This window comes from Pedobacter insulae (genome assembly GCF_900113525.1).
Lineage (GTDB): Bacteria > Bacteroidota > Bacteroidia > Sphingobacteriales > Sphingobacteriaceae > Pedobacter > Pedobacter insulae.
Map to the genome: position 1 here is coordinate 173,015 of NZ_FOPP01000007.1, position 57,671 is coordinate 230,685.

Genomic DNA, 57,671 nt, shown 5'->3' on the forward strand with positions numbered 1-57,671 from the left:
GTATGACAGCTGAACAGAAAAAATTTCCCTTAGCGGGTTCGTACTTCAAATTCAATCAATATGGCGAATCGAGAGCATGGATTAGTGAATTGCTTCCGCATACTGCAAAGGTAGTAGATGACCTTTGTTTTATCAAGACAATGCATACCGAAGCAATTAACCATGACCCTGCTTTAACGTTTTTTCAAACCGGTGCGCAAGTTGGCAATCGTCCCAGTATGGGTTCCTGGCTTAGCTACGGCTTGGGAAGCGAAAATGCCAACTTACCTGCATTTTGTGTATTACTATCGAAAGGAAAGGGGAACGGGCAGGGTGTTTATTCAAAATTATGGTCTAACGGCTTTTTAGATTCCATACACCAGGGCGTTCAGTTTAGCAGTGGAGAGAATCCTGTATTATATTTAAACAATCCCAATGGAATTGACAAGGTTGACCGCAGGAAAATGTTAGATAACGTTGCTGCGCTCAACAATGAGACCTATGGTGAGTTTGGTGATCCGGAGATTAATGCAAAAATACAGCAGTATGAACTTGCCTACCGGATGCAAACGGCAGTTCCGGATATTACCGATATGAGCAAGGAGCCTGAAGATACCATTAAGCTATATGGATCTGATTGTTTAACGCCCGGTACCTATGCTGCAAACTGCTTATTAGCGAGAAAACTTTCGGAAAACGGTGTTCGCTTCGTACAGTTATATCATCAAGGATGGGATGCGCATGATAGTTTGCCCAATCAAATAAAGGGACAGTGTATGGATGTTGACCAATCTTCGGCAGCGCTTATTACTGATCTTAAACAGAGAGGGTTATTGGATGAAACTTTGGTAATATGGGGTGGTGAATTTGGCCGTACCAATTATTGTCAGGGTGTATTAACCAAAGAAAGTTACGGAAGGGATCATCATCCTCGTAGTTTCACTATTTGGATGGCAGGCGGCGGTGTAAAGCCCGGCGTTTATGGCGAAACCGATGAGTTTGGTTATAATATTACCAAAGACCCGGTACACGTGAACGACTTCCATGCTACGGTGCTAAATTTAATGGGCTTGAACCACGAGCAGCTTAATTTTAAACATTTAGGCAGGCGCTACCGATTAACAGATGTCGCAGGAAAAGTATTAGATGGCCTAATTGCATAACGATGAAACGTAAAGAATTTATAAGGCAGTCGGCCTTAACTGCAGCAGGCCTATTATGTTTGCCATCGGCTTTGAAGGCATCATGGTCGCCCAAAGAAGACACCATATTAGGCCATGCCCAAAAACGATATCGTTTAGATACCAAATGGAATCAGGCCAGTTTTGCACAGCATCCGGTAAAAGACTGTCATGAAATGGTGCAGGATAAACAAGGTCACATCCTTCTTTTAACTAATGAAATTAAAAACAATGTGCTTGTATATCAACAGGATGGAAAGTTGGTTAAGGCATGGGGTAATCAGTATCCCGGAGCGCATGGGTTAACTTTATTTAATGAGAATGGCCCCGACACTTTGTTTATTTGTGATAATAGCCTTCATCAGGTATTTAAAACAACCATTGATGGGAAGCCTTTGTTGACATTAAATTACCCTAAAGAAACAGGTAAATATAGCAAAGCAGAAGAGTTTGTACCCACGGAAACCGCTATTGCGCCTAATGGCGATATCTATGTAGCAGATGGTTATGGGAAAGATTTTATTATTCAATACGATTATAAGGGTAACTATATCAGGCATTTTGGCGGGAGAGGAGAAGGTGATCAGTATTTATTAAATGCCCATGGCATTTGTGTTGATACCAGAAACCCTTTAGCACCTTGCCTTATTGTAACTTCCCGGCAACACAATGCCTTTAAGCGCTATACGATGGAAGGGGTTTATGTAGAAACCATTCCGTTGCCCGGTGCCTGGGTTTGCAGACCCGTAATAAGAGGCGATTACCTATACGCCGCTGTTTTGCAAACCAATGCTAGGCAGGGAGAACAATCTGGTTTCGTGATCATTTTGGATAAATCCTTCAAAGTTGTTTCGAGTCTTGGAGGGAGTACGCCAACTTACCACAACGACCAGTTAGAAGAAATGTATCAAACTGTTAAAGCATTTCAATATCCACATGACGTATGTGTTGATAATGATGAGAACCTATATGTTGCGCAATGGAACTCCGGTCAGGTATATCCTTATAAATTGATGCCTGTATGATTAAAAACTTATTAACGCTCTTTTTACTATTGATATTCGGTGCCGGGTTTTGTCAGGACCATTTGCAGTTAGCACCACCTTTATTAACATACCCTTCAGCGTTTTTTACTGGGAGCACCCAGGTTCAACTGCGCTTTAGGCAGCCGGGAGCCGAAATAAGGTATACGCTTGATGGAAAGGAGCCTACCCGACACGATTTACTTTACTCCGACCCAATTACTATTATCACAAATTGCACGTTAAAGGCACGCTCATTCGCGAAGGCTTTTGATGCTTCGGAAACGGTGACTGCCTCTTTTTTTAAGGATGGTAAAAAGATTAGGGGGATTGAATTTTCGAAGCCAAACCCAGCTTACACTAACAGTGGCAAAGATGTTTTGCATGATAATTTGGGCGGAATGCCTGATTTTCACAATCAAAACTGGTTGGGTTTTAATGTCGACACGGTGGATGTATGGGTTCACTTACAAAAAAAGGAAACTATACAATCTGTACTCCTTAATTTTCTGGTGGATCAACAGAGCTGGATTTTTTTACCTGAAAAGATTTTACTTTATGGTTATGACGATTTAAGGAGAACCTATCTTAAAATGGGAGAAGAGACTTATGAAAGTGATCAATTTGCACCAAGAGCATGTAGTGCTCAAACTATTAAACTCGCTAAACAATTTGCAACAAGCCTTATTCACCTAAGGTTGTGTACCATGAAAAAGATGCCCGATTGGCATGTCAGCAAGGGCGAACACGCCCATTTGTTTATGGACGAACTAAAAGTATATTAACCTATGCAGCGTTTGAAAAATTCTTTATTTAACCTTTCTATTTTGCTTAATTGTTTGTTGGTATTTCTGCTAATTTTCGAAGCCAGCATATCCATTCCAATGTGGTTGCAAGTAGCGGGCAGAATGCATCCTATGTTATTGCATTTTCCGTTGGTGTTAATGGTGCTTTATGCTGTTATTCTAATTTGTTTTTATGCTAAATATCGTGGCGACGAAGATTTTACAAGTTTTATAGATGCCTTGTTGCTTGCTGCTGCGCTAACTGCGGCTCTTACTGCTGTAATTGGCTTGTTGTTAAGTAAAGAAGCTGGTTATGATCCTGCAAGTTTAGCCTGGCATAAGTGGAGCGGGACTGCTGTTTCTATACTTGCTTTGTTATGGTATATTTTTCGTAAAGCCCTCCATTCAAAAAAGCTATTAGCGTTAAGTGTAGCTGTGATTGCGGTTGGTTTGGTTACGTTTGCTGGTCACCAAGGTGCTTCCATTACTCATGGTGATGATTTTTTAACTGGTCCACTACGGTTGGAAGACAGATTAATTGCAATAGATTTGGCAGATGCTGAAGTTTACACCCATATGGTAAAACCCATTTTACAGGCTAAGTGTATCGGCTGTCACAATAATACAAAGGCTAAAGGTGGCTTGGTGATGGATACCGAAGCCCAATTGTTAAAAGGCGGTAAAAGTGGAGTGTTATGGGATCTTTCGGAACCCGATTTGGGCTTGATGCTGAGGAGAGTTCATTTACCTGTGGAGGATAAGAAACATATGCCTCCGGTAGGGAAAACCCAGTTAACCCCGTTAGAAATTACGATTCTTAGCCAGTGGATTAAAAAGGGTGCGGACTTTAATTTGCGTGTTGCAAAACTAGAATCAAAAGATACGCTTTATACCATTGCTGCTAATTTGCTTAGGCCAAAAGAAACGGAAAGTTATTCATTTGAATCTGCTGCTGAAAGTACCATTCGGCAATTAAATACTGCCAATCGCGTGGTGCTTAGAGAAGCCGCTAATTCACCGGGTTTAGTTGTTAATTTCTTCCATAGCCGATTGTTTAAACCTGAGCAATTGAGGGATTTGTTGGCAGTGAAAGAACAAATTGTATCGCTTGATCTGGCAAAAATGCCCATAAAAGATGTGGATTTGAATTTAGTTAGTGAGCTGGAGAATTTGCGGATGCTTAATTTGAATTTTACCAATATAACTGGGCTTGGTTTGGCTGAGTTGAAGAAACTGAAATATTTAAAAACATTGGCGTTATCTGGTACAGCTATTACGGCGAGAGATTTACAACAGTTAAAAGGTTTTGCCAAACTTAAAAAAGTTTTTTTATGGAGTACACCAGTATCTGGGACAGAGCTTGCGCAATTGAAGCAACAATTTAAAGCAATTCATTTAGAGAGTGGTTTTAAGGGTGATAGCATTGTGTTAAAACTAGCTGAACCGATTATTGAAGGTGAAGAAGCAGTTTTCAGAGGTTCTATGCCATTGGTGATCAAGCATTACATCAACGGTGTCAAAATTCGGTACACAACTGATGGGAGTGAGCCAGATAGTGTTCATTCACTGCTTTATAAGGGCCCTGAAGTTATGACCGGTAAAACTTTTGTGAAGGCAAAAGCCTATAAACCAGGTTGGATAAGCAGTAATTTGGTGCAGAAGAATTTTTATACCAGCAAATATGTGCCTGATACCGCAGTGTTTATGATGCCTCCTGAACCGGGTTATAGTGGAAAGAGCAAGATGTTACATGATTTTGTGACAGGAAATACCAACTTTAGGTTGGGCAACTGGCTTGCTTGGCGGTTTACCAAGATGGATGTACTGATGAAATTTGGAAAGCCTGCTTTGGTTCAAAATGTTACACTAAGTGGTTTGATTGATGTTGGTAGCTATATTATGCCACCAAAGGATATAGAAATATGGGGTGGTAATGATGAAAACCAACTTAAATTATTGGGTCGTGTTAGTCCGGAGCAACCCACTATGGTTAAAGCACCTTTTTTAACGGCGTTTGAAGTTAAGTTTAGTCCCGCAACCGTTAAATTTATGAGGATTAAGGTTACACCCGTTTTTAGCCTTCCTAGCTGGCATCCTGGAAAGGGTGATAAGGCCTGGGTATTTTTTGATGAGGTAATGGTAAATTAGGATTAAATAGCCAATTGGTGGCAGGTGAAAAATAAAGCTTAGGTTTGTTATTATTTTCTAATGATGAGTACAAATTATTTAACTAGCGTGATCAAGCAATTTGAATATTATAAATTGCTTGGAGAAAAGGCGATGGCACAATTGCCTGATGAAGCATTTTTTTGGCAGTATAATGAAGAGAGTAATAGCATTGCTATGATATTGCAACATATTAGTGGAAATATGTTATCTCGGTTTACTGATTTTTTAACCAGCGATGGGGAGAAGACTTGGCGAAATAGAGATGAAGAATTTGAACCAAAGATCTTAACTAAGGACGAATTAATGGACAAGTGGGATAGGGGTTGGAAATGTTTGTTAGCAGCTATCGATGATCTTACAGCAGCGCAATTAGAAGACATTGTTTACATCCGTAACGAAGGACATACTGTGTTGGAGGCAATTAATAGGCAGCTTGCACATTACCCTTATCACATTGGGCAGATTGTTTTTATTGCGAAGATGGTTGCGAATGAAAATTGGGAAAGTTTGTCAATTCCAAGGAATAAATCGGCCGATTACAATCTGGAAAAGTTTTCGCAGGAAAAATCGAAAAGGCATTTTACGGATATATAATTTAATCGGTATTGGAAATAAAAAAAGCTGCGAAATTTCTAAGATTTTTCGCAGCTTTTGATTAAAATTTGTGGAGCCGAAGGGGTTCGAACCCTTGTCCAGTTGTGTGATAAATTACACCTTCTACATGCTTATTTTCCAATTAATTGTCGGGAGGAGTCGGGCTGGAAACCGACCTTGACTTTCTCCTTAGGTACTTTGTTTCGCAAATGTATCGTACCCTACAAAAGCTAGCATTGTTATTTCGATGCCTCTGATGCTAACCTAACATTGCGGCAGTTAGCGAGACAAAAGCTATTTAATTCTAAATTAAGCAGCTAAGGCGTAGTTATTTTCGCCAATTATTGTTTTGAACGTTCTCTTTTAAGTGCTCTCCGTACAACGCACTGCATGCTAACATACTTAGCGCCACCCTGTCAAATCCAAAACGGCCCCATTTAACCACAAAGTTACAAAATATATGCCAAATTAGGCAGTTTTGCCCGGATATTGTGTTAAAGCAACTGCTAAACAATCCATTGCTGCATTTAAATCACTGGTATTTAATACATAGGCCATCCGCACTTCGTTTTTGCCACTACCTGGACTTGAGTAAAATCCTGTAGCAGGTGCCATCATGACAGTTGCGCCATTGTGTTCAAAGCTTTCTAACATCCACTGACAAAATGCATCGGCATCGTCTATCGGGAATTTGGCAACTACGTAAAATGCGCCGCCTGGATTAGGGCAAAATACGCCATCCATATTGTTTAAACGACTTACCAACGTATCGCGACGCAGGGTATATTCTTTATTTACTTCTTCAAAATAACTATCTGGAGTATCTACGGCTGCAGTGCCTGCAATTTGCTCTACCATTCCGGGACTTAATCTTGCTTGCGCAAATTTTAAGCCTGAAGCAATAACTTCTTTGTTTTTAGTAATCAAACAGCCTAAACGAGCTCCACAAGCACTGTAACGCTTTGATACTGTGTCCATGATTACTACATTTTCGGCTAAACCGTCTAAGTGCATAGGAGAAATGAACTCTCTTCCATCATAACAGAATTCACGGTAAGCTTCATCAGAGAATAAGAACAAATCATATTTTAAGCACAGTTCTTTTAAAGCCTCTAATTCTGCTCTTGAATATAAGTAACCAGTTGGGTTATTAGGATTACAGATAATAATTGCTTTAGTTTTTGAAGTGATTAATTTTTCGAACTCGGCAATTGGCGGAAGGGCAAAGCCATTCTCAATATGGGATAGAATTGGTTTAACTACTACGTTGCTCATGCAGGCAAAGCCGTTATAGTTTGCATAAAAAGGTTCTGGGATAATAATTTCATCCCCTTCGTTTACACAGGTCTGCATGGCGATGGTAATGGCTTCAGAACCACCAACTGTTACTAAAATATCAGCGGGAGTAATATCGTAACCTAATTTATTATAATAGCTGGCTAATTTTGTTCTGTAGCTTAGCGTACCTTCCGATGGGGTGTAAGCCCAAACATTGAAGTCGATATTTTTAATTGCATCCAACATACCATCTGGTGTAGCAATGTCGGGTTGACCGATATTTAAATGATACACTTTTTTGCCGGCTGCTTTAGCTTGGTCGGCGAAAGGCGTAAGTTTTCTAATTGGTGAGGCGGGCATCTGTATCCCTTTGTCTGATATTTTTGGCATGGTGCAAAAATAAAAAAACCCGTTGATATAACGGGTTTTTTAAATGTAAATAATGTGTGTAACTATTTTGTATTTCCTTCCACATATACTCCTTTAATAAGGAGTACTTTTGTTGTGGTTCTGGCATTAGAAGTTAATGTAATTGATTTAACAATTGGAACTGCTGGACCTGCAGGAGTTAAAGTTACTTTGATAAAGCCTTTTTCACCTTTTTTAATAGGCAATTTAGTGTATTCAGGTACAGTACAGCCGCAGGTAGTTTCAACTTTTGTAATGATAATAGGGGCTTCGCCGATATTTGTGAAGTTAAAGGTGTGGACAACTGGTTTTCCAAGTACAATGTTTCCAAAATCATGTACTTCCGAATCGAATTTAAATTCTCCCGGTTTTGCCTGGGCCATACTAATGGTTGTAATGCCGAAAACGATTGCGATTAATAAAAATAACTTCTTCATGTGCTTATGTTTTATAACAAATTTAACGTTATTATTTGTTAATACAAAAAGTATTCCAATATATATATTACATCAATTATGAGGCAAATTTTAGAATTTATGTATCTTTGTGACCTAACCATTTCTGCTTATGATGTCAAACAGCAAAGTAACAACAGCCCAAATTGACGCCGCTGAATTAAGTTTTGACGATTTCAAACTGATCGTTCTAAATGATTACAAAATTGCGGTAGAGAGCAGACAGGCCAGTATATTAGGTCGGAGGGAAGTGCTCACAGGTAAGGCTAAATTTGGGATTTTTGGAGATGGAAAAGAGGTCGCTCAAATTGCGATGGCTAAGGCTTTTCAGAAAGGCGACTGGCGCTCTGGCTATTACCGGGATCAAACGTTTGCATTTGCGACAGGTATCTCAACCATCAAAGAATTTTTTGCCCAGTTATATGCAAATACTGATGTAGCGGCGGAACCAGCATCTGCCGGAAGACAGATGAATTGTCACTTTGCCACCCGTTCATTGAACGAAGATGGCTCTTGGAAAAACCTTACTGATGTTAAAAATTGTTCGTCTGATATTGCTCCTACTGGAGCTCAAATGGCACGTTTGGTAGGTTTAGCCTATGCTTCGAAATTATTCAGACAGAATCCGGAGCTTAGTTATTTAAAAACCTTTTCTGTGGAAGGCAATGAAGTTGCTTTTGGTACCATCGGTAATGCGTCGACATCAGAAGGTGTCTTTTTTGAAGCCATTAATGCTGCAGGTGTATTACAGGTGCCTATGGCTATCTCTGTTTGGGATGATGGTTATGGAATTTCTGTTCCGGCAAAATATCAAACTACCAAGGAAGATATTTCTGAAATTTTAAAAGGGTTTCAGCGAGAAGAAGGTACAAACGGTTACGAAATATATAAAGTTAAAGGTTGGGATTATCCGGGTTTATGCGAGATATACCAAAAAGCAATTGATGTATGCAGAACGGAGCATGTTCCAGTGCTCATACATGTAACTGATGTTACCCAGCCTTTGGGCCACTCTACCTCAGGTTCTCATGAACGATATAAAAATGCGGATCGTTTAAACTGGGAAAAAGAATACGACTGTATTGCACAGATGCGACAATGGATGATAGATTCGGCTATTGCAACGGAGGAGACCATTTTTGCTATAGAGGAAGAGGCGAAAAAGTTTGTTCGCGAAACGCAAAAAGAAGCCTGGAATGAATTTTTATCGGTGATAAAGCAGGAGCAGAGTGATGTAATTAACATGATCAATGCGTTTGCTAACGATAAGCCTCATTTAGCGAAGATAGCTGCCCAACTTGCTTCGGCTCCAGATGCCTTAAGAAAAGAGGTTATTTCTGCTGCAAGAAAGGCGATTAGACAGAGTATTGCTCAGCCTTCGGCAGAAAGAGATCAGCTTGTAGGTTGGTATCAAAAACAAATTGGCTTAAATGAGGACCGTTATAATTCTAAGCTTTTTACAGGGGGTAAGGAAAGTCCTTTTCTAGTTGAGGCAGTTGACCCCGCTTATTCGGATAACAGTAAAATGATTGACGGAAGAGAGCTTTTAAATGCTTGTTTCGACGCAAATTTTGAAAGAGATCAGCGATTGGTAGCCTTTGGGGAAGATTTAGGGAATATTGGTGATGTAAATCAGGGTTTTGCTGGCATGCAGGCCAAATATGGGGAGCTAAGAGTTACGGATACAGGAATAAGAGAAATGACTATTATTGGACAGGGTATTGGTTTGGCTATGAGAGGTTTAAGACCTATTGCTGAAATCCAATATCTTGATTACTTATTGTTTGCGTTAAACATATTAAGTGATGATTTAGCCAGCTTGTCGTACAGGACTAAAGGTGGCCAAAAGGCCCCGCTAATTGTGAGAACTAGGGGACATCGCTTAGAGGGCGTTTGGCATTCGGGCTCTCCAATGGGTGTGATTTTGGGTGCTTTACGTGGATTACATATTTGTGTTCCCCGTAATATGACGCAAGCTGCAGGAATGTATAATACACTTTTTAGGGGTGACGAACCCGCATTGGTCATCGAATGTTTGAATGGTTATCGATTAAAGGAAAGATTGCCTGAGAATGTTGGTACTTATGCCATTCCGCTAGGAAAAGCTGAAATATTAAGGACTGGGCGTGATTTAACGATTGTTTCTTATGGGTCTACTTTAAGGTTAATTGAGGAGGCTGCTGAAGAGTTAATGACTTTAGGTATTGATGTCGAAATTATTGATCCGCAAACAATTTTGCCTTTTGATACAGAGCAATTGTGTGTACAGTCTTTGCAGAAAACAAATAAGTTGTTGGTTATTGACGAAGATGTACCGGGAGGTGGAAGCGCGTATATTTTACAGCAGATTTTAGAGGAGCAGAAAGGATATTATTATTTGGATGCAAAACCTAGAACGTTGACTGCTAAAGCTCATCGTCCGCCGTATGGTTCGGATGGAGATTATTTTAGTAAACCATCGGTTGATGATATTATTGAAATAGTTTATCAGATGATGAATGAGGTGAATCCGGGGCGCTATCCAGGAATTTATTAAAATAGAAACCGTCATTGCGAGGCACGAAGGAATCTAATGGTTAGATTGCTTCGTGCCTCGCAATGACGGTTTGTTTAAATTCGTAGCAATGATGGGTTGTTTGGCTTTCGTGTTAGCTTAATTTAACGCTTTTGTTTCTTAACAGCTGATCTGCTAAGACCAGGGCTGCCATTGCTTCGACAATTACCACGGCTCTTGGCACAACGCAAGGATCATGCCTGCCTTTACCTTTTATTTCCGCACTTTCTCCAGCTGCATTAACTGTTTGTTGGTTATGCATAATGGTAGCAACCGGTTTGAAGGCTACAGAAAACGTAATATCCATCCCATTTGAAATACCGCCCTGAATTCCGCCAGAAAAGTTAGTTTGGGTTTTTGTTCCAAATTCTGTGGCAATAAATACATCATTATGTGCAGAACCTCTCATTTCACTGCCGGCAAAACCAGAACCGTATTCGAAGCCATGTACAGCATTGATACTTAACATCGCTTTGCCTAAGTCTGCGTGTAATTTATCGAATACAGGCTCTCCCAGACCTGCTGGGCAGTTTTTAACAAGGCAGCTAATTTTTCCACCTACCGTATCGCCGTCTTTTCTAATTAAGTCTATAAAATCTATCATTTGGTTGGCCACTGCGGGGTCGGCACAGCGTACAATGTTATCTTCTCTAAGGGCTAAAAGTTCTGTCAGGTTGTCTGTGCTAAGATTAGGCGCATTAATTTGTCCGACGGCCGTAACGTGTGCAAAAATACCTATACCGTGGTTTTGTAACAAAAGCTTGGCTATTGCTCCAGCTGCTACCCTTGCGGCAGTTTCTCTTGCGGATGATCTTCCTCCGCCGCGGTGATCACGAATTCCATATTTTACATCGTAGGTATAATCTGCGTGACTAGGGCGATACACATCTTGGTTATGGGAGTAATCTTTCGAACGCTGGTCCTCATTGGGAATAAGCAAGCTAATGGGTGTGCCTGTGCTTTTTCCTTCAAAAATGCCTGACAAGATTTGCACGGTATCGCTCTCTTTACGTTGGGTAGTGATTTTAGATTGTCCGGGTCTGCGTTTATCTAGTTCTCCTTGTATAAAATCTAGATCGATATCCAATCCAGCTGGGCAACCATCGATGATTACGCCAATGGCGATGCCATGTGATTCGCCGAAAGTGGTTATTTTAAATGCTTTACCGAATGAGTTTCCTGCCATTTTTTTAATATAAAGTAATTAGTATTAGTAGTTAGACTTATTTTTCTTTAGTAACTACTGAAAAACCTGCCTTTTCCAGGTCATTCCAAAAATAAGGATAAGATTTTTCAACCACCTGTTTTTCTTCAATTTCTAAACTTTTAATTTTTAGTGCTAGCGGTGCAAAAGCCATGGCCATTCTATGATCTTCGTAGGTACTTATAAATAATTGATCAGGAAAATGGAGTTCGCTGCAATCAAGTTTATAACTAAAGTTCTTTTCGATTAATTTTACGCCTATTTTTGCAAGCTCGGTTTGCAGCGCTAAAACTCGATTGGTTTCTTTAATTTTTAAGGTTTCCAGTCCGGTAAAAGTGCAATTGTGTCCCAGTGCGGCGCAGACAACAATAATTGTTTGGGCCAGATCTGGACAATCCTTCAGATCGAAAATCTTCCGTTCCAGGTTTTTTGGTTCCTTTTTTAGGTGAACACCTCCGTTTTTGAATTGGGACGTAATTCCAAAATTTGCCATGATCTCTGTGATCTTACTGTCGCCCTGTAAACTATAGCCATTTAAACCTGGTAAGAATATCGATGCTTCATCTGCCAATGCTGCGATGGCGTACCAATAAGATGCTGCACTCCAGTCGGGTTCTACATAAAGTTTACTGGTATTAAAAGATTGAGGCTTTATGGTGATGACATTTTCTTCCCAACTATGGCTTATTCCTGCTTGGGAAAGCATGGTTAAAGTCATTTCTACATAGGGTTTTGAGGTTAATTCTCCATCAATTTCCAGTGTAAGTCCGAGCGGCAATTTAGGGGCAACCATTAACAAAGCAGAAATGTATTGACTACTTATATCTCCTTTTATTTTAACTGTTGCATCGGTCTGCTTCAAAGGTCCTGAAATTTGCAAAGGTGGATAGCCAAAATTTTCTTCATAAGAAATAACTGCTCCAATGCTTTTGAGGGCCTCCACTAAAATCTCGATTGGCCGTTGTTTCATTCTTTCCGTTCCTGTTAAAAGAAATTTACCATGTTGAATGGATAAGAAAGCTGTTAGGAAACGCATGGCTGTCCCTGCAGGGCCGATGTCGATTAGTCTTAAATCACTAGTCTGCAGTTCTATAGACTCAAGGCTTTTAATTAGTAGAGCAGTATCTGCGGCGACTGATAGGTTTTCGACGTTTACAGACCCTTCACTTAAAGCACTTATAATTAATGCTCGGTTGCATTCGCTTTTCGAGCCAGTTAACTTTATCTCAGTATTAATTTGTTTACTTCCATTAAAAGAAAGCAATATGTTTTCGGACATGTTTTTTCATAAAAATTAGCTAATTAGCTAATTGGTTAATTAGCTAATTATTTATTTCACGTCTGCGTGCGCTTCTGCAGCAATTCCTGCATCAACTTTTCCGGCGTTCATAATTTCTGTCTGTCTGCGGATTGATTCTCCATGCACTAGCTCCAAGAATTTTTCGGTGAAGTTAACATCCAATTTAAGGGCTTTTGCAAATGCAGTACGTTTGCTCATAATTTCATCCCAACGATTTACCTGTAAGATAGTTACTTTATTGTCTCTTTTGAATTCACCAATTTTTTGAGTAATACTCATACGCTCTGCTAATTTTTGCAAAACCAGGTCATCGATTTTATCAATATCTTTTCTTAGATCGGCTAGTTTATCAGCAAATTCTTCATTTTTAGATTCTGCCTGACGCAAAGTGAACTTGCTTACCATTTCGGCTAGCGCGGCCGGAGTTACCTGTTGTTTAGCATCTGTCCAAGCAATTGATGGATCTAAATGTGATTCGATCATTAATCCTTGCATGTCTAAATCCAATGCTTTTTGAGAGATGTATGGGATTAACTCACGGTTACCGCAAATATGACTTGGGTCGTTGATGATTGGCAATTCAGGGCATAAGGTTTTTAACTGGATGGCTAGTTCCCACATTGGCTCATTACGGAAAGCACTTTTCTCAAAAGAAGAAAAACCGCGGTGTATTGCTCCTAACTTTGTAATACCAGCTTTGTTAATTCTCTCTAAAGCACCAACCCATAATTGTAAATCTGGATTAACTGGGTTTTTAACTAATACAGGAATATCGACACCTTGTAAAGCATCAGCAATTTCTTGTACTGTAAATGGATTTACGGTAGAGCGTGCACCGATCCACAAAATATCAACGCCAGCCGCTAGAGCCTCTTGAACGTGTTTTGCATTGGCAACTTCAACCGCAGTAGGTAATCCAGTTTCCGCTTTGGCACGTTTCAGCCATTCTAACCCTATGCTTCCTATTCCTTCAAATTCTCCTGGGCGTGTACGTGGCTTCCAAATTCCAGCTCTTAATACGCTTACTTTTCCGGTTGCAGCTAACAGATGAGCAGTTGATAATAATTGATCTTCAGTTTCTGCGCTACATGGTCCAGAAATTAATAATGGTTGGTTTTTTACGTTTATCCAGCTCTCTAACGGTTGAATGTTTAATTGTAGTTTCATTTTATTGGGGGTTAAATCGTTATTTTAAGGGTTGATTATACTTTATCGTTTTTTGGGTATTCGCCAATGATGTTAAAATTGACAGTGTATTTTAGTGCTTTTCTAATGGCGGTGTCGTAGTTTTCGAGGTTAGTCCATTCCATATCTACATAAAAGTAATATTCGTTACGTTTACCAAGAACTGGCATTGATTGTATTTTTGTTAGGTTAACGTTAAGCTCGGCGAATAGGTTGAGCACCTTAGATAATGCTCCAACATGATTGCCTACTTGAAAGCATATAGAAGCTTTATTGATTTCTTTAGGGCTTTCTTTCTTTTCCTTTTCCAAGATTAAAAACCGGGTGTAGTTCTTTTTGTTGGATTCAATTCGTCTTTCAATGATATTTAGACCGTATAATTCGGCTGCAAGTGTATTCGCGATTGCAACCGTATCAGTTAACTGCTCATCCCTGATTTTCTTCGCGCATGCAGCTGTATCATTGCTTTCAATCACTTGAATATGAGGGTAGTCATCAAAAAAATCAACACATTGTCTGATAGCAATGGGATGGGAGGTGGCGAATTTGATATCCTCAAATTTCACCCCTGGCAATGCCATTAAATGCAATTGAATAGGAAGGTAAACCTCACCAGTAACCGAAAAATTATATTCTCTAATTAAAGTGTAATTAGGTAATAAGCTTCCGGCAATTGAATTTTCTATAGCCATTATCACAAAATCAGCCTCGTCTTTCACCAAACGATCACAAGTTTGTTTGAACGAGTTACATTCGATGGTCTCGATGTCCTTGCCAAAAAATTTAAAGGCGGCCTCTTCGTGAAACGATGCTTTAATACCTTGGATGGCTACTCTTGTTGTGGGTTTCATTGTTGCTTCTTTTAATGTTAAATTGCGTTAAACAAAAAAAGTCCCAGCTTTTGGCCGGGACTTTCTATATACATTTAATATTGTTATCTATTCTTTTGCATATTAGCCCCGGCTCTTACTAAAATAGTAAAAGTAACCAAAGTAATATGTGTTTTGTAATTGCATTTTTCTGTTGTTGTGACAAATGTACATTTCCAAATTTAATTTGTCAAGGGTTAAATGAAAATAATTTAAACAAAATTAAATTCTCCTTAAAAATTTAGAAACTTTCCTGCATCAGTTATATTTTCTTTATTTAATGAGGTGAGTTGGGGGATATATCCTAAATTGTTCACTGCAGTATAATTTAAGATGTATTTCTCACTTTCTTTGTTAGGTTCACCGTTAAAAATTATACCCTTGATTAATATCTGATGTTGCTTTAAGGTGTTAATAGTAAGTAGTGTATGGTTAATGCTTCCTAAGTACGATTGTGATATTAAAATTACTGGGAGATTTAATTCTTTAATCAGATCCAGAATCAGGTGCTGGTCATTTATCGGAACCATTAATCCTCCCGCACCTTCCACAATTAATCTATTGCTCGTTTCCGGAAGCTTAAAATCCTTTAATGCTAACTTTACTCCGTCTAATTCTGCAGATAGGTGTGGCGAAAGAGGGTAGTTCAGTCGATATTGCTCGGGATGTATCACAGACTTACTATTGCTCAACAGGTTTTTGACCATTAGACTATCGCTCTGTTCAAGATCTCCAGATTGGATCGGTTTCCAATAATCGGCTTGTAGTTTTTCTGTTAAAACTGCGCTGGCAATTGTTTTCCCAATGCCTGTACCTATTCCAGTTACAAAATAACTTTCGTTCATGCTAATTCTTTTAAGTGGTATATTAAATCGCTTATCTCTTCTGGTGTATTATAAAGGTGTAAGCAAATTCGGAGTCGTTCTTTTCCTTCTGGTACTGTCGGACTTAAAATGGCTCTTACATCAAATCCTTTCTCCTGAAGAAAAGCTGCTGCCCGTTTTGCAGTTTGATCATTATTGAATAATACGGTCTGTATGCAGCTATTGCTGGGTATCCGAGTGAGCGAAAGGCCTGCTATTTGATTATTAAAAGCTTTAATTTTGTCTGTTAAGTCCGCAGCGTAATGATGCTTGCCTAAAAGTTTATAAGCGCAGCTAATTGCGATAATCTGATGTGGTGGTAAAGCTGTGGTATAAATAAAAGATCTAGCAAAGTTGACCAGATAGGCTCTTAGATTGTGACTTCCTAAAATTGCAGCACCATGAGTGCCTAAAGCTTTTCCAAAGGTAATGATCCGTGCAAATACTTTATCTGCTAATCCTAATTGGTGTACTAAACCTTTTCCTTTATCCCCAAAAATTCCTATTGCATGGGCTTCATCTACGATTAAGTTTGCTTGATATTGATTACATAGTTCACTAATTTCGAGCAAAGGAGCCATATCCCCATCCATCGAATAGATGCTTTCTACCACAACATAGGAAATACCTTTAGCATTTTTTAGCTTTTGTGTCAGATCGTCAATATCGTTATGTTTAAATCGAAACCTTTCTGCGTAACTTAGTCTGGCTCCATCAATCAGACTGGCATGGATTAATTCGTCGCAAATAATTGTGTCGCCCCGTTGCGGGATAGAGGATAATATACCTACATTGGCATCGTAGCCTGAATTAAACAATAAAGCCGCATTGGAGGAATGAAATTCGGCAATATGCTGCTCTGTTTCTTCTGTAAAAGGATGGTTGCCACTTAATAAACGAGAACCTGTTGCGCCATTGTTGATACTAGAAAATTTATTGAGCTCTGTTTTAATTAATTGGTTTAACTCGTCAGATTGCGCTAAACCAAGGTAATCATTTGAACAAAAATCAACTGGCGATTTTGAGTAGGTTAGCTCTCTCAACCTATGATTTGCTTTTCTTTCGTTTAACTTGAATTTAAGAAACTGTTCTGCGTTTTCCATTGTTCAAAAATAGAGAAAGGCATGATAAGATTGGGGCTTTGTTTAATTTTATTTTCTGTTAGGGACGGGATTAGGAAGTGGATACTTTGCTTAAAAAAGGGCTCCGACATAATCGGAGCCCTTTCTATGTGTTGTTAGTTTGATGGAGCGGGTTGTGGGGTTCTAAGGCTTGGGCGGTCTGGTCTTTTACCTTTGTGGTCTCTCATTTTTTCCTTAAGACCTTCGCGGGAGCTGGCTAGTGTTTTGCGTTGCTCTTCAGTTAATATCCTTTCAATTCTTTCTCTAGATGATTCCATGAAAGCTTTTCGATCTTTCATTTTGCTTTTCATGGCTTTTTCATCTTGCTTGCGCCACTCTTCATGCTTTTTAGCGCGAGTTAATTCTATTTCTTTAACTTTTTGCTTTTGCTCATCAGTTAACGCCAATCTTCTTTGCATGACGTTTGCTGCTCTTTCTGCACGTTGCTCGCTTGTAAGCTTATCATGTCTTTCAGATCTTCTAACTTCAACGCGTTCTCTCGCGTCTCTTCCTTCTCTAGCAGGTGCTTTTCTTTTGCCTAATTCTTGGGCATTGCTTGCAGTAATTCCTATCATTACTAAAGCGATGGTGTAAATTAATTTCTTCATCTTTATATGTTTAATGGTAATTAGAAAATGATTGCAATCTCTTTTCATTTAATACCATAGATGAAAACATAGGCTTATAGTTTAAAGCAATAGATGTTAAATAGTGTTAATTCTTATTTAATTGTGATATAGACTTTTGCATTTGTGCCATCATACTTGATAAGGTTTCAATGGAAGGCTCGGGGGTTGGATCCGGTAAAGCGGTTGATATATAAGCTTTAGCCTTCCATATTTCTAAAATATCATCGGCGTCTATCGCATAGGGGTCATAAACCTTGTTGTCTGAGACGAGTTTGAGTTCTTTATGCTCTTTAAATTTGTTACCTGCTCTTTTATATACAACACCTTCATTCTTGCTTATCACAATATATGTTTCGCCTTGTTTAACATCTCCCCAATTATCAAGATATTCGCCAATGATGATGCTTCCAGGCTGTATCGGAAGCATTGAATCACCCATAATTTCGAATGCTCTGAAAGTTCCTTGTCGTAATGAGGGAAGAGGTAACTGAAATTTTGGAAGATCTTGAATGTATTGTGGATCTGAAAAACCATTTAAATATCCCGCACTTGCCTTTACCGGAACTAGCTCGATATTTTCATTATCATGTTGATCAACAGAAATGCTCAACACTCTTAAGTTAGACCCCTGGCTTTTCGGCTTTGGCTTCCAATTGTCGTTAATCGATTCGTTAATAAATTCATCGATCGTTAAATCAAAGTATTCTGCTATTTTTTTTAGTAAATCATATTTGGGTTCCGCTCTGTCTTCTTCATAAGCGCCAATTAAGGAACGCTTAATTTCCATTGCATCAGCAAATTGCTGCTGTGTGTGACCTTTTTTCTTTCTAAGGTATTTAAGGTTCGATGAAATGTTTGACATAAAAAATATTTTAAAATAAATTTGTTTTTACTAAAATTGTTAGTATTATTGTGCCAATAAAGTTAGTAATATTTATTTGAATACCAAGAAAATATCTAATTATTTTAGTTTTTAACCTCAAAGCGAGAAGATTATGAAAAAATTTGTTTACATCGTAACCGACAGAAACCGTACAAGTTTACACGTAGGGATGAGTGCAGACCTTTCTAAAACACTTGAATTTTACAAGAAGATGCCTAACTTATTTTTTGATAGCGCTCAGCAGCTAACACGCTTGGTTTATTTTGAAGAATTTAAATCGGAAGAACAAGCTTTGTCACGTTTTAAGTTAGTAAGTCGGTTTACCAGAATGCAGAAAGAAAGAATAGTCCGTTCTTGTAATCCAGATTGGATTGATTTAACAATAGGATTGGATTTTGAAAATATGGTGCCTCACCGAAAGTTAATTAATCAAGTATCATTGCCACTAAATATTCTTTCGTAAAAAAGCCCCGAAGGGCTTTTTGCTACCAACCTGGGGCGAATGTTAATCCGAACACCCCAGCTTTTACATCTTTACGCTGGAAAGGGAAGGCGTAATAAGGTTCTAATATAAAATAGTTAAATACATTGACTCTTAATGATACACCGGCACTTAAAGCTGGTACCCGCTCCGCGGGAGTTCCATTCGGGAGTAGGGTACTACTTGGTTGATTTTTGAATGCAACTTTAGAATCTTCTGTCCATGCAACACCTGCATCAAAGAAAAGATTTAGATCGCTAAAGAAGAAGCGTGAGGCAATCTGCGCCAACTTCTTAGGTCCGGTAAATGGTAACCGGATTTCGAAGTTAAATACCGCAAACTTACTACCCGATAACTGATTGATATCAAAGGTGCCTGTGTTCTGTACTTTACTATTGTAAAAAGAATTTGCTTCGTATCCTCTTATTAAATACGGATAACCAATAAATAAGGGGTACAAATTTTCTCCTTCTCTACCAAAGCGCATATAATTATACGTTCTTGCTGCAAAGGTAAGGGGCTTTGTTCTCCAATACTTTCTTGCATCAACTGTTAGGGCAGAGAAATTAAAATCTCCAATATACTGCTCCAGTCCAACTCGATATCTAAAACCGTCCAGGGGTGCTGCTACGCCAAAAATGGAGTTATCACCAACAAATGAAGCGTTGGCTGATACGATTGAAAATGCTTCGAGCGGAATACCTAGCGTATTTGTAGCTTGGGATTTGGAAACCTTTTCCCTATCTGCTCCAAGATAATATGCTGGATATCCGTTCACATCTTGGTAATAATTGTTAAAACGATCTAAGCGATAGCTATAATGTGAGAATGCGGTTCCAGCTTCAACTCTATGGATTTTGCTAAACGGATAAGAAGCGAACACCTCTAATTTGTCTTCAAATGTTCTTAATATATTGGTGCTGATCGTATCGATAGGATCCCCGGTCGGACTTGTAGATGGATCAAAAAATGATCCGGTGGTAAAACCTGTAACATAAGGAATATGTGATACAGCCACGCCCCAATTGATTCTGCTTTGTTGATTGATATATCCCACCAATCCTCCAAAATCATAAATTTCACCGTTTACCGATACGTTGGCTATAATTTGGTTACGGCCCAAAATATCGCTGAACATACCGACAATCCCACCCTGTATGCCTGTTCCAAACCTGCTGGACGACACACCAACACCACTATTTGCCAAATAATCTAATCTGAATTTAGGTTTATAGGGAATGGTAATCAATGAATCGTCTAGTGTTTTTTCGAAGCGTTCGAAATTGCTAAGATTTGAATTTACCACATTTACGCCAGTATTTTCAAAAGGTGGTAATATGGCGGGCGTAAAATCTACATCTTGTGCATTTACCACTTTAGCCTTAAAGTTACTTAACGGAGAGTTGTATAGGGTATAACGTTGATAGCGATAATAACTATAGACAATATCATCGTTTCTTGCTACTGAAATAGCAGGGGAGTATTCCGTAATTCCGCTGATGCCGGTAAAGTAATCAGTCAATTGTTTAACGATTTTGTCTGCTAAATTATATTCGTATAAATTTCTAAAGCCATCACGATTGGAAAGAAAGAAGATACGTTTGCTATCGCCAGAAAAATGAGCGTTAAGATTATTTGCGCCAGCAAATACTGGAATATTACTCACCGTTTTAGTATCGAAATTGTAGACGGAAAGATTTAAAGAGTTAACTGCATTGATATTTCCGCTGCTTACCGAAGCTCTATCTGAAGAAAAGACAATCATCTTTCCGTCTGGCGAGAAATTTGGGGCATAATCTGAAAACTCATCATTCGTAATTTGCGTAACCTGTTTAGTTGTTAGGTTATAAGAAAATAGGTCACTTTGGCCTTCAACCATTCCAGAAAATGCAATTTCATTGCCATCGGGCGACCAAGTTAAGTTGCTAAACTGTTCAACTTTGCCCATGTCGGTTTGCATTATCGTATTCCCGTTATTAACATCAATCATCAGCATTTCATTCCTTCCTTTGCTAAAAATACTAAAAGCAAATTTTTTGCTGTCGGGCGACCAAGCGCCAGCTGATTCAATAAAGTTGAAATCATCAATGTGGGAATTGGAAATTTGACTGCTTAATTTTCGAATGGTTTTTCCTGTTTTAGCATCGGCTAGAAATAGATCTATCCCAAATAAGTCTTTTTCCGAGAGAAATGCCAAATATTTACCATCCGGACTTATTGCTGGAGAAACATTTACATTTCCGCCATTTTTATTGTCGACGATTTTCGTTCCAGAAATCTTAATTTGTGAACTGTCTGCCTTTAGCATGGGCCTGTAATGCTGCTCAATTGCGTTCTTCCACAGTCCGGATAGCGTTTTATCATCATAACCGAAAGTGAATTTTATGCCATTTTCATAGCCATATTTGGCGGTAGATTTAAATAGGGGAGCGATTGTTGTATCGCCATAAACCGATCCAATAAAGGTCCAAAAGGCCTGTCCATAGCGATAAGGAAAGTATTTTCCCGAGTTTGTGAGATCTTTTAACGAAGGGATGTCCCGGTTAAGGAGTGCATCTCGCATCCACATCGACGTATAGGCATCTTTTTTACCAACGGAAAGGTATTCGGCCATACCTTCAACCATCCATAATGGAGTATTTCCAATGTTTTCTAAGCTAATCGAGTCTTTCTCTAAAAGTAGATGATATTGAAAGGCATGCACTAACTCGTGACCTAAAACGTGTCTTGTTTGACTATTTAAATCAAGTATAGGCATGATTACTCTATTCTTCAAAGCCTCGGTAACCCCACCTGTACCTACGCCTATTTCACCATTTAAGGCAGTAGTTTGCTGAAAATCTGCATGATTGCTATAAAGAATAATGGGATTCTTTTTTAAGAATGTATCACGGAAAATTTCCTGGTGCATTTTGTACCAAGTTTCGGCATCCTGTGCAAATTTCTTTAGCAGTTTCTCGTTTTTTAGATAATAATAAATCTCGAAATGCGGAGTTTGCAACACTTTGAAATCGGCATTTTTATACCTTACCCTATTCTGTCCAAAATACTGTGCTTGAACGGAAATGGCAGATACGAGGATGAAAAGTAAAATCGATAATGATCTTTTTAATGACGGAGTAGATATCTTCATGTTCGCAGTTTTAAAACTTAAACTTATACTAAATTACGAAAAAAGGGATGAATAGGATTAACTTATGTTATAGATTATTGCCATTTCTTTTCTTTTCTTTTTCCTCTTGTCGCTGTTTTCTTTTTAATTCCCGTTCTTCTTTTTTTGTAAGAGGAACAATTGGCGTAGAATTTTGTTTAACGGGTTGATTTTCTGAAGTTTTTTTCTCTTCCTTTTTCGAGCCTACCGCTTCTTGTTTGGTTGGAATTTCTTCAATTACTGGAATTTCTTCTAGGTTGGTTTCTAAAGAATCGACCGTTAGACTATCAACCTCGGTTGTATCTATTTGTTGCACGGGAGTAGGGCAGTTGAATTTTCTGGTAATTTCTACTTTTGCTTTTGGAAATGGACCGTAAGTATATCCAGAATTTGGATCCTGATAAACCTTTTCCATGAATTTACCGAAAATAGGCAAAGCCGTCCGGGAGCCTTCACCAGTTTCTCCATTCTTGAAATGGGCAGTTCGCTCATCGCAGCCAACCCAAATACCTGTTACCAAATCTTTGGTTATTCCCATGTACCAAGCGTCTACATAATCTGAGGAAGTTCCGGTTTTGCCTCCGATCTGATTATTTTTCTTCCACAAATCCCATTCCCATAAAGCTCTTGAAGTTCCGCCGGGTTCATCCATTCCCCCTCTAAACATATATAACATTAACCATGCTATTTCTTCCGTTAATACCCGTTTAGTTTTTGCTGTAAATTCTTCGATCACATGATCATTCTGGTCAGTGATCTTCTCTACTAAAATAGGTTCTGTTTTCACACCTTCGTTTAAGAAAGTACCGTAAGCACGTACCATTTCAAAAACTGAGACATCATTTGGACCTAAACTAACTGATGGAACTGATTCTAAATGACTTTCAATTCCACATTCATGTGCCCATTTTACCACATTATCCCAGCCCACAGTTTCGGTTACTTGAGCGGTTACCGTATTTACGGATTTTCCCATTGCCCAGCGCAGTGACATTTCCTGATAGGTATTACTCCAGTCTGCATTTTTTGGTTCCCAGTACTTAGTTTCTCCTTTATCTTGGTAGGCGATTTTAATGGGCTTGTCGACATAAGTATCGCAAGGGCTCATTCCGCTCTCGAGTGCTGCTAAATAGGCGAATGGCTTGAAAGTAGATCCGGCCTGTCTTTTGGCTTGATTTACATGGTCGTATTTGAAGAATTTATGATCAATACCACCAACCCAAACTTTAATCTTACCGGTTTTAGGTTCCATTGTCATCATTCCGGTATTCATTATTTTTCCGTAATAACGGATGGAATCCATTGTCGAAAATAGTGTGTCGCGGTCGCCTTTATAAGAGAATACTTTCATTTCTTTCTTCTTATTGAAGTAGGCTTCTATTGAGTCAGTATTATTATTGTACTTTTTAACGAGCATGGCATAAACCGGTAAATTTCTTTTGGCTCTTTCAGGGTAATCCACCTTTTTACGTTCTGAATCTTCCCATGGGTCTTCATTTCCCCAAACGCTATAGAACCTGCGTTGAATAATTCGCATTTGATCTCTTACCGCTTCTTCAGCGTAACCTTGTAATTTGGAATCGATTGTCGTATAAATTTTTAACCCATCTTCTGCCAAATCGTAACCATTTTCTTCACACCATTTCTCGAGATATTTCTCAACAGCAGCTCTCAAATAAGAATCACCATTACTTGAGTCTTGTATTTTGCCTTCTTTTATCTGAAGAGGTATCTTTACAAGCAGTTCGAGACTATCTTTACTTAAATAATTATATTTGTTCATTTGTCGCAGCACAGTATTTCTGCGTTCCAACGCTCTTTGCGGGTTTTTAGTGGGGTTGTAAAGATTGGTACCCTTTAACATACCTATCATTAATGCCGCTTCATTGGCATTTATTTCTTTGGCATCTTTGTCGAAATAGATTCTGGAAGCAGTTTTTATACCATAGGCATTATTGCCGAACGATACGGTATTTAAATACATGGTGATAATATCGTTCTTGCTATAGTTTGATTCCAGTTTTAAGGCGGTCATCCATTCTTTTAATTTAGAAACCATTGTTCTTACTACAGGAATATGCCTTATTAAGCCGGAAGCTTTGCTGTAACGTGTTCTGTACAAATTTTTGGCTAATTGCTGAGTAATCGTACTGGCTCCTCCATCTTTACCCATGCCAACTACTGCTCTTCCAACCGCTTGGATATCTATTCCCGAGTGTTTGTAAAAACGAATATCTTCTGTGGCTATTAAGGCATTAATAATGCTTGGAGCAATTTCATGATAATCGATTGGCGTTCTATTTTCTTTAAAGTATCGGCCAATTAATTTACCGTCGGATGTGTATAGTTCTGAGCCAATTCTTTGGGCAGGTTTTTTAATGTCGGCATAGGTAGGGGAATAGCCAAATAACCATAAAAAGTTTATTTGTAATGCGCAAAAGAAGATTATAAGAAAAAATATAAAAATTGTAAAATAACGAATGTACCTATTTTTTATTTCTCTGAACATGGGGATAAAGATGAAAAAAACGTAATTTATATTCTGTTAAAATGTGTTAAAACTTCAAGTACAAATTAACGTATTTAATTTGCGTAAATTTTAGTCTATATTTAAAATAAATGGATTTTATTGATTTCGTAATCATAATATAGTGATGAAAACAGATGTAAAAAAATATTTAGCCAAAGGAGGAGCTGAATTTAAGTTAAAAGATTTTAGTACTAGTTACAACGGTCATTTGGATAAAACTGCTGGCAAAGAGGCGCTTAGTTGTGTAAAAGAGGAATTGAAAGCTTATCAGGAGATATTATATGCAGCTGATTCTCATGCTATATTGATCATTTTTCAGGCGATGGATGCAGCGGGCAAAGATAGCGCGATTGAACATGTGATGTCGGGTTTAAACCCCCAGGGCTGTCAAGTTCATAGTTTTAAAACGCCTAATAGTGAGGAATATAGTCACGATTTTTTATGGCGTCACTATAAAGCTCTTCCTGAAAGAGGGAAGATTGGTATTCATAATCGATCCCATTATGAAAACGTGTTGGTATGTAAGGTTCATCCTACCTATATTTTAAGTGAAAATATCCCAGATTACAATAATGTGGAGAAAATTGACAAGCAATTTTGGAAAGATAGATATGAAAGTATTCGGAATTTTGAAAAACACCTTGTGGCAAATGGGACAATCATTTTAAAATTCTTTTTGCACGTTTCTAAGGAAGAGCAAAAGCAGCGGTTTTTGGATCGGATTGAGGATCCCAGCAAAAACTGGAAGTTTTCTGTTGGAGACCTGAAAGAACGTGCGCTTTGGGACAAATATATGACAGCCTATGAAGAAGCAATTAAAGAAACATCTACCGATTATGCTCCGTGGTATGTCATTCCTGCAGATAAAAAATGGTATGCTAGGTTAGCCATAAGTGAGGTGATCGGAGATGCCTTAAAATCTCTCAACTTAAAATATCCGGTCTTACCTAAAGAGGAATCTGATCAATTAACAGCAATTAAAGCGCAACTAAATGATGAAAAGTAATAGCCTACTTATAATCCATCTTAAACTTGCTAAGGTCTGCTGTATGTTTTTTTGTTCTATTCAATTCAAATTCATAAATCGTGCTACCTAAATTTTTCATAAATGGATAGCAGACGGTTTTGTATTCGTATTTATTGTCATTGTAAATTCCGTTTTCATTGGATTGTACAACGGCAGTTAAAAAAAACTCGACATTGTTTTTAAAGTCTATAAAGTAAGCGTTGTCGATAATAAAGCCATAACTGTCTCCATATTTATTGAAAATTCTAATAGCTGGATCGATTGCAGCGTTTTTCTCTCTACCATAGTATAACATTTTGGCATAGGTTGGCCAAAATTCTTTTTCGTCGTAGTTTGGGAATTTGCTTTCATTAGGTAATTTACTCATATAGGTGTATATAAGTCTATAATCACTATCTGTTAAATTAAATCTTTCTCTTTTTGAATATGCTTGTGGCATGATTAATCGCATCATCAGGGATTGCTGATCTGCAATGGTAAAAACGTTCTTATCGGCAAAGCTGTAAGGCTCCATCACCAACTGGTCTTTACTATCCATATAACCTTTTCCAACAATTAAGTTGGTTAATGCTAATTCGTAATTTTTATCATCATATTGGGCGTTTTGATGATAAATTAACTTATTACCCTCATAAAAATCAATAGGGTTGGTGTTTCTTGATGACTCTCCACCGTCGCCTATTGCTAAACGATTTAATATTCTACTTTCAGTCAGACCATATTTCCTAAGTTTAGCATTAATTTCTGCTCTCCCAATAAATTCGAATAACCTATTAAAAGCATCGTTGTCGCTGGTTAGTAGAATTTTTTTGATGTAGTGCGCTATCGAGGGTTTCCCGTTTTCGGCACTTTCATCTGTGGTTACCTTAGTTTGTCCCTTAAAACTGCTATCCGTAACCATTGTTAGATCAGCATTTAGGCCTTTTATCTTTAATTCATTGATTTTCTCCAGGGCAAAAATAACCGCTGCTAATTTAACTGTACTTGCAGGGTAGAAATACCGTTTTCCATTTAAATTGTAACTATATGATTTGAATGTTGGCTTATTATTTTTATCCCGATTAACCTGGGTATAGCGAATTTGCACCTCGTTTTTATTTGGATGATTCAATATTCCACTAAATAATTCTGGTTTAGCTAATAGTAAATTCTTTAATAATACTGTATCCGTTTGTTGTGCCATCACTTGCAAATGCATTAAAAATAAAGAAAAAATGAGTAATCGTTTCATAAGAGAAATTTGAATAGTTAAATATAGGATTTGTTTTAAACTGTGATAAGTGATATAATTTTTTTATTCAGCATTTAAAAAGCTAATTTTGTTTAATTAAAGTAATGCAATTTTATTATCGTTAAATTATACACTAATGAAAAACCAAGTTAATTATAGAACACCCATATTGTTATTGTTTATGCTGCTCATTGTGGGATTAAGAGTTTTAGCCCCTCTCTCTGCAGATTTTAAATTTATTGCCAACTTTTCTGGAATAGGAGCTGTGGCTTTATTTGGCGGAGCTTATTTTAAGCATAAAATTAATGCGTTTTTATTACCTGTATTGATGTTGTTTATCAGTGACTTAGGATTGGTTTTAACTATGGGTATAGATTATGGCTTTTATTCAGGTTGGTACTACACTTATATTGCTTTTATTTTGATGGTATTAGTTGGCCATTTGATGATCAAAAAGATAAATGTTCAGCGGGTACTGGCGGCTAGTTTAGTAGGGGTTTTCATTCATTGGGTGGTTTCTGATTTTGGTGTATGGCTTGGATCGACAATTTATGCACAAAATATAGCTGGCTTTTGGGCATGCTTAGTGGCTGCTATTCCTTTTGAAAAGACTTTCTTGTACAGTACGTTGGGTTATTCGGCCTTAATGTTCGGGGCTTTTGAAAGCTTAAAAGCAAAATATCCTGAGTTGAGTAAAAATAACGTTGTGCATTCGTAGTATTCCGGTAAATATTAGAAACCCTTTTGTAGCAATGCAAAAGGGTTTTTTTTATTAGTTTTGGGTATGAAACGAACAGTGGTTGTTTTAACTGGGGCCGGAATTAGTGCCGAAAGCGGAATTAGAACTTTTAGGGATACAGATGGTTTGTGGGAGGGTTACAATGTAATGGATGTTGCTACTCCTGAAGCATGGCGACGAAACCCTGCCCTTGTGCAGCAGTTTTATAACGAGCGCAGAAAGCAGGTTTTAGGTGCCAATCCTAATGAAGCGCATATACAATTGGCTACATTGGAGAAATATTTTGATGTTCAAATCATTACACAGAACATTGATGATTTACATGAGCGTGCGGGGTCGACAAATGTTACGCATTTGCATGGGGTGATTACCTATGCGCAATCTGATCTCAATTCGTCCCTGATTTATCCGATAATAGGCGATGAAATACAGATGGGAAGTTTATGTGAACTGGGTTCGCAATTACGTCCTCATGTAGTATGGTTTGGTGAAAATGTGCCCATGATTGAACAGGCCGCGGCTATTTGCAGTAAAGCCGATTTCTTCATTTTAATAGGTACTTCTTTAGCCGTTTACCCTGCGGCTGGCCTGATTGATTTTGTGCCCGTTAATGTGCCAAAATACATTGTCGACAAGAAAATTCCCGCTGTTGATCATTATAGGCATGTTGTAAAAATCGAGAGCGCCGCAACTGAAGGTGTTAAAGAAGTTGCGCAACAATTAATCAGCCATGTTTAATTTGGCAGTTTTTAATTGGAGCGGAGGGAAGGATAGTACCTTGGCCCTTCATTACACCTTACTAGCGGGTAAGTACAAAATACATTGTCTATTAACCACCGTAAACGAATTCTATAATAGGGTGGCTATGCATGGCGTTAGGGAGTCGTTATTGATGCAACAGGCAGAAATGTTGCAGTTACCTTTACATATTGTAAGGTTGCCGGAGATGCCTGATATGGAGACTTATGAGGAGGTAATAAACACTCATTTTACGACTTTAAAAAGTAAAAATGTAATCAGTTCTATTTACGGAGATATATTTTTAGAGGACTTAAAGTTATATCGGGAGGAACAGATGGCGAAACTAGGAATGGAAGCAGTTTTTCCTTTGTGGAAAAGGGATAGTAGAGAACTTATAACTGAGTTCATTTCCTTAGGTTATAAAACCATTGTGGTTTGTGCGAAGGATGGACTGCAAGATTTTTGTGGCAGGGTAATAGATCAATCTTTCTTGGCAGACCTGCCTGCAGATGTTGACCCATGCGGGGAAAATGGTGAGTTCCATACTTTCGTGTTTGATGGCCCGATTTTTAAGAAACCTATCGCTTTTAAGTTAGGAGAGTTGGTACATAAAAATTTATCAGCGAGCAGTATATCTGGTGAGGTAATTGGTTACTGGTACATCGATTTAATTCCACTTACGTGATCAGCTAAAAACAATCAAACTTATAGGATATTTGGCATAAATCAGGTGCAGAATTTTGTTTGCTTGTTGATTATAATATACAGTTAATCAATATGTTAAATTATTTCAATTAAACTTATTGAAAATTTAAATTGCCGTAACAGAACGTAGATTCATCGATTTTACAGAATAATATTCTGTAACTGTATTAAATAAACTATAATACAGTTACTTATGAATATTATCTCGAGTTTTACTGCTGTCTTTTGTATGCGGCAGTAAAATCACTTCTCATCATCTTAAATCTTTCGACAACGGTGGCTATAAATTCCTCGTCCAAGATTTGAAAGATCTCATTTGCCCCTCCTCCTGTTAAGTCAAGTTCAGATAATTTGAAGCTTTGTTCTAATTGGCCTTGCTCAAATTTTATAATGTATTTTTGGTTCATATTAAACAAGGTGATCTTGCAATCTGGGTGAGGTAGTTCTGCTAGTATTCTCATGTGTGTTTGGTCTTTGTTATCCGTTGCTTATTGAGGGTTTACGCCCATTTCCTTTAAGAGAAAATCTGCATGGTCTATTTTTGATGCAGCCCATAATACATATCTGATGTCTACACCAATAGATCGGCTGTAGCTTTCATTCCATGCGTAGTCGTTAATGGTAGCTCCATAGGCGCGATCGAAATTTACACCTATTAATTCACCATTGGCATTCATAATCGGTGATCCGGAGTTACCACCAGTCGTATCCATGTTATATAAAAATGCGACTGGTACATCATTCAGTTCTTTTTTTGCAAACGAGCCAAAATCTTTGGCTTCCCAAAGTGATTTAATTTGTGAAGGGTAGTTGAAATCCGGATTATTTGATGAGCCTTTTTCAATAATGCCTTTGACTGTTGTATATGGCGCCATAAAGTTTGCGTCGGCAGGCGAGTAGCCCCGCACGTAACCGTAGGTTAATCTCAATGTGCTGTTTGCATCTGGAATGAAATCTTTTCTTAAAAACTTCTCTTTTACATTTACGTAGTCGGCCATGAGCTTATTTAAGACCCCTTCTCTTCGGTCTTTCTCAGGTTTTAGTTCATTCATTTGCCTTGCAATGTCCTTTTCAAACAAAAGCAGTCCGTCATTGTATTCTGCGATAGTTTTAATAGATTTTAAGATTGTATTCAGCACATACGATTGATCTTTAAGTTGGCTTAAGCCAAGTGTTTCTCTTATAAAATCGTTGATCATAGATTCGCTGCTTGATCCTTTATTGATTACTTTATTCACCGCTTTTACACGTTGATTTGAGGGCAAACGAGCGGCATCAGTCATCATTTTTTTCAAGATTTTGCCATCTACTTCGATATCGAAAGCATTGTAGATGCTATTGAGGTTTGATTTGAAAGAACCTATATTAGCTTTGAAATATGCCTCTTTCTGTGCCATTGGTTGTGATTCAAGTGCAGCTTTAAAATTGTTCAACTGTTTTGCGATATTGAGTAAGCTGGTCGAATTATAGATTTGTGTCATCCAAAGATCTCTATAAGCATCTCCATTAATTTGCTGGTACAATTGATCTATATTGTTCATTAGGTCGCCGTATTTAGCCTTCAAATCTACATTATCATTGATGAATTGCGCTAGTGCAGCGTCCTCTTGCTGTTTTTGGTTGACCAAGCCAATATTTTTGAGGCCATTTAGTTTGCCGCGGTAGTTTTTCATCACATTGGCATTCTTTTTTATTCTTGTCGATAACTTCAGCTCGATGTTTTTATCTCTTTTCCCAATTGTTTCCATAGTTGTATTTTGGAAATCAAATAGCTCTGATGTATAGGGCAGTAGATACTTTTCTTGGTAATTGATAAATGCAGCTGGGCGATGACGGAAGGTTTTACCGGGATAACCTAATATAAATACAAAGTCTTCTTCATTCGTTCCGCTTGGATTTACTTTTAAGAACTTTTTTGGAGTATAAGGTATATTATCCTTTGAATATTTCGCTGGAGACCCATCCTTGGCCACGTAAGCACGCATAAACGAATAGTCTCCTGTATGCCGAGGCCATACCCAATTATCGGTTTCACCACCGAACTCGCCTATTTTTCGATTAGGAACATAAACCAGTCTCACATCGAGGATTGTTTTATACCTAAACAAGACATAGGTTTTACCGATAAACATTTCGGATACCTCAGCTTTGATTGTTGGATCTTTTTTTTCAGCTTCTATTACAATGTTCTTCATTGCGTTATTGATTATCTGAAGGCGAGATGAGGGATCGTTGATATTGGTTGCAGCGCCTAGTACTTGCTCAGATACATCTTCATAACTATCTGTAATACGACAGGTTAATTCTTTAGCTTCAAGTTCTTGTTCACGAGTTCTGGCTACAAAACCATTGTTTAAATAATCATTTTCTGGAGTGCTCGCTAATTGGACCGCACTAAAAGCACAATGGTGGTTGGTGATGATCAGGCCTTCGTTAGATACGAAAGAGCCTGTACATCCGCCTACTTTAACAAGTGCGTCTACCAGGCTAACTCCATTTGGGTTGTAAACTTCTTTTTGATCAATTTTGAGTCCTGCTTTTTTAAGGTCTAACTTATGTATCTCACTAAGTGGAAACATTCCCTCTTCAGGTATGCGGGAGCTAAATTGAATTATTCCTGAACATAATAATAAAGTAATTATTGCAATTTTCTTATTCATATTGTGTTATATGTGTGAGCTACAAAGCTAATAATTTTGTTTTTAACTCGAAGTGGATGTTGATTTGCGATGATTTAAGACGTATATTTGAGAGTTTAAACGTTAGCTAAACATTTTATGGCCGAAGATTTAACGATTGCCAAAACTGGCACCAAAGAAGAACAATATTTATCATTAATTCCGCAAATAGAGGCGCTCCTGTATGGAGAGACAGACTTGATTGCAAATTTAGCCAACGTTTGTGCGGCTTTAAAGGAACAGTTTAATTGGTTTTGGGTTGGTTTCTATTTGGTTAAAAGTGATGAGCTGGTATTGGGCCCGTTCCAAGGGCCTGTTGCGTGTACACGTATAAAGAAGGGTAAGGGTGTTTGCGGTGCAAGCTGGGCTCAGGGCGAGACGATCATTGTTCAAGATGTGGATGCCTTTCCGGGACATATCGCCTGTGCATCGGCTTCAAAATCTGAAATTGTTTTACCACTGTTTCAAGCGGGAACCATCATTGGTGTTTTAGATGTTGATAGTGAATATCTTGCTCATTTTGATGAAATTGATTCTGTTTACTTAAATAAAATAATTAGTCTTTTAAATGCCTAAATTACTTTATTCATTTTATCAGCGAGACGATGTAGTTGGTTTAGCTGTTGAACTTTTGGGTAAGCAGCTTTTTACTTTTATTGACGGTAAGTTAACCAGCGGTATAATTGTTGAAACCGAAGCCTATAATGGGATAAGTGATAAGGCTTCTCATGCTTACGGAGATCGCTTTACGCCCCGAACAGCTACGATGTATGAAGCTGGGGGAATAACTTATGTTTACTTGTGTTACGGTATTCACCACTTGTTAAATGTAGTGACGGCGCCAAAAGGAACTCCACAAGCGGTATTAATTCGTGCTGTTGAGCCTTTAGAGGGCGTACCGGCAATGTTGGAGCGAAGAGATATGAGCAGGTTAGCTCCTAGAATTACTGCTGGACCAGGATCTGTGGCCAAAGCTTTTGGAATAGATAAAAAGTTAAATGCTAAAGATCTACTAGGAGAAGAGATTTGGATCGAAGACAATGGATTGAAGATAGAACCATCGAAAATTGTTGCTTCACCCAGAGTTGGTGTGGATTATGCGGGCGACCATGCGTTATTGCCGTGGCGATTTTATGTAAAGGGAAATCCTTACGTAAGTAAACCAAACTCTTAATCAATAACCGTGTATTACTAGTCTGCTCATAATTTTTTGCTAATATTGCCGGATGAAGTTTGAAAACAATCTACTTTTTTCTCAAAACCTGGACCTTGCGGATCCTTTACGCACTATGCGGGATGATTATCTTTTTCCCGTTTTGAACAATAAGCCTTTTATATATTTATGTGGTAACTCGTTAGGGCTTCAACCTAAAGTAGCAAAAGAGGTATTGGATGTTCAGTTGAACAACTGGCAGAACCTAGCCGTTGAAGGATGGTTTGAGGGCAATTCACCTTGGATGTTCTATCATAAGGAACTTAAAAAACTAATGGCTCCGCTCGTTGGGGCTAAAGTAGCAGAGGTATGCCCCATGAATACTTTAACTGTTAATTTGCATCTTTTAATGGTAAGTTTCTATCAGCCGAATGATAAGAGATTTAAGATAATCATGGAGGCGGGGGCATTTCCGTCAGATCAATATGCTATAGAAAGTCAGGTTCGTTTTCACGGTTACGACCCTAAAGAAGCTATTATAGAAGTTAAGCCGAGAGATGGGGAATATATTTTACGCACAGAGGATATACTGCAGGTTATTGAAGCAAAGGGTGATGAGATTGCTTTAGTGCTCTTTGGCGGGGTGAATTATTTTACCGGTCAGTGGTTCGATATGCCGGCAATTACCAAAGCTGGGCATAAAGCAGGAGCTTTAGTAGGCTTTGATTTAGCTCACGCAGCCGGAAATGTACCTTTGTCCTTACATGACTGGGATGTTGATTTTGCTTGTTGGTGTTCTTATAAATACCAAAATGCGGGCCCTGGCGGCATTGCGGGGATTTTTGTGCATGAGAAGCATTTCAATGACGCTTCTTTGAATCGCTTTGCGGGCTGGTGGGGATACAATGAAAGCAACCGTTTTAAGATGGAAAAAGGCTTTGTTCCGGAGTTGGGTGCAGATGGCTGGCAGGTTAGTTGTACACAGGTAATGCCAATGGCTTTGTATCATGCATCCTTACAGCTTTTTGATAAGGTGGGCTATTTAACGTCATTAAGAGAGAAAAGTAAAACTTTAACTGAATATCTATTTTATGTTATAGATGAGGTTAATACCAATATAGGATACGAGCAATTTAAGATCATTACTCCTCGTGGGCAAGCAGATAGAGGTGCGCAAGTTTCTATCATTGCGAAGAGCCATGGGAAGGAATTTTTCGATAAGTTGGTAGAAAACCATGTTTTGGGCGATTGGCGGGAGCCGAATGTAATTCGTTTAAGTCCAGTGCCTATGTATAATAGTTTTGAAGATGTTTACAGAACGGGAGCATTGTTATTATCGCTTAGTAAATCAATTTTATGATACATTATAATCCAAAGGACTGGATAAGTTTTATTTTTCATGTTCATAAAGCGGATACGTTTCGCAAATTGTGGCCATTGATGTTAAGCGTCTCCATTTTTTCTGGGGGGATAGCTTACTTGGAACTTAATCATTTGAAGCTGGCCGAAACCACTTATATTAAAAATATTGGAATGATGCATAGCTTATTGGGGTTTGTAATTTCAATGCTGCTGGTGTTTAGGACCAATACTTCTTATGATAGGTGGTGGGATGGAAGGAAGCTCTTAGGTGGTTTAACCAACGTAAGCCGGAATTTAGCACTCAAAATTAAAGCCCTTGATTTAGATAAAGATGAGGTATCGTTCTTTAAATACGCAATTCCCAAATTTGCATTTGCTTTAAAAGAACATTTGAGAGAGCGGCAATATTTTGGCAAGGACAGCTTTTTAATTCAAATTGATGGGGGGAAGCATATTCCGAACCAGGTAGCTTCGAGTTTAATGAATAGAATTTATACACTGCAAAAAAGTAATATTATTTCTCAGGAGCAGCTTATTATTTTAAGCTCCGATGTAAGTCAGTTCACCGACATATGTGGGGGGTGTGAGCGTATTAAGAACACACCTATTCCATACTCCTATAGCGCTTTTATCAAAAAATTCATTTTTATTTATGTGATTACCTTGCCATTTGGGTGGGTATTTAGTTTGGGTTATTTTGTGGTGCCAATTGTGCCATTCATTTTGTATGTCCTTGCCAGTCTGGAGTTGATTGCTGAAGAGATTGAAAATCCTTTTGGGAGTGATGCGAATGACTTGCCTGTGGATGAGATTTCGACCAATATAGAAAAGCATGTTGGAGAGATTCTTAATTAGGTTGAAAAAAGCTTATTGCGCTTTATGTTAAAGATTGCCTACCATCCAATATTTTCACATCCCTTGCCGGAGGGGCATCGTTTTCCGATGGTTAAATATGAACTGATACCCGAACAATTATTGCATGAGGGTATGATAGCTGATGCTAACCTGTTTGCTCCAGAGATTTTGACGGAGGAAAATATCCTTACTACCCACGCAGCAGATTATTGGATAGACTTAAAGAATTTAACATTGGGTGCTAGGGAACAACGACGTATTGGGTTTCCATTAACATCATTATTAGTTGAAAGAGAGCTTAGGATAGCGAAAGGCACTATAGATGGTGCTTTATTTGCCATGAAGTATGGAGTTGCGTTTAATGTAGCTGGTGGAACCCACCATGCCGGTCGCCATTGGGGCGAAGGTTTTTGCTTGCTAAATGATCAAGCTATTGCGGCTAACTATTTACTTAATAATAACTTAGCTAAACGTATTTTAATCATTGATTTAGATGTTCATCAGGGAAATGGAACTGCTCAGATTTTTGAAGGGGAATCAAGGGTGTTTACTTTTTCAATGCATGGCGCCGATAATTTTCCCTTTCGTAAGGAGCAGTCTGACTTAGATATTGCCTTGCCTAACGGAAGCGGTGATGAAGTTTTTTTAAACAAGTTAACTGATGCTTTAGCTTCGGTGTTCGATAAGCATCGGCCTGATTTTGTTTTCTATTTGTCGGGCGTTGACGTTTTGGATACGGATAAACTGGGTAAATTGGCTTTAACTAAGAAGGGGTGCAAAAAGCGCGACCAATTGGTTTTTGAAGTATGTATCAATCACCAAGTACCTGTTCAGGTGAGCATGGGTGGGGGTTACTCGGCAAATATAAATACCATTGTAGATGCTCATTGCAATACTTTTAGGACTGCGGTTGACCTTTATTTTTAATCATTAAATTCTCTTACCTTCGCAAATGCTGGAAATTATCTATCAAGACGACCATTTAATTGCGATTAATAAACCTCATGGTTTATTGGTACACCGGTCGAAAATAGCCAATGACGCTACTGAATTTGCTTTGCAAATGCTCCGCGATCAAATTGGGAGACAGGTTAGTCCCGTACATCGTTTGGATCGAAAAACAAGTGGTGTTTTATTATTTGCTTTTGAAAAAGATGTAGAAATAGCTATGCATAAGCAGTTTCAAGAAGGCTTGGTTGCTAAAAAGTATCTTGCGATTTTGCGTGGATATGCTCCCGAACAAATGGATATTGATTATCCTTTAGCAAAAGAGAATGGAAATATGCAAGAAGCTTTTACTTCATTTATAAGTTTACAGCGGGCTGAAATTGCTGTTCCTTTTGGCAAGCATGAAACTTCTCGTTATACCTTGATAGAAGCATGTCCTAAAACTGGAAGGATGCATCAATTGAGGAGACATTTTGCACATATATTTCATCCCATTATAGGTGATAGAAAACACGGTTGCAATAAGCAGAATAAATTTTTTAAGGAGCAATTTGACATGACTACCATGTTGCTTCATGCTACTGAAATTGCTTTTAAACATCCAGTTAGCGGTGTCGACGTGAAGTTAAACGCGAAGATACAAACTGAGTTCAAGAAAGTGATGGAGTTAATGAGTTTTAACCTCTAGCATTATATTTGATAAGACAAGTTTTATGGATAAATTTTTGCGTTTTGTACCAATTGTGCCGTTAGCCTTATTAGCAGGTTGTTCTTCTATTTATATGCCTAGCGTTCCAAATACGCCTATGCTAACTACCCAAGGTGAGATAGGTGCTGGGGCACATATTTCATTAAAGGGAAATTTCAATTTTAATTCGGCTTATGCGGTCAGCAATCATTTTGCGGTAATGGCAAACGGTGCCTCTATGAACAATGAAAGGCATAAAAAAGACGTAAAAAATAAAATGATCGAATTCGGCGCAGGCTATTTTGACACCTTTGGTCCTGATAACAACCGAATATTAGAAATTTATGGAGGTTTTGGAAGCGGGAAGAATGAACGGCTTTTTAGAGAGTTTGATGATAATGAGTTGCTGATTGGCACTGATTTTCAGAAATCCAAATATGATAAGAAGTTTATTCAAGTAAATTATAGCTCTAAAAAGAAAGATAATCTACATTTGTTCGGTACCGATTTTGGTTTAAATTTTGGTACGGCATTAAGAATGAGTTTTGTAAAAACCAATGATTTTTATAGAAATGGTATTTTACAGGCTAATGAAGATAATATCTTTATTGAACCAGTATTCTTTACAAGGATGATATTGAGTGATGAAGTACAGTTGCAGTATACCACAGGAAGCAACTTCGGTTTAAAAGATCGTAAATTTTTAAATGCTGGCCATTCTGTGTTTAGTGTTGGGGTAGTGGTAAATTTGGGTAGAGCGCCGAAGAAATAGTAATGTTCGCCGAGTTGTAGCTAAGTAGTAGGTAAGTAGTAAGTAAGTAGTAGGTAAGTACAAGGTAAGTGGTTGGTTCGTGAAATCGTTGTAATATTGTAAATTTGTTAGATGACAAGGCAAATGGTCCGCAAGATTATCCACATAGACATGGATGCATTTTATGCGTCTGTTGAGCAAAGGGATTTTCCAGCGTATCGGGGCAAGCCTTTGGTAGTTGGAGGATCTCCAGAGGGACGAGGAGGCGTGGTAGCCACCGCCAGTTATGAGGCCAGGAAGTTTGGTATACGTTCGGCTATGACTTCCAAGAAAGCCCAGCAGTTATGTCCTTATGCAATTTTTGTGAGACCCAGATTTGCAGCTTATAAAGAAGTGTCGGTTAAAATAAGGGAAATATTTCGGCGTTATACCGATTTAATCGAACCTTTATCATTGGATGAGGCTTACCTAGACGTAACTGTTGATAAATTAAACATAGGGTCGGCCATAACTATTGCCGAAGAAATTAAAAAGGCAATTAAAGAGGAATTAAGTTTGACAGCTTCAGCAGGCGTATCGATTAATAAATTTATTGCTAAAATTGCTTCGGACATGAATAAACCTGATGGATTAACATTTATTGGCCCTTCCCGTATTGAGGCATTTATGGAGCAGCTTCCAGTTGAAAAGTTTTTTGGTGTGGGTAAAGTAACGGCCGAAAAAATGAAAAGACAAGGGTTGTTTATTGGCAAAGATTTAAAGCAGCTAACGGAACACAGGTTGGTACAGCTATTTGGGAAGACAGGAAAGTTCTTTTATAAAATTGTTAGGGGAATTGATGACCGGGAAGTAAGGCCTAATCAAGAAATTAAATCAATTAGCGCAGAAGATACCTTTATGGACGATTTGGATAGAGGTGAAGAGCTTGATGATTGGTTGTCTCAAATCACTAAATCGGCCTACAAAAGGCAACAATATTATCAAATTTATGGCAGGACTATAACCTTGAAGATAAAATTTGGAGACTTTAAAATCATTACCAGAAGTCAGTCATTTCCAATTCCTATTGTCGCCCTAGAAGATATTTTGGCAGTGACCCATCAGTTATTGGCGAATGCTGATCTTAATGGAAAGAAAATACGGCTTTTGGGAGTTTCATTCAGTAATTTTGGAGAAGTAAAGCTCCGGGAGAGAAAAATAGCTGATCAGACCACGTTATTTCCCCAAGATTAGCTATTCAATATAACCGGCAAGCATTAGCGCTGTTAGTTTGGTAGTTTTTCAACTCTTATTAAAACAGGCTGTGACGATAAAGATCCTAGAAAAGCGATTACTGCTTCCTTTTCAGCATTACTAAGTCTTATTCCTCTCAAGAGTTTATCATTTTTAGGTAATAGCGGATCGTTTTCTTGTTCTGCTCTAACCCGCTGGATAGGCATGCCCATATTGTACATATTCATCACTCCGTCCATATCGCCAAATAGGCCATTGTGAAACCAAGGCGCAGTTCTCATTACATTTCTCAGACCTGGGGTTTTGAATTTACCAACGTCTGCAGGATTTTTAGTTACCTTATATAAACCTAAATCCTCGTACTTACGGCCATAATATGTTAGCCCATCATTATGGAACTGATTATCTGTGAAAAAGGGTCCATTATGGCAATTCATACAGCGAGCTTTGGTTCTGAAGAGGTGAAGCCCCATTATTTGTTGATCTGTTAAGGCTTTTTTATCATTCGACAAAAAGCGGTCGAAATCTGTGCGCCTGCTTACAATACTACGTTGAAATGTTGCGAGACTTGCAAATATGCGTTCATTATTGATTTCTTTTGAACCAAATGCATTTAAAAAGTAGGGTTCATAACCTTTGATTTTTTTTAATTTTTTAGGCAGCAGTTTCATATCCTGATGCATTTCATTGTGCGCTGTAACAGGCATTCCTGCTTGCTCCTCTAAACTATTTGCCCTGCCATCCCAAAATAGTTTCTTGCTGTACCAGACATTTTCTAAAGATGGTGCATTACGAATATTCGCTAAATGATCATGCCCAATGGAAACTCTTTTTCCATCGGCCCAGTTCAGATCAGGCACATGGCAACTTGAACAGGAAATTTGATTGGAGCCAGATAAGCGAGGATCGAAGAACAAAATCTTTCCAAGCTCCACTAAGTGTTTTATTGAATCATTTTTTAAATTTAACGGGGAAGGCAATAACTCTCCAAGTTCTTCGAACGCAATTCCACTATCTACATTTGCCTTTGGCCATTCTTTGCTAGGTTTGGCATATACTTTTCTCAACGAATCTATAGAAAGATTGTCTCCATTTTTAAATTCGATAAACGTAAATGAATAAATGGTGAAAAAGAAAAATATGATAGCTACTACAATTGAGATTTTTTTCATTTACTAAAAATAGAGGTTAAAGCTGATATTATTAAAGAACCTTTCATTGCCAGGAATAGCCGTTGTAGGTCGCTGTAAGTTCTTCATTTTGTCGTTTTTGCTATAAACGGCATTCACCTTAACTGCCGCTTGCATAGTGTTAAAGAAGGGAAAACTATAGGTTGCACTTGCGGAAACTCCATATCTATTTGCGGTGTTAAATAAGTAATTATAGCGTATTACCTCTTTCGTAAAATAACTTTCATTGGCTTCACTTACTTGTAGCTTTTCGGTTACCGGCAATCCGTAGTGAACTCCTGCGTATGCTCCAAAAGATTTGTGGTTAGCTACCTTTCTATTAACGCCCAGGCCGGCATTCAATAAAACATTTTTGAAATATACAAGATTTCCGGTTATTCCATCAATTCTTTCTTCGGATGTCTGTTTAGCGCCAATTAAATAGTTATAAGTGCTGCTATTCTTGGTGATTGTATAATTCACTTGCAAGTTAATTTTCTGGCCAGTATACACATAATTTTTAGCAAAAAAATCAAGATTAAAATCCTCGCCAGCTAAATTTTCATAGGCAATATTTACTCCCAAATTTCCTGCAAAAATAGGTTTAATCCAAAGTAAATTTAAGTCTAATTTAGCTAGATTATAGTAAGAAAGGTCTGTAATCTCGCTACCTGTTCTATAGTCATACACTTGTTTTTCATTCACTTTTGTACCTATAAAATAGAAAGAACCCAGTTTTGTGTTTGCTGCTGCAAAAGAAGTGGCTAGGCCAGATCGGGTCTGGAAATCATTATAATTTCTTTCCGAAGTTTTTGGGATCGGTTCCCCGTATCCATTAATTAGGTAATTTACATAGTTCGGATAGCTGATACTTTCGTAATACGTACGGTTTTTATATCCGATTGTTACTTTTTCCTGTCCGTAACCCACTAGGTAAGTTAAACCAAATTTCACGTTATCAGCAACATTATAGCCTAGCATACCTCGCATGTTTAGTTGGTATTCTTTAACCGAACCTCTGGGATCATTATTAGCAAAATGATCAGCTATGCGATAATCTAAGCCAATACCAAGCGTAATCTTGTTTCCTGACAAAGTTTTCGCTCCAATAACTTTAAAATCATATGTCGACCTTTCATAGTGATTATTTGCTGGTGAACCAAAATAATAAGGTGTTGTAGGGTTATTGCGGGTTTGATGCGAAAAACGTGTACTATCTTCCATTGTTTTTTGGTAATTGAAAGCTCCAAAAAGCTTAATACCTTTTAAATCTGTTATTCCTTCTGAACTTAAAAAAACAGTATTCGTTTGCGTACTGCCTTGCGCATTTACAAATTTTCCTTTTTCAAATTGATGTCCAGCCGAGATTGTACTAAGCTGGGCTGGCATTAATTGGGAGAGGAATAAAGGACTTAATTTAGCAAATGAGTAACTGATCATGCTTAAGGAATCAGAAAAATAGAGCTGTCTTTGCTGAACAATATTTCTGACAGAGTCTTGCTGTGCAAAAAGTTTCGCATGGGAGCTTATCAACAAAACGAATATGAAGCAAATTTTTCTCATGATATTTAGGCGTTTAACATTGATCGTCAAACACCGCCTTGTTATTGTTTAAATCCCCTTGGGGTTGCAATGTTAAAGAAACTAAAATCTTCGGTACTGTTATTGGTATCCTTTAATATTATCCGGCCATTTATTGTTTTTTCTGTTTTTCTGATTACAGATTGAGAGGTATAGGACCCTGCTGGTACAAACGCAAATCCGGCATCTAACGCAGGGTTTAATTTTTTGGGGTTTCTGTCATCTGGGAGGTTTGCCTGAACCTCTACTGCGTCTAAAATAAGGTTATTGGGTATTTGATAATACTTTTTAGATGTCGAGGTGGGTACTGATTTTGTTGGGTAGTGGTATTGAGGTAAGTCTTTCACTACTACATCAGCGCTGGCTTTGAATAAAATGTATGAGTATCTTCCATTATTATCGAAAATCATATCTGTGCCGAAATAAGCTAGCGCTTCGAGGTTCGGAACAGCTGTATCTACGTCTGAGGATAGCGGTTTCGTTAAAAAAGGCGCATAATAAGCTTCAAAATCGGCGCCACTTAAATCTACGGTTAGTGAAGGATCTAACACGCTTACGGCCTCTCCGTCAGTTCCAGTAAATGGCTGTTTATGATTGATTGCCGTTTGCGCAACAACAATGCTTTTACCTGGTAGAACAGGGTATTGTTTGCCAGTTCCTGGAATCATTAATAATGCTCTTGCATATACATAATCCTTATTTGCATCTATGTTTGTTGGCATATTAACAGATTTGCTCCAATCCATTTGTTCAGACGGTAAAAGATAATATGAAGCACCTGAAGTTATTACGCCAGTTATCTCTGCAAAATATAGTCCATCTGCATATAAGGTTTGGTCACTATTGTTATAAAATTCAATGAATTGATCTCTATAAGTTGCGCCATTTTGACGATGTGACCCTGCGAAATAAATTTGTTTAATCACCCAATCGCTTATGGTACCCGAAACTAGTTTAAGTTCTATACCCCCTGTAAAACCCACGGTTATCTGTGTGTTTTTGGAAGCTGCATTAAAAGTAATATCTGAATTAGTTTCAATTCCTGTGAGCTGGGTGTACACAGCCGCTGCAATTGTGATTGTTGCATCGATATCGTAGGTGCCGGCAGCAATAGATTTAAAAGTAATTGCACCTGTTTCATCAGTATTCAATATTTGAACTGTTCCCGTATTCACATTTTTTAGTTGAATTTTAATATCTTTTTGTGGAAGGGTATAGCTACTTGTTTCCAAGGAATAAGAAACTTTAACCGCCAAATCGACAGGTTGGATATCTGATGTTTTATCTTTCTTACAAGCACTAAAAAGTACGCAAATTAAAAGGGTATAAGCTAGTTGTTTCATGTAATTATTATTTTTAAAGTTTTAAAGATATTTCTGCACCAAACGTTGGCGACTGATTTGGATAAACATATTGAAGATTGGAATTCAGGTAATAAGGCTGGTAATTGAAAACATTATATACATTAAAAGAAAATTTGAAACGTTTTTTGATTTCTTTACCAATACTTAAATGAAAGTTTGAAATGATTTCGGGAATATTATCTACTTCCAATTCAGCTGTTGGCTTAAAGAGATGCCCTATATTTACATCGTTTGGAGTAGAAGCTGTTACTACAATATGTCTTCCATCACGGGTATAATAAGCAATTGGCGTTCCTGAGCCTGCCTTATATACCGTTTTTTGTAGGAGGGTAAATTCGGCTGTCGCCTGAATAAACAGGCTTATTTTAGGGATGTGGGTGGTTGAGGTGATTCGCCCATTGCTGGAATAGTTAGTCGTGTTACTGGGCTGATAAATTCCGGTCACAGCATAGTCGGGGTTATTGTTGCTGTCTTCAAAATTTGTATAACTGAAGTCTGTAGATTTTGTTTGACTTCTAAACAAACCCCCGCTCATGTTAAAAGAAGTTGCAATACTTGCAAATTCCGGTGTGGTAAAAATCAAGTCGAAACCATATCCATTCGAAGACAGGTTGTTACTAAATTTAAATATGTTCGTTCTCACCGCTCTAAATCCGCTGGGTGTTAAAATGGGCTGTTTTCCAGTTCCTGGTTGGAATGTTGCAGAAAAGGTAGGTAATACAATAACTTCATCTACTCTTGAATTGCCTATACCATTCCGGTTTTGTTTGGCGAATGCATTAAATGACAAATTATATTTCTTAATTTTTAACTGGGATGAGAACTCAAATGTTTGCGTATTTGCCGATTTTAAACCTTTTGCAGTATTTTCATATTTGTTTACGTAAACCAAATAAATACTCTCGGCAGCTTTACCATTGTAGGCATTGATAATGGGAACTTCAAAATAGGTTGGACCGGGATAACGTTGTCCAAGGGCAGGGGACTTATAAGAAATTCCATAAGCAAGTCCTATTCTAAAAGATTTGCTTACTTCATAATTTACGTTTGCGCGTGGAGAATAGGAAGGTAGATTATTTTGTAAATCATATCTTAATCCGGTTCTTACATTTAGAATTCTATTAAAAACTTTGGGGCTAATAACATTCTCTATATATACTCCAACATCTTGCTGTGCAACAGCCAAAGAGAAATCGTAATATCGTTCTGATCGGTTGCTACTTAACGAATTATTGGAAGCTTTAGTGGAAACCCTTGGTCTATTAGGATCTAAAACCTGTCCTAAGCCGTTATTTGCTCCATAGCTATAACTTCCTCCATAACTCAAAAAGCTATTCACTTTTCCAATTTTAAACTCGGAATTAAAGTCTAAGCGGGCAGAAATATTTAATGGCCTCCCATCAATTAAAGACTGAGCGGTATAAATTCCCTTTTCATAAGAACCTTCGTGGATACCAGTAGTTGTGGCATCGGATACTAAAACATAAGGATCGTTTACAAAAGCTTCTGTGTAACTCACTTGATGTCCTGTTGAATATCTTAGATTTAGGCTAATATTTTTTATAAATGGATGATCGATCCGATACGAGGTCCTATTCGCGAGGCTGAAATTCCAGCTGTCAAATTTTACAATTTTATTTGTTAAGTCATCTTTATCGTCTTTTATACCGTCTAAATTTCTACCATAATCAAAACTAAAAGTATTCTTCAAACGGTTCTCTGCACCAAAATAATTGGTGTGCATTGAGTTTACGTTAATGCGTTTATAGGCTTTTATCTTATCTCGATTGTCGGCATACGAGTTAACATAATTTACTCCAACGTTTAAATTACCTGCTTTCTTACCCAATCCAAATCCTTTAGAAAAACCGTAAGAAGTTGCATTGTCTCGTAGCTGCATTCTAATGTAAGCTGGCGACTTACCTGCCTGTCTTTCCACAACAACTGCTCCTTCAGATAAATCTCCGTATTTTGCTGAGGGTACACCGGCGATAACTTCTATGCTTTCTATATTGTCTGCCGGAATTTGTCGCAGGTCCATACCTCCAAAAGCAAAATCGCCAGAATAACTTCTACCAGTCGTGCCATTTAAACCAGAACTATTCCCGCTGATAACAGATTGCGCACCATTTGAGCCTGCAATGCCAGGGTTATAACTCTGCATATTGAGATTGTTCGTGATCACATTCCCGTCTACAATAATCGATACGCCAAAAGCATTGTTCATCTCAAAGATGTTTTTTCCACTAGAAACCGCCGAAAAAGAAGACCTTAAAGTAAGATTTTGAACATTTTGTAAGCTAGGTGCCGTCACCTTTCTATTAGGAATCTGATTGAGCAAGTCGTTTAAACTTAATGCTGGAATTTGCTCGATTACATCCCTGCCAATGAAGAGTGAGGAGTTTGAACTTGCTTCGAAATTGCGTTTTGCATTAACTTCGATGCCTTCTAAACTTAAGTTCAATTCCTTTAATGTAATGTTTCCGAGGTTTACATCCGTTGAATTAGTTTCGATCTTCTTCGTCAGTTTTTGATAACCTAAGTAGGTAAAATCAATAGTTACTGAAGTGTTTGAGCGAATTTTTAATTTAAATTCTCCAATTTCATCGGTAGTTGTAAATTGGTTAGTCTCATTTATCTTTACATTTACAGAGGATATTGGTTTTCCGGCAGTGTTAAGTATTTTTCCACTAACCGTGATGTTTGTTTGTGCTTTAGTGCCGAACAAGATGCTTGTGAATAGAAAATATAGATACAGCTGTTTCAATTTAGACTAATTCTAATTTTCGGCAAAGGTGGGAAAAATACCATTATTACGCAAACTATTTAGAATAATTCTAAGTAATTTCTTAACTTAATACATATTTAATGTTTTATTAATGGAACAATACTATTTTTGTTTTAAATAATCCCATTTAACATGAAGTTTAACAGTATCGTTATTGCACTTTTGGTTGTTGCGATTTTAGCCTTTGTTTATTTCATTATCAGAAGAAATAGGAAAGACCAAAAGAGTTTAGAAAAAGAATTAAACCAAAGAGAAATGAAGCCTGAAAAACACGAAGATGAACATGTTTAGTTTGCTAAGCTGCTTTTAGCTGTTCATTAAGCACTGCTAACAACTCATCAATATCGAAAGGCTTTTCAACCACTTCATCAGCGCAAACTTCTTTTACTTTTCCTATTTGACTGTGTGTTGACAGTACAATCACGGGAATGTGCTTGGTATTTTCTGCCTCCTTAATCTGTCTGCAAAGTGCTGTACCTTCCATAGTAGGTTTAATGATATCGAGCAAAATTGCGTCGGGATTTATTTCTACAATATGCTCAAATATTCCTTGTTCATTGGTATACAAGGTAGGTTCATAGCCTGCATCCATCAGCACTATTGAAATTAATTCAAGAATTTCTTTATTATTTTCTATAACAAGTATTCGTTTTTTCATTGGAAAAATATGTTGACTAAATATAAGAAATTTTTGGATTTAAAAAACTGGTTAGGATTTTATTCTAGGTACCGGATTGTGAGTTTTTTGTAATTAAGAGCCTTGTTCGTTGTTGAAACCTAAAAAATAATAACACCGAGGCGGTTAATAGGCCGATTGTAAGACCATACCAGATGCCGTTTACTCCAAGTTTTAGGTAAATGCCCAAAAAATAGCCTAGTGGAATTCCAATAATCCAATAGGATAGGAAAGTGATGTAAGTGGGAACATTCACATCGCCTATTCCACGTAAAACACCTAAGCCAACAACCTGGGTGCCATCAAACAGCTGAAAGAATCCTGCAATGATTAGCAACTGTGCAGCAATCCCCACAACGTGATTGTCTTTTGTATAGAAATAGGGTAGCAAGCTACTTCCGAACATAAACAAAAGTGCGGTGCACGTCATAAATATGATAACGACATGGTAACTAGCAATGGCAGATCGTCTTAAATCGGTAAAACTTTTTTCTCCCAAGTAATTTCCTGTCTTTATTGTCGCTGAAGAAGCGATGCCACTTGCAATCATGTAGGTTAATGCTGCCAAGCTAATTGCAATTTGATGAGCTGCTTGTTCGGCAGTTCCGATAGTACCGATAATTACCGCAGCGCCACTAAATGCCGAAATTTCGAAAATGTATTGCATGGCAACGGGAGCACCAATTTTAATGATTTGCGAGCTCCTAACCTTATCCATAAAAGAGATTTTAAACTTTAATAGATAACTTTTAAAATGGACGGAGCGAAGGACGTAAAAACCCATCACCAGCGCCATTAACAGCCTATCTATTAAAGTACTCCATCCAACTCCCTTTACACCCATTGGTTCCATACCAAACATACCCTTAACAAATATTACCCCTAAAACAATGTTGATCACATTGCCCACGATGGAGATTCTCATAGCCTGCATGGTAAAACCTAAACCTTCTGCGAACTGTTTAAAAGTTTGAAAGATCATTAACGGCACAATTGATAAAGCTAGCAGGCCTAGATAAGGTTTTGCATGTTTTACAACCTCTGCCGACTGACCTAAATGATCAATTACAGACAAGGTACCCCAATGAATGACAGCATATAAGAAAACTCCCGTTATCATATTAATGATTAAGCTATTCGATAAAAGTTTGCCACATTCATCTTTATCTTTTCTCCCGCTTGCTTGAGCAATTAAAGGAGTTAATCCATAAGAAATCCCTAAACCGATTACAAGTACCAACATAAATAGACTGTTCACCAATGATACTGCTGCTAACTGGGTTGTACCTGCAAACTGTCCAACTATTACACTATCGGCAATATGTGTGGCCATATGGCCTATTTGTGATACCACAATAGGTCCAGCAAGAATAAGGTTTTCCCTGTAATATGTTTTGTATTTGCCGAAGATAGATTGTGACATAAAATTTTTAGCAAAGATAGTTTCTTTTAAGAAGCGGCCGCTGTAAAATATTCTTCTTTTTCTGAAAGATGGGGAAAAATCACTCCAGCTAGTATAAGGGTAACCATTACCCTTTGTGCTTTTTTATGGGAAGAATTGATGAGTTTAGCATATTCTTTAAAAGTAATCCTTCCATGCTCTGCTAAATAACTTAACAGTTTTTGCTCATAAGTTGAATAGGAAATAAATTGACCAGTTTCTTTTGCACTTTCTTTTAAAACGTCGACAATAATTTTACTTGCCAATATGCTTTTATCCTTAACTCTAAAATATACCCACCACTTTTTATTTTCATCCAAAGCATAATGGGGTTTTAGGTCGCTCTTAGGAATATCGACAACTAACACCAGCTTTTCATCAAAATAGACCTCTTCAAATGAATGTTCGATTGCAGGCTTACAAAATTGATGGGCTGCTTTGGTGATCATGTATTTCTCTTCTTCCTCAGACTTTACGCCGCTTATGGTACCATCGTCGGCCACACCAATTAGTAATTTGCCACCTCGATTATTTGCAAATGCAACTAAAGTTTTGGCGATTTTTTCGGCACTGCTAATGGTTTTCTTGAAATCTAAACTTACGTTTTCGCCTTCTAAAATTAGTCTTTTGATGTTCATGTGTAAATTTTTGGTTTTAAGACTTGCGAAGTTCATACATTCCGTATAGGCTAAATGGCCACTCTCTGTTTTTCATCAGGAAATTTTAAACGTAAGTAAATTTCATTTTGTACGGTGGCGCATAGTTCGCCTTGTTTGTTATAAAGTTCCATTGGGTAGGCCTTGATAAATTTCCCACTTTCATTTAATGAATTCTCTGCTTCAGCAATCATGTCATCCGTAATTTTCAAGGTAAAGTAAAGTGTTGTTAAACCCGGCTTTAGATATTGAATACTTGCACTTTTTAGCCAAACTCTTACTTTGAAACCCCTTCTCTGCATTAACTGATCAAACAAAATGGCATAAAATGGATCGGTGGCGGCATAAATCGAGCCTCCGAAAATGGAACCATTATAGTTTCTGTTTAAAAAGCTATTAGTGATTTTTACATCAACCCCTAAAAAACCATGATGGAATTTTTTAACCCAAATACGTTGAAATAATAGTGGCGGGTATAAGCATAGTGCCCATTTAAGGGTTCTTTCGGAAATAATCATGATAGTTAAATATCAGCAATAGAATTGAGGTTTAAAAATTTTACGTACGTTTTCACTTTCGATAACTTACTTTTGCAAAAGTTATTTAAATCCTATTATTTTGATAAAAATCATTTCGTTTAAGAATTTAACTTTCCTGATATTCTTTTATTTTGCCCTCTGTCCTTTTGTAAATGCCCAGAAAAATTTTAGCATCAGTGGAGTTGTAAAAAATAAAATGACTGGGGAAACTTTAATAGGGGCCAGTATCAGAATAGTTGAGCTTCCGAAGCTTGGAACTGCTACAAATTCTTATGGATTTTATTCAATAAGTCTAGCAGAAGGTATTTACAATATGGAGGTTTCTTACATAGGCTATACTACATTTACGAAGCAAATTGTGGTGATATCTGATGAGAAGATAGCTATCGACCTAACTGAATCAAATAATTTAAGCGAGGTGGTGATCACAAGCATTAGAAGGAATGAAAATGTTATCAAGCCCCAAATGGGTATTGAAAAGCTTAATATTAAAGATATCCAGCATATACCCGTCCTTTTTGGAGAAAAAGATATTTTAAAGACTTTACAGCTTTTACCCGGAATTAAATCTGCTGGTGAAGGAAATAGCGGTTTTTATGTGAGAGGCGGTGCAACCGATCAGAATTTGATTTTATTGGATGAGGCACCGGTTTATAACGCCTCGCACTTACTAGGTTTTTTCTCAACTTTTAATTCCGATGCCATCAAAGACGTGACGGTTTACAAGGGGGGAATGCCAGCTCAATACGGTGGAAGATTGTCCTCGGTGTTGGATATTAGGATGAATGATGGAAATAAAAAAGAAGCGACTTTTGAAGGTGGAATTGGCTTAATTTCTTCGAGATTAAAGGTGGAAGCCCCTTTTATAAAAGACAAAAGTTCATTTATGATAAGTGGACGAAGAACATACGCAGATTCATTTCTTGCTTTTGCACCCGACACTTCGGTAAGAGGAAGCATTTTATATTTTTATGATTTAAATGCAAAAGCAAATTATCAAATTGATGAAAAGAATGTAATTTACTTATCTGGTTACTTTGGCAGAGATAGGCTTGGCTTACGCGATACTTTTGGGTTTAATTGGGGAAATGCTACTGGAACATTAAGGTGGAATCATTTTTATAGTAATCGCTTATTTTCGAACACCTCATTGATTATGAGTAAATATGATTATACGATTGAAAACTTGCAAAATGGGAATGAATTCGCAGTTAACTCAAGCATAAAAGATTTTAATCTTAAGCATGACTTTTCACTTGCATTAAATGATAAACACGATCTGAAATTTGGGTTTGATGCGATTCATCATACCATTGCCCCAGGTCAGCTTACTTCTCCAAGTACATCCAGTATCAATGCGATCAAAATCGAGAATAGGAGTGGCCTTGAATTAGCCGCATATATTTCTGACGAAGCTAAGGTTGGTGATAAGCTGAAATTGATATATGGACTAAGACTATCGTCGTTTTCAGTACTCGGAGGAGGAAATTTTAAAACCTTCAACAATGATGGTATACAAACAAGTTCTACTTATTATGCCAAGAGTGATATTGTAAAGACCTATTTAAATTTGGAACCTAGGTTTGCTGCGAGTTTTCAGCTTGATGACTCAAAGTCTGTCAAAGCCTCTTATACCCGTAATGTGCAGAATTTACATTTAATGTCTAATTCTATCGCTACCTCGCCAACTGATTTATATATTATGAACAGTCTGAATACCAAACCCGAAATTGCCAATCAGATTTCATTTGGTTACTTCAATAATTTTAAGGAAAACAATTATGAGTTTTCAGCGGAAGTTTATTATAAATCTATGTCAAATCAGATAGAATATAGAAATGGAACCGACTTAAGAGCAAATCAAAATGTGGAGGCAGATTTAATTTATGGCGAGGGAAGAGCCTATGGATTGGAGTTATTCTTTAAAAAGAAATACGGTCGGTTTAATGGTTGGATCGGCTATACACTTTCGAGAAGCGAAAGGACTTTTGATTTGATCAACGATGGAAACTGGTTCACTGCGAGGCAGGATAGGCCACATGACATTTCATTGGTAGGAATTTACAAAGCAGGTAAGCGATGGGTGCTTTCTTCAACCTTTGTGTATAGTTCGGGAAACGCAGTCACTTTTCCGATAGCAAAATATAATCTAGATGGACGAACTATATTCTATTATGGAGAAAGAAATGGCAATAGAACTGCTGATTTTCATCGCTTAGATTTATCTGCTACACTTGAGGGTAAGCCCGGCAGGAAATTTAAGTCGAGTTGGAATTTTAGCGTTTACAATGCTTATAACAGAAATAACCCCTTTTCCATTGAATTCAGAGACAATCCTGATAACCGAACGCAAACTCAGGCAGTACAAACTTCACTTTTTGGTATTATTCCCTCGGTTACCTGGAACTTCAAATTTTAACTTATGAACAAACTTTATATTTTATTTATTTCATTAGCTATCATGCTTTCGTCTTGCGATAAGGTTATTGACTTAAAATTGAAACAGATGGAGCCTAAAATAGTTATTGAATCCGTTATAACAGATTTGAATACAAGACATACCGTAATTATTTCTACTACTACTAATTTTGAATCTACAAACGGCAAAGTGCCAGTATCTAAAGCAACAGTGGTATTGAAGGCAGCTGGGGGTACGACAATCAACTTTACAGAGCAAACTCCCGGTAATTATGTCTCTTCACGTTATAGGGGTATTCCTGGTGAGAAATATACACTTACGGTTACTGTTAATGATAAATCTTATTCGGCAACCTCTGTGATGCCTTTGCCAGTACCTATTAAGTCGTTAGATCAAATTGAGATTAGTTTTTTGGGCAATGTTAGAAAAGTTGTGCAATTAAATTATAATGATCCAGCCGGGATAGTTAATTTCTATAACAATCGAGTTTTTATCAACAATTTGAAAAGGGCTAATTATTATTTAGAGTCCGATAGATTTAATGATGGTAATGAAGTTAAAAATACGATTTACATTGACGAACCTGATTTAGTTACGGGAGATGTGGTAAGAGTACAGATGCTCACGATTGATGAAAATGTTTATAAATTTTTGTTTTCCATAACACAAATATCTGGAAATGGTGGTCCGCCTACCACACCTGCCAATCCAAACTCCAATTTTAATAATGGTGCGTTGGGTTATTTTAGTGCTTCCACTACATCAGAGGCAACTATAACGATTAAATAGCGAATATATTAACAGATTAACTTGTAACCTAAGCCTCTAACGTTTAAAATAGCTACCTGTTTATCTAAGGTGAGGTGCTTACGTAAACGTGTGATGAAAACGTCCATTGTTCTGGTATTAAAAAAGCTATCATCACCCCAAAGAGATAGGAGTGCCATTCGCCGCTCTGTTAAATTATTTTTATGCTGATAAAGTAATAACAGCAGTTCACTTTCCCTATTTGAAAGTTTAATTACTTGATGTTCGTATTGGAGTTCTTGTTTATGGTGGCTAAAAGTATATTTACCGATGACGATGTCGATTAAACTTAGTTTATCTTGAGCTTGGTTTCTTTTTAATAATTCCTCCACTCTCAGGAACAATTCGTCTAAACTAAAAGGTTTTTTAAGGTAATCATTTCCACCACTTCTGTAACCTTCAATTAAATCAGCTGTCTCGGTTTTCGCCGTCAAAAATAGTATCGGAATTTTTTTATGGATTTGTCTGATCTGTTTTGCCAATGTAAAACCATCGATGCCTGGGAGCATCACATCTAGAATGAGTAGGTGGAAATCACCGCTTAGTACCAAATTATAAGCCTTTTTGCCATCTACAACATGTGTTAGCGCATAACCTTTCTGGATTAAACTATCCTCTACCACTTTAGCTAAAAATGGTTCATCTTCAACTAACAGAAGCTTAAAATTATTCATAGTTTCGGAAGATTGATGGAAAAAATGGTTCCCCTGGGTTGATTATCTGACACGCGAATACTCCCATGATGTTGTGAAATTATCTTTTTAACGTAACTTAAACCCAGACCATATCCCTTGATGTCATGAACATTTCCCGTTGGAATTCTATAGAATTGGTCGAATATCTTGTCTTTAAATTCATTGGCAATTCCAGGGCCATTATCGCTAATGGTTATTTTAAATCCTTTATTTGTTTCTTGAAGTTCAATGTCGATAGTTGGCGAATGAGCGGTATTATATTTAAATGCATTTTCTAAAACATTTGCTATTGAGCGTGAAAGATGGCTTTTGTTTCCTTTTAGGATAGCATTCACTAAATTTGATTGATAATTTAAAATCACTCTTTCTTCAAGCTTTAAGTCTTGTATTAAGGTAGCTAACAACTGTACTATATCAACTTCCTGGTCTCTTTTGAAAGCTAATGTTTCCAACTTAGCATTCTCAAGAATTTCTTCTGAAAGGCCATTTAATTTTTTAGTTTGATAAAGGATAATGTCGAGGTATTTTGCTTTTGTTTCTTCATCGAAATTAAATTGTTGTAAGGCTTCTGTTGTGACTTGAATTGAGGAGAGTGGTGTATTAATCTCATGTGTCATGTTACTGATAAATTGATTCTTAATGGCCACCAATTTATATTGGTTAAATAAAGTTTTAATCGTATAATAAAAGCAAAATAAAGTAATTCCAATGAGTAAGAAGGACGAAATAATCAACCATTTCATTTCTCTAAAATAATACTGATTAGGAGTTTCTAGTTTAGCCCAAACCATTTCTTTTTTATACGGACGCCTTAAAGCAGCATTGACTTTATGCGTAGTAAAACCCGCAACTTTTACATGCTCTTTTGTAATCAGTTTAAATGCTTGGGAAATATTCTTCTTTTGTAGTTCCTTCTCAAACAGTGCCTCCAAATTAATGATATTTAATCTGCTATTTTCAAAGACCTTTTCCAAGCGATGGCCAATTCCTTGTGTATAATAAAAAGTTGTTCCATCCCGTAGATCATCTTGTACGATCATTGCAAAGTGATTAATGATTACTTGTTTTGCTTTAGGAGTAATTTTACCTAACTTCTCTTTAAAATTGCTAATACTCACTGTTCGCTGATCAGCCTTTTCGTTGGGATAATATGGAACTGCGTCTTTTAAGGTAAAAGCTGTTTGATGTTCTCTGTTTGCCGTATCACATGTTATTTTCATGATTGTACTATCGGCAAGCCAGCCCTTGAAAATTAAGACGATTTGTTTTCTCCTTAATTTTATTTCCTCGTCAACTGCTTTATCCAGGGCTATGTCTGCATCTTTTCGAAAGTTCGCTACAACTACTTGATAGTTTTGATAATTCCAATAAAGTTGCAGCCCTGTTATGCCAAGCACACAAATACTCATTAAAATTAAAACGGATACGATCCTTTTTTGCATAGGTACAAACATAAGTTGCAAAAATGGATATAAGAACTGTGTTAACACTAATTAACTCAACATTAACTCGTTTTAACTTTAAGAGGCTGTTTTTGCTTTACTTTCGATGAAAAATATAGATTATGAAAAGATATACAATTTTATGTTTACTGATGTTATCAGTTACAGTTGGACGAACCTATGGGCAACAAAAGAACGATGGTTTAAAAATGATCTCTAAATTTGGTTCTGATACCCAAGAGCTATTCCATCTGTTGCGGTTTGAGGGTGTAGATTATTATAAAATTGATTTTACCGGTAAGGAGTTGAAAAATAAAACTTACAGGCTAAGTGTTAAAGAAATCTGGGACGGAAAAATCAAGTCTGACACCATTGTGTTTAATAGTAAGGACATGGCGAAGATGGGTATGGATAAAGTAAATGATACTACATTGGCACTAAGTGTTATTTCAAAGCTAACATCGAAAAACAAAATTAAGATCTCCTTTATGTTCCCCAGATTTTCGGTAACGAAAGAATATGATGCATTGGCAAATGATGATTATAGCCTTCGCAATTTAGCGGATGAGAGTAAACTGGAGATTGGATATGGTAAGAAATTCCATTTCATGGCCATGATCTTGCCTTTTGAGAGAGCTGATGGTTCAAAATCATGGTGTGACATTGGCAGTAGTGGAAATGATGTGGAGAACTGGGGTAAGAAATTTGGTATCAAACATTATTTGTTGTTCGAGATGCAGATTGAATAATCAGGTAGTTCCACAATTTTTAATTTTGTCAAGTGTTTGTTTATTTGTAGTTTAATCGCTTCAAATTAAATATATGGACGCCTCAAATAAAAAGAATGTTACCCTTATTATTATTGTTGCTGCATTAGGCTACTTTGTAGATATCTATGATCTAATTCTTTTCTCTGTGGTAAGGGTTAAAAGTTTAAGGGATTTGGGTGTGGCCGACGACGATATGCTAAGTATAGGTGCAGATATTATCAATAGCCAGATGTTCGGAATGTTAATTGGGGGCATCTTATGGGGTGTGTTGGGCGATAAAAGAGGAAGATTAAGCGTATTATTTGGCTCTATTATCGTTTATTCCTTAGCCAATATTGCTAATGGCTTTGTGAGTTCTGTAACTGCTTATACAATTATTCGTTTCATTGCGGGAATAGGTTTGGCTGGAGAATTAGGCGCTGGAATTACCTTGGTTACCGAAACCATGAGTAAGGAGAACAGAGGATATGGTACGATGATTGTCGCTGGGGTTGGTTTGTTTGGCGCAGTGGCAGCAGCGCTGGTCAGCGATCACTATACTTGGCAAACCAGCTACTTTATTGGTGGTGGAATGGGATTGTTGCTCTTGTTCTTGAGAGTTGGCTTAGCTGAATCGGGTCTTTTTAAAGAAGTAAAAGAAAGTACCATTAAACGGGGTAATATCCTCATGCTTATTAATAATGGCGCTAGATTTAAGAAATACTTGGCTTGTATTTTTGTGGGTTTACCATTGTGGTTTGTAGTAGGAGTACTCATTACTTTTTCACCTGAATTTGGCAAAGCATTAAATGCTACTGGTATTATAAATGTGGGCAAAGGGGTGATGTATTGTTACATTGGTATTGCCGTAGGAGATATTGTAGCTGGGTTTTTATGTCAGCTTTTACGTTCGCGAAAAAAAGTTATGTTTATTTTCTTAGTGTTAACGGCCATTGCCATCGCTATTTATTTATCCGCAAAAGGACTAAGTCCCGAAACATTTATTTGGTTAAGCTTATTCCTAGGTTTTGCTTCCGGTTACTGGGCAACATTTGTAACGATTGCGTCTGAGCAATTTGGCACTAATTTGCGGGCCACTGTAACAACCACAGTACCGAATTTTGTGCGAGGCTCAGTGGTTGCGATAACGATATCTTTCCAATTTTTAAAGGCTGAGGTTGGTATTTTGCAAAGCGCCATGATCGTTGGGACGGTTTGTTTACTCATTGCTTTCTTTGCTTTAAGCCAGCTTAAGGAAACGTTTAATAAAGATTTGGATTATGTGGAAGTATAAGGTGTTTTATGTCAAAAAAATGTACTTTCTCTTTGATTATTGCAGATAGCTTTTGTATTAGCTTTAACTTTACACTGTAAAAAAGGTTTAAAGAAAATGTTTAGAGATAAAGTAGCGGCAATCTATCAAAAACTCCAAGATGATATTTGTAATGGTTTGGCACAGGCTGATGGAAAAGCTAGGTTTGAAGAAGAGCTATGGAACCGTGAAGGTGGCGGTGGCGGTAGAACTCGGGTAATGCAGCATGGCAAGGTGATAGAAAAAGGTGGGGTGAACTTTTCGGCAGTGCATGGCAAACTGCCAGAAGCTGTTAAAAAGGCTTTCAAAGTAGCGAGCGACGATTTTTTTGCAACGGGTGTTTCTATAGTCATGCATCCCGAAAACCCCTTTGTTCCCATTATTCATATGAATGTAAGATATTTTGAAATGGATGAGCAAACCCGATGGTTTGGTGGCGGCATTGATTTAACTCCTCACTACATAATTCCGACTGATGCCAGATTCTTCCATCATCGTTTGAAACAAACGTGTGATGAGTTTGATTCTTCTTTTTATCCAAAATTTAAAGCAATTGCTGATGACTATTTTTTTATCAAGCATAGACATGAAACCCGGGGAGTAGGTGGTATATTCTACGACCGCTTAAGACCTGAAAATACTAATCTTGATTTTGACCGAATTTTAGATTTTTCAGTTGCGGTAGGAAATACCTTTCTGCCCATATATACAGAACTGATTGAACGAAATTACGAAACGTCGTTTACAGAGCAACAAAAGGAATGGCAATATCTTCGTAGAAGTCGCTACGCAGAGTTTAACCTTGTTTACGATGCGGGCACTAAATTTGGATTAGAAACCAATGGGAGAATAGAAAGTATCTTAATGAGTTTGCCACCAACCGCAAAATGGAATTATAACCCCGCAATTGAAGCAGGTAGTGAGGAAGAAAAAACTCAAGAGTTACTTAAAAAGGGAATTGCATGGGTATGATAAGACTTTGGATTTTTATACTTACTGCAACTTTCTTGAGTTCATGCAGTACACAGTATGCTATTACCAAGTCGAACCGTGAAGAATATAGCATCAATGACAAAATTGAGGTTGATAGCGCTATTGTTAGAACCTATTTGCCTTATAAACAAAAGCTTGATCAAGAAATGACCAAAGTAATTGGGCATACCTCGGTTTTGTTGACAAAAACATCAGAGTTTCCGGAGTCTGTGTTGGGTAATTTCTTTGCTGATGCGGTATTCAATCAAGCTAAAAAGTTAGAACCAACTATCGATTTTGTGTTTCCAA

At 37.5% G+C, this 57,671-nt stretch carries 51 protein-coding genes and 1 other RNA gene (2 of these 52 running past the window's edge); 26 read left to right on the forward strand and 26 right to left on the reverse strand.

Annotation, left to right across the window (positions count from 1 at the left end; all coding sequences use genetic code 11):
* The 5 genes in view from BM207_RS13030 to BM207_RS13050 are tightly spaced (at most 60 nt apart) and all read left to right on the forward strand, a layout consistent with a single transcriptional unit that may run on beyond the window.
* Window positions 1-1,142, forward strand: partial view of a DUF1501 domain-containing protein gene (locus tag BM207_RS13030; protein ID WP_090994803.1) — the 3' portion only. 307 nt of this gene lie to the left of the window's left edge; 1,142 of the gene's 1,449 nt are visible here — the last part of the coding sequence; its start codon lies off the left edge, out of view; its stop codon occupies window positions 1,140-1,142.
* A gap of 2 nt (window positions 1,143-1,144) precedes the next feature.
* A complete protein-coding gene (locus tag BM207_RS13035; RefSeq protein WP_090994809.1) occupies window positions 1,145-2,185 on the forward strand; it encodes an NHL repeat-containing protein in 1,041 nt (346 codons plus the stop codon).
* Window positions 2,182-2,967: a chitobiase/beta-hexosaminidase C-terminal domain-containing protein gene (locus BM207_RS13040; protein WP_090994814.1), complete on the forward strand. Its 786-nt coding sequence runs from the start codon at window positions 2,182-2,184 to the stop codon at window positions 2,965-2,967. Before BM207_RS13035 ends, BM207_RS13040 begins: the two co-directional genes overlap by 4 nt.
* A gap of 3 nt (window positions 2,968-2,970) precedes the next feature.
* A complete protein-coding gene (locus BM207_RS13045) occupies window positions 2,971-5,115 on the forward strand; it encodes an FN3 associated domain-containing protein (RefSeq protein ID WP_090994819.1) in 2,145 nt (714 codons plus the stop codon).
* Between the two features lie 60 nt (window positions 5,116-5,175).
* On the forward strand, window positions 5,176-5,730 hold the full coding sequence (locus tag BM207_RS13050; RefSeq protein WP_245768108.1) for a DUF1572 family protein: 555 nt from the start codon (window positions 5,176-5,178) through the stop codon (window positions 5,728-5,730).
* Between the two features lie 68 nt (window positions 5,731-5,798).
* On the opposite strand, the gene ssrA is transcribed toward BM207_RS13050, so the two are convergent.
* The 3 genes from ssrA to BM207_RS13065 form a co-directional block, all read right to left on the reverse strand.
* Window positions 5,799-6,165, reverse strand: a transfer-messenger RNA (tmRNA) gene (gene ssrA / locus BM207_RS13055).
* A 33-nt stretch (window positions 6,166-6,198) separates the two neighbouring features.
* Complete coding sequence (locus tag BM207_RS13060; protein WP_090994826.1) at window positions 6,199-7,398, reverse strand: pyridoxal phosphate-dependent aminotransferase; 1,200 nt, start codon at window positions 7,396-7,398, stop codon at window positions 6,199-6,201.
* A 62-nt stretch (window positions 7,399-7,460) separates the two neighbouring features.
* Complete coding sequence (locus BM207_RS13065) at window positions 7,461-7,853, reverse strand: DUF1573 domain-containing protein (protein ID WP_090994829.1); 393 nt, start codon at window positions 7,851-7,853, stop codon at window positions 7,461-7,463.
* Window positions 7,854-7,983: 130 nt separating this feature from the next.
* Between BM207_RS13065 and BM207_RS13070 the strand changes: the two genes are divergently transcribed.
* Window positions 7,984-10,407, forward strand: a complete 2,424-nt coding sequence (locus BM207_RS13070) for an alpha-ketoacid dehydrogenase subunit alpha/beta (RefSeq protein ID WP_090994832.1) — start codon at window positions 7,984-7,986, stop codon at window positions 10,405-10,407.
* Window positions 10,408-10,519: 112 nt separating this feature from the next.
* Here the strand turns inward: BM207_RS13070 and aroC are convergent, their stop codons facing one another.
* From aroC to BM207_RS13110, 8 genes are all read right to left on the reverse strand, one after another.
* The gene (gene aroC, locus BM207_RS13075) at window positions 10,520-11,611 is read right to left on the reverse strand and encodes a chorismate synthase (protein ID WP_090994834.1); all 1,092 of its coding nucleotides are present in this window, start codon (window positions 11,609-11,611) and stop codon (window positions 10,520-10,522) included.
* A gap of 37 nt (window positions 11,612-11,648) precedes the next feature.
* Window positions 11,649-12,908 carry a 3-phosphoshikimate 1-carboxyvinyltransferase gene (gene aroA / locus BM207_RS13080; protein ID WP_090994837.1) on the reverse strand — a complete coding sequence of 420 codons (1,260 nt, stop codon included), beginning with the start codon at window positions 12,906-12,908 and terminating at the stop codon, window positions 11,649-11,651.
* 51 nt (window positions 12,909-12,959) lie between these two features.
* Window positions 12,960-14,096, reverse strand: coding sequence for a chorismate mutase (locus BM207_RS13085; protein ID WP_090994840.1), 1,137 nt, complete (start codon window positions 14,094-14,096; stop codon window positions 12,960-12,962).
* Window positions 14,097-14,131: 35 nt separating this feature from the next.
* Complete coding sequence (locus tag BM207_RS13090) at window positions 14,132-14,965, reverse strand: prephenate dehydratase (RefSeq protein WP_090994843.1); 834 nt, start codon at window positions 14,963-14,965, stop codon at window positions 14,132-14,134.
* Window positions 14,966-15,216: 251 nt separating this feature from the next.
* Window positions 15,217-15,828 carry a dethiobiotin synthase gene (bioD, locus tag BM207_RS13095; protein WP_090994847.1) on the reverse strand — a complete coding sequence of 204 codons (612 nt, stop codon included), beginning with the start codon at window positions 15,826-15,828 and terminating at the stop codon, window positions 15,217-15,219.
* Window positions 15,825-16,949: an aminotransferase class I/II-fold pyridoxal phosphate-dependent enzyme gene (locus BM207_RS13100; RefSeq protein WP_090994851.1), complete on the reverse strand. Its 1,125-nt coding sequence runs from the start codon at window positions 16,947-16,949 to the stop codon at window positions 15,825-15,827. The genes bioD and BM207_RS13100 overlap by 4 nt, the downstream gene beginning before the upstream one ends.
* Before the next feature lie 134 nt (window positions 16,950-17,083).
* The gene (locus BM207_RS13105) at window positions 17,084-17,575 is read right to left on the reverse strand and encodes a hypothetical protein (protein ID WP_143095955.1); all 492 of its coding nucleotides are present in this window, start codon (window positions 17,573-17,575) and stop codon (window positions 17,084-17,086) included.
* 106 nt (window positions 17,576-17,681) lie between these two features.
* Complete coding sequence (locus BM207_RS13110) at window positions 17,682-18,458, reverse strand: XRE family transcriptional regulator (RefSeq protein ID WP_090994858.1); 777 nt, start codon at window positions 18,456-18,458, stop codon at window positions 17,682-17,684.
* A gap of 133 nt (window positions 18,459-18,591) precedes the next feature.
* On the opposite strand from BM207_RS13110, the gene BM207_RS13115 reads away from it, so the two are divergent.
* Window positions 18,592-18,942, forward strand: a complete 351-nt coding sequence (locus BM207_RS13115; RefSeq protein ID WP_090994861.1) for a GIY-YIG nuclease family protein — start codon at window positions 18,592-18,594, stop codon at window positions 18,940-18,942.
* Window positions 18,943-18,964: 22 nt separating this feature from the next.
* On the opposite strand, the gene BM207_RS13120 is transcribed toward BM207_RS13115, so the two are convergent.
* Both BM207_RS13120 and BM207_RS13125 read right to left on the reverse strand, forming a co-directional pair.
* Window positions 18,965-22,093, reverse strand: coding sequence for a DPP IV N-terminal domain-containing protein (locus BM207_RS13120; protein ID WP_090994864.1), 3,129 nt, complete (start codon window positions 22,091-22,093; stop codon window positions 18,965-18,967).
* Between the two features lie 67 nt (window positions 22,094-22,160).
* Window positions 22,161-24,620 carry a transglycosylase domain-containing protein gene (locus BM207_RS13125; protein WP_090994867.1) on the reverse strand — a complete coding sequence of 820 codons (2,460 nt, stop codon included), beginning with the start codon at window positions 24,618-24,620 and terminating at the stop codon, window positions 22,161-22,163.
* A gap of 145 nt (window positions 24,621-24,765) precedes the next feature.
* On the opposite strand from BM207_RS13125, the gene BM207_RS13130 reads away from it, so the two are divergent.
* Complete coding sequence (locus BM207_RS13130; RefSeq protein WP_090994872.1) at window positions 24,766-25,647, forward strand: polyphosphate kinase 2 family protein; 882 nt, start codon at window positions 24,766-24,768, stop codon at window positions 25,645-25,647.
* 4 nt (window positions 25,648-25,651) lie between these two features.
* On the opposite strand, the gene BM207_RS13135 is transcribed toward BM207_RS13130, so the two are convergent.
* Window positions 25,652-26,899 carry a serine hydrolase gene (locus BM207_RS13135; protein ID WP_090994875.1) on the reverse strand — a complete coding sequence of 416 codons (1,248 nt, stop codon included), beginning with the start codon at window positions 26,897-26,899 and terminating at the stop codon, window positions 25,652-25,654.
* A gap of 136 nt (window positions 26,900-27,035) precedes the next feature.
* Between BM207_RS13135 and BM207_RS13140 the strand changes: the two genes are divergently transcribed.
* From BM207_RS13140 to BM207_RS13150, 3 genes are all read left to right on the forward strand, one after another.
* Window positions 27,036-27,617, forward strand: a complete 582-nt coding sequence (locus BM207_RS13140; protein WP_090994880.1) for a DUF6580 family putative transport protein — start codon at window positions 27,036-27,038, stop codon at window positions 27,615-27,617.
* A gap of 66 nt (window positions 27,618-27,683) precedes the next feature.
* Window positions 27,684-28,376: an SIR2 family NAD-dependent protein deacylase gene (locus tag BM207_RS13145; RefSeq protein ID WP_090994883.1), complete on the forward strand. Its 693-nt coding sequence runs from the start codon at window positions 27,684-27,686 to the stop codon at window positions 28,374-28,376.
* Entirely contained in the window at window positions 28,369-29,064 is a 696-nt protein-coding gene (locus BM207_RS13150) for a Dph6-related ATP pyrophosphatase (protein ID WP_090994886.1), read from the forward strand. Before BM207_RS13145 ends, BM207_RS13150 begins: the two co-directional genes overlap by 8 nt.
* 232 nt (window positions 29,065-29,296) lie before the next feature.
* Here the strand turns inward: BM207_RS13150 and BM207_RS13155 are convergent, their stop codons facing one another.
* Window positions 29,297-29,545: a hypothetical protein gene (locus BM207_RS13155; protein ID WP_090994891.1), complete on the reverse strand. Its 249-nt coding sequence runs from the start codon at window positions 29,543-29,545 to the stop codon at window positions 29,297-29,299.
* Window positions 29,546-29,572: 27 nt separating this feature from the next.
* Window positions 29,573-31,744: a S46 family peptidase gene (locus BM207_RS13160; protein ID WP_090994893.1), complete on the reverse strand. Its 2,172-nt coding sequence runs from the start codon at window positions 31,742-31,744 to the stop codon at window positions 29,573-29,575.
* Window positions 31,745-31,861: 117 nt separating this feature from the next.
* On the opposite strand from BM207_RS13160, the gene BM207_RS13165 reads away from it, so the two are divergent.
* From BM207_RS13165 to dinB, 8 genes are all read left to right on the forward strand, one after another.
* The gene (locus BM207_RS13165) at window positions 31,862-32,338 is read left to right on the forward strand and encodes a GAF domain-containing protein (RefSeq protein ID WP_090994896.1); all 477 of its coding nucleotides are present in this window, start codon (window positions 31,862-31,864) and stop codon (window positions 32,336-32,338) included.
* Entirely contained in the window at window positions 32,331-32,936 is a 606-nt protein-coding gene (locus BM207_RS13170) for a DNA-3-methyladenine glycosylase (protein WP_090994899.1), read from the forward strand. The genes BM207_RS13165 and BM207_RS13170 overlap by 8 nt, the downstream gene beginning before the upstream one ends.
* Window positions 32,937-32,988: 52 nt before the next feature.
* Complete coding sequence (gene kynU, locus BM207_RS13175) at window positions 32,989-34,275, forward strand: kynureninase (RefSeq protein WP_090994902.1); 1,287 nt, start codon at window positions 32,989-32,991, stop codon at window positions 34,273-34,275.
* A complete protein-coding gene (locus BM207_RS13180) occupies window positions 34,272-35,132 on the forward strand; it encodes a bestrophin family protein (RefSeq protein ID WP_090994905.1) in 861 nt (286 codons plus the stop codon). The genes kynU and BM207_RS13180 overlap by 4 nt, the downstream gene beginning before the upstream one ends.
* Window positions 35,133-35,156: 24 nt before the next feature.
* Window positions 35,157-36,059 (forward strand): histone deacetylase family protein, encoded by a 903-nt coding sequence (locus tag BM207_RS13185; RefSeq protein WP_090994908.1) that lies wholly within the window; start codon window positions 35,157-35,159, stop codon window positions 36,057-36,059.
* Window positions 36,060-36,084: 25 nt separating this feature from the next.
* Complete coding sequence (locus BM207_RS13190; protein ID WP_090994911.1) at window positions 36,085-36,768, forward strand: pseudouridine synthase; 684 nt, start codon at window positions 36,085-36,087, stop codon at window positions 36,766-36,768.
* Between the two features lie 25 nt (window positions 36,769-36,793).
* Window positions 36,794-37,540 (forward strand): hypothetical protein, encoded by a 747-nt coding sequence (locus BM207_RS13195; protein ID WP_090994913.1) that lies wholly within the window; start codon window positions 36,794-36,796, stop codon window positions 37,538-37,540.
* A 111-nt stretch (window positions 37,541-37,651) separates the two neighbouring features.
* Complete coding sequence (gene dinB / locus BM207_RS13200) at window positions 37,652-38,752, forward strand: DNA polymerase IV (RefSeq protein ID WP_090994917.1); 1,101 nt, start codon at window positions 37,652-37,654, stop codon at window positions 38,750-38,752.
* 32 nt (window positions 38,753-38,784) lie between these two features.
* Here the strand turns inward: dinB and BM207_RS13205 are convergent, their stop codons facing one another.
* The 4 genes from BM207_RS13205 to BM207_RS13220 are packed head-to-tail and all read right to left on the reverse strand — an operon-like array spanning window position 38,785 to window position 45,633.
* Window positions 38,785-39,924: a cytochrome-c peroxidase gene (locus BM207_RS13205; protein WP_090994920.1), complete on the reverse strand. Its 1,140-nt coding sequence runs from the start codon at window positions 39,922-39,924 to the stop codon at window positions 38,785-38,787.
* Between the two features lie 3 nt (window positions 39,925-39,927).
* Window positions 39,928-41,484 (reverse strand): DUF6850 family outer membrane beta-barrel protein, encoded by a 1,557-nt coding sequence (locus BM207_RS13210; protein ID WP_143095956.1) that lies wholly within the window; start codon window positions 41,482-41,484, stop codon window positions 39,928-39,930.
* 41 nt (window positions 41,485-41,525) lie between these two features.
* Window positions 41,526-42,845, reverse strand: a complete 1,320-nt coding sequence (locus BM207_RS13215; protein WP_090994927.1) for a DUF4876 domain-containing protein — start codon at window positions 42,843-42,845, stop codon at window positions 41,526-41,528.
* A gap of 13 nt (window positions 42,846-42,858) precedes the next feature.
* Window positions 42,859-45,633 (reverse strand): carboxypeptidase-like regulatory domain-containing protein, encoded by a 2,775-nt coding sequence (locus BM207_RS13220; protein ID WP_090994932.1) that lies wholly within the window; start codon window positions 45,631-45,633, stop codon window positions 42,859-42,861.
* A gap of 153 nt (window positions 45,634-45,786) precedes the next feature.
* On the opposite strand from BM207_RS13220, the gene BM207_RS19130 reads away from it, so the two are divergent.
* The gene (locus tag BM207_RS19130; RefSeq protein WP_177217121.1) at window positions 45,787-45,945 is read left to right on the forward strand and encodes a FeoB-associated Cys-rich membrane protein; all 159 of its coding nucleotides are present in this window, start codon (window positions 45,787-45,789) and stop codon (window positions 45,943-45,945) included.
* Between the two features lie 4 nt (window positions 45,946-45,949).
* Here BM207_RS19130 and BM207_RS13225 read toward each other — a convergent pair whose 3' ends face one another.
* From BM207_RS13225 to BM207_RS13240, 4 genes are all read right to left on the reverse strand, one after another.
* The gene (locus BM207_RS13225; RefSeq protein WP_090994936.1) at window positions 45,950-46,312 is read right to left on the reverse strand and encodes a response regulator transcription factor; all 363 of its coding nucleotides are present in this window, start codon (window positions 46,310-46,312) and stop codon (window positions 45,950-45,952) included.
* A 64-nt stretch (window positions 46,313-46,376) separates the two neighbouring features.
* Complete coding sequence (locus BM207_RS13230; RefSeq protein ID WP_090994939.1) at window positions 46,377-47,753, reverse strand: MATE family efflux transporter; 1,377 nt, start codon at window positions 47,751-47,753, stop codon at window positions 46,377-46,379.
* Between the two features lie 26 nt (window positions 47,754-47,779).
* A complete protein-coding gene (locus BM207_RS13235; RefSeq protein WP_090995063.1) occupies window positions 47,780-48,409 on the reverse strand; it encodes an AlbA family DNA-binding domain-containing protein in 630 nt (209 codons plus the stop codon).
* A 50-nt stretch (window positions 48,410-48,459) separates the two neighbouring features.
* The gene (locus BM207_RS13240; RefSeq protein ID WP_090994943.1) at window positions 48,460-48,945 is read right to left on the reverse strand and encodes a DUF4442 domain-containing protein; all 486 of its coding nucleotides are present in this window, start codon (window positions 48,943-48,945) and stop codon (window positions 48,460-48,462) included.
* 100 nt (window positions 48,946-49,045) lie between these two features.
* Here BM207_RS13240 and BM207_RS13245 point away from each other — a divergent pair, with 100 nt between their 5' ends.
* Together BM207_RS13245 and BM207_RS13250 are read left to right on the forward strand one after the other, a co-directional pair.
* Window positions 49,046-51,385 carry a TonB-dependent receptor gene (locus tag BM207_RS13245; RefSeq protein ID WP_317040307.1) on the forward strand — a complete coding sequence of 780 codons (2,340 nt, stop codon included), beginning with the start codon at window positions 49,046-49,048 and terminating at the stop codon, window positions 51,383-51,385.
* Between the two features lie 3 nt (window positions 51,386-51,388).
* A complete protein-coding gene (locus tag BM207_RS13250; RefSeq protein WP_090994947.1) occupies window positions 51,389-52,174 on the forward strand; it encodes a DUF4249 domain-containing protein in 786 nt (261 codons plus the stop codon).
* A gap of 8 nt (window positions 52,175-52,182) precedes the next feature.
* On the opposite strand, the gene BM207_RS13255 is transcribed toward BM207_RS13250, so the two are convergent.
* Window positions 52,183-52,866 (reverse strand): response regulator transcription factor, encoded by a 684-nt coding sequence (locus tag BM207_RS13255; RefSeq protein ID WP_090994950.1) that lies wholly within the window; start codon window positions 52,864-52,866, stop codon window positions 52,183-52,185.
* A complete protein-coding gene (locus BM207_RS13260) occupies window positions 52,863-54,329 on the reverse strand; it encodes a sensor histidine kinase (RefSeq protein ID WP_177217122.1) in 1,467 nt (488 codons plus the stop codon). The genes BM207_RS13255 and BM207_RS13260 overlap by 4 nt, the downstream gene beginning before the upstream one ends.
* Window positions 54,330-54,451: 122 nt before the next feature.
* On the opposite strand from BM207_RS13260, the gene BM207_RS13265 reads away from it, so the two are divergent.
* The 4 genes from BM207_RS13265 to BM207_RS13280 all read left to right on the forward strand — a co-directional run.
* Window positions 54,452-55,078 (forward strand): hypothetical protein, encoded by a 627-nt coding sequence (locus tag BM207_RS13265; protein WP_090994956.1) that lies wholly within the window; start codon window positions 54,452-54,454, stop codon window positions 55,076-55,078.
* Window positions 55,079-55,151: 73 nt separating this feature from the next.
* On the forward strand, window positions 55,152-56,372 hold the full coding sequence (locus BM207_RS13270; RefSeq protein WP_090994959.1) for an MFS transporter: 1,221 nt from the start codon (window positions 55,152-55,154) through the stop codon (window positions 56,370-56,372).
* Window positions 56,373-56,468: 96 nt separating this feature from the next.
* Complete coding sequence (hemF, locus tag BM207_RS13275) at window positions 56,469-57,362, forward strand: oxygen-dependent coproporphyrinogen oxidase (RefSeq protein WP_090995069.1); 894 nt, start codon at window positions 56,469-56,471, stop codon at window positions 57,360-57,362.
* On the forward strand, window positions 57,353-57,671 hold the start of the coding sequence (locus BM207_RS13280) for a 5'-nucleotidase C-terminal domain-containing protein (RefSeq protein WP_090994962.1). The gene runs 431 nt beyond the window's last position; 319 of the gene's 750 nt are visible here — the first part of the coding sequence; the start codon lies at window positions 57,353-57,355; its stop codon lies off the right edge, out of view. The genes hemF and BM207_RS13280 overlap by 10 nt, the downstream gene beginning before the upstream one ends.

Excerpts from the sequence above, each read along its gene's own strand:
- BM207_RS13270 (WP_090994959.1), top strand. The coding sequence starts at position 55,152 with ATGGACGCCTCAAATAAAAAGAATGTTACCCTTATTATTATTGTTGCT.
- BM207_RS13205 (WP_090994920.1), bottom strand. The coding sequence starts at position 39,924 with ATGAAAAAAATCTCAATTGTAGTAGCTATCATATTTTTCTTTTTCACC.
- BM207_RS13235 (WP_090995063.1), bottom strand. The coding sequence starts at position 48,409 with ATGAACATCAAAAGACTAATTTTAGAAGGCGAAAACGTAAGTTTAGAT.
- BM207_RS13100 (WP_090994851.1), bottom strand. The coding sequence starts at position 16,949 with ATGGAAAACGCAGAACAGTTTCTTAAATTCAAGTTAAACGAAAGAAAA.
- BM207_RS13155 (WP_090994891.1), bottom strand. The coding sequence starts at position 29,545 with ATGAGAATACTAGCAGAACTACCTCACCCAGATTGCAAGATCACCTTG.
- BM207_RS19130 (WP_177217121.1), top strand. The coding sequence starts at position 45,787 with ATGAAGTTTAACAGTATCGTTATTGCACTTTTGGTTGTTGCGATTTTA.
- kynU (WP_090994902.1), top strand. The coding sequence starts at position 32,989 with ATGAAGTTTGAAAACAATCTACTTTTTTCTCAAAACCTGGACCTTGCG.
- BM207_RS13195 (WP_090994913.1), top strand. The coding sequence starts at position 36,794 with ATGGATAAATTTTTGCGTTTTGTACCAATTGTGCCGTTAGCCTTATTA.
- BM207_RS13250 (WP_090994947.1), top strand. The coding sequence starts at position 51,389 with ATGAACAAACTTTATATTTTATTTATTTCATTAGCTATCATGCTTTCG.
- BM207_RS13160 (WP_090994893.1), bottom strand. The coding sequence starts at position 31,744 with ATGAATAAGAAAATTGCAATAATTACTTTATTATTATGTTCAGGAATA.
- BM207_RS13265 (WP_090994956.1), top strand. The coding sequence starts at position 54,452 with ATGAAAAGATATACAATTTTATGTTTACTGATGTTATCAGTTACAGTT.
- BM207_RS13260 (WP_177217122.1), bottom strand. The coding sequence starts at position 54,329 with ATGCAAAAAAGGATCGTATCCGTTTTAATTTTAATGAGTATTTGTGTG.
- BM207_RS13230 (WP_090994939.1), bottom strand. The coding sequence starts at position 47,753 with ATGTCACAATCTATCTTCGGCAAATACAAAACATATTACAGGGAAAAC.
- BM207_RS13070 (WP_090994832.1), top strand. The coding sequence starts at position 7,984 with ATGATGTCAAACAGCAAAGTAACAACAGCCCAAATTGACGCCGCTGAA.
- BM207_RS13050 (WP_245768108.1), top strand. The coding sequence starts at position 5,176 with ATGATGAGTACAAATTATTTAACTAGCGTGATCAAGCAATTTGAATAT.
- BM207_RS13110 (WP_090994858.1), bottom strand. The coding sequence starts at position 18,458 with ATGTCAAACATTTCATCGAACCTTAAATACCTTAGAAAGAAAAAAGGT.
- BM207_RS13115 (WP_090994861.1), top strand. The coding sequence starts at position 18,592 with ATGAAAAAATTTGTTTACATCGTAACCGACAGAAACCGTACAAGTTTA.
- BM207_RS13125 (WP_090994867.1), bottom strand. The coding sequence starts at position 24,620 with ATGTTCAGAGAAATAAAAAATAGGTACATTCGTTATTTTACAATTTTT.
- aroC (WP_090994834.1), bottom strand. The coding sequence starts at position 11,611 with ATGGCAGGAAACTCATTCGGTAAAGCATTTAAAATAACCACTTTCGGC.
- BM207_RS13140 (WP_090994880.1), top strand. The coding sequence starts at position 27,036 with ATGAAAAACCAAGTTAATTATAGAACACCCATATTGTTATTGTTTATG.
- BM207_RS13150 (WP_090994886.1), top strand. The coding sequence starts at position 28,369 with ATGTTTAATTTGGCAGTTTTTAATTGGAGCGGAGGGAAGGATAGTACC.
- hemF (WP_090995069.1), top strand. The coding sequence starts at position 56,469 with ATGTTTAGAGATAAAGTAGCGGCAATCTATCAAAAACTCCAAGATGAT.
- BM207_RS13215 (WP_090994927.1), bottom strand. The coding sequence starts at position 42,845 with ATGAAACAACTAGCTTATACCCTTTTAATTTGCGTACTTTTTAGTGCT.
- BM207_RS13045 (WP_090994819.1), top strand. The coding sequence starts at position 2,971 with ATGCAGCGTTTGAAAAATTCTTTATTTAACCTTTCTATTTTGCTTAAT.
- BM207_RS13170 (WP_090994899.1), top strand. The coding sequence starts at position 32,331 with ATGCCTAAATTACTTTATTCATTTTATCAGCGAGACGATGTAGTTGGT.
- BM207_RS13120 (WP_090994864.1), bottom strand. The coding sequence starts at position 22,093 with ATGAAGATATCTACTCCGTCATTAAAAAGATCATTATCGATTTTACTT.
- BM207_RS13040 (WP_090994814.1), top strand. The coding sequence starts at position 2,182 with ATGATTAAAAACTTATTAACGCTCTTTTTACTATTGATATTCGGTGCC.
- BM207_RS13180 (WP_090994905.1), top strand. The coding sequence starts at position 34,272 with ATGATACATTATAATCCAAAGGACTGGATAAGTTTTATTTTTCATGTT.
- BM207_RS13210 (WP_143095956.1), bottom strand. The coding sequence starts at position 41,484 with ATGAGAAAAATTTGCTTCATATTCGTTTTGTTGATAAGCTCCCATGCG.
- BM207_RS13185 (WP_090994908.1), top strand. The coding sequence starts at position 35,157 with ATGTTAAAGATTGCCTACCATCCAATATTTTCACATCCCTTGCCGGAG.
- BM207_RS13090 (WP_090994843.1), bottom strand. The coding sequence starts at position 14,965 with ATGAAACCCACAACAAGAGTAGCCATCCAAGGTATTAAAGCATCGTTT.
- BM207_RS13165 (WP_090994896.1), top strand. The coding sequence starts at position 31,862 with ATGGCCGAAGATTTAACGATTGCCAAAACTGGCACCAAAGAAGAACAA.
- BM207_RS13190 (WP_090994911.1), top strand. The coding sequence starts at position 36,085 with ATGCTGGAAATTATCTATCAAGACGACCATTTAATTGCGATTAATAAA.
- BM207_RS13060 (WP_090994826.1), bottom strand. The coding sequence starts at position 7,398 with ATGCCAAAAATATCAGACAAAGGGATACAGATGCCCGCCTCACCAATT.
- BM207_RS13225 (WP_090994936.1), bottom strand. The coding sequence starts at position 46,312 with ATGAAAAAACGAATACTTGTTATAGAAAATAATAAAGAAATTCTTGAA.
- BM207_RS13065 (WP_090994829.1), bottom strand. The coding sequence starts at position 7,853 with ATGAAGAAGTTATTTTTATTAATCGCAATCGTTTTCGGCATTACAACC.
- BM207_RS13130 (WP_090994872.1), top strand. The coding sequence starts at position 24,766 with ATGAAAACAGATGTAAAAAAATATTTAGCCAAAGGAGGAGCTGAATTT.
- BM207_RS13085 (WP_090994840.1), bottom strand. The coding sequence starts at position 14,096 with ATGAAACTACAATTAAACATTCAACCGTTAGAGAGCTGGATAAACGTA.
- BM207_RS13135 (WP_090994875.1), bottom strand. The coding sequence starts at position 26,899 with ATGAAACGATTACTCATTTTTTCTTTATTTTTAATGCATTTGCAAGTG.
- dinB (WP_090994917.1), top strand. The coding sequence starts at position 37,652 with ATGACAAGGCAAATGGTCCGCAAGATTATCCACATAGACATGGATGCA.
- BM207_RS13035 (WP_090994809.1), top strand. The coding sequence starts at position 1,145 with ATGAAACGTAAAGAATTTATAAGGCAGTCGGCCTTAACTGCAGCAGGC.
- bioD (WP_090994847.1), bottom strand. The coding sequence starts at position 15,828 with ATGAACGAAAGTTATTTTGTAACTGGAATAGGTACAGGCATTGGGAAA.
- BM207_RS13105 (WP_143095955.1), bottom strand. The coding sequence starts at position 17,575 with ATGAAGAAATTAATTTACACCATCGCTTTAGTAATGATAGGAATTACT.
- BM207_RS13145 (WP_090994883.1), top strand. The coding sequence starts at position 27,684 with ATGAAACGAACAGTGGTTGTTTTAACTGGGGCCGGAATTAGTGCCGAA.
- aroA (WP_090994837.1), bottom strand. The coding sequence starts at position 12,908 with ATGTCCGAAAACATATTGCTTTCTTTTAATGGAAGTAAACAAATTAAT.
- BM207_RS13255 (WP_090994950.1), bottom strand. The coding sequence starts at position 52,866 with ATGAATAATTTTAAGCTTCTGTTAGTTGAAGATGAACCATTTTTAGCT.
- BM207_RS13240 (WP_090994943.1), bottom strand. The coding sequence starts at position 48,945 with ATGATTATTTCCGAAAGAACCCTTAAATGGGCACTATGCTTATACCCG.